Source organism: Corynebacterium faecale, assembly GCF_030408735.1.
Classification (GTDB): Bacteria; Actinomycetota; Actinomycetes; order Mycobacteriales; family Mycobacteriaceae; genus Corynebacterium; species Corynebacterium faecale.
The window spans coordinates 1-41,002 of sequence record NZ_CP047206.1 but is presented as its reverse complement, the minus strand read 5'-3'; the positions used below and the strand labels follow the sequence as shown (position 1 = coordinate 41,002).

Here is a 41,002-nt window from a genome sequence, read left to right as displayed (position 1 = left end):
CTGAAAATTAAGGGTAGTCCGCTAAAAATGTGCGGACTACCCTTTTTTTGATACAAAATGGAGTGCGTATATTTGACCACACAGATACCCTCCAGCCGGTGTTAGCTATGAGCATTTACCCAGGTCAAAAGACGATATAAGGCCGCTAAAAGCAGTGCGTATCTTTGTCCACACGGGAAAATGGAGTGCGTATATTTGACCACACAGATACCCTCCAATCGGTGTTAGCTATGAGCATTTCCCCAGGTCAAAAGACGATATAAGGCCGCTAAAAGCAGTGCGTATATTTGACCACACGGGAAAATCAGAAAACGAAGATGAAAACATTTCCCCAGGTGACAGTGCGTATATTTGACCACACGGGAAAGCGGAGTGCGTATATTTGACCACACAGATGCGTATATTCACACACAAAAGTGCGTATATTCACACACAAAAGTGCGTATATTTAACCACATTAAATTTACTAAAAATCTCTTTGACCTGCATATTTAGTGTTTAAAAGACTCCACTATGTAAGTATCCGCTAGTTCAATATGAGAGTGGGTCATTCTCCTTACCGCAACCACATCAAAGCTTAAAAATGACTGACGCGGCGGCTACGCCACCTTGTCCCTGAAATAACTAAGCCACTGCTATCTCCATAACGCCGGCCGGGAGCAGGAGATAAAAATAAGCCCTCCACATTCAGTAGAGAGCTAAGAACCCCGCCTATGAAAAGGATCTTGACGAAAGATTCTGACAATCTCACGGCCAACCTCACCGAAGTGAGAAGCAGTAACTCAGATGGCGGATCTCCCATAAGCGGGGGTCACTAAATAGTAGGCACGCTCGGTTTCAAAGACAACCCAGAAGTACAACAAGCCCCACAATCCGCGAACATCCGAAAATGGAAGCTGTAGAAACACAACAGCCCCAGTTCTTTTAGAACTGGGGCTGTTTTTATGACCGTTACACGGTGGGGGCACCGTCGATGATCTCAAACCCATCGGCTAACCACACGTCATCGACCAGGACGAGATGGACTTGGGCGGTAAACGGGGCCAGCGGGATCATCGAGGAGCGCCCCATGACTGTTTGCCGTCCGGTGACCTCCACAGTGCCCTCAGTGGGACTCATCATCTCAGTGGTGGTGGCTGTGGTGGCTGTGGTGACGTAATCACCGGATTCTGCCCACCCAGTCCAGGACGCGGACAGTCGCTGTTCTTCCACATCACGTTCCGAGGCATCGAGCAGGTCACCAGTCATATAGCGCTGTCCACGCACCATAGCGTCCCGAGGCGAGGAATCCTCGGCAGGGGAAAAGGAATACATTTCCGCAATCACCCGTTCTGCCGTGTGCTCAATGCGCTCATTGGGTGCGTAAGGATCTTCGGTGATGTGGTCAGTGGCGTCATGGGCAGGCTGCACAGGGGTGGGAGTAGTCAGTGACGTCGATTGTGCAGTGGAGTGTGAATCCACTGGGCCACTATCGCGCGTCATCGACCAGATCACCAGGACGGCCGACACAGCGACCAGGCCGCTTAACACGATCCACACTTGCTTCATAGACATTTTTATTTACCTCTTTGCGTAGGATTCCCGAGCTTCGAGAATCTTGGGGACATAAGCTTGTGTCTCGGCATAGGGAGGGATGCCGCCATGATCGAGTACCGCACCAGGCCCGGCGTTGTATGCAGCCAGTGTCAGGGAGGTCAGGTCACCCTGAATCTGGCCTGATGCTAGTGCAGGAGCCAGAAGCGTTTGCAGCTCACACATGTAATCTGCCTGTGCCATCACCGCATCACCGATGTTGTTGGGATCACCTGATCCCGCAGCGCCGACCTTATTACCGTTTTCATCTACCTTATAGCCGTATTTTGCCCACGTCCCCGGCATGAACTGGGAAAAGCCCATGGCACCAGCACCGGATACCTGATTGGCCGTGAAGTTGCTCTCCTGGCCCATCTGTGCGGCCAGCAGTGGCGCGTCCACGCCCTCACAGACCTGGCCACCGCGAGCAAACCACCGGGAGAATTCTTCTGGGATGACACCCTCCAGTAGTTCTGCGTCAGTGCCGACTCCGCCCACGCCGTTACAATCCGGGTTGACCGAGTAGCTGCCGCCACCTGAACTCAGGCCAGTAGGGGCAGTAATGGGTGTGCTGCCGTCTGGGTATCCCCCGCCCACGGTGGTGATGTGCACGTGATCGTAGTGGTTTTGGGTGGGGCTGCCACGATCTTCCATGACATTTGCCGTGCCCGAGCTGGGGATATAGGTCTGCTGCCAGATCATGTACTCAACATTGAACGCCTCCCGGTTGGCCCAGATCCAGTCTTTTACCCGTGTGCCTAATTCCTGGCCTGCGCTGGTTTCCCAATTGGGGATCATGACATCGACAGCACGGCCACTGGGGTGATCGGGGAAGGCATCGACTGGTCGCCACCCACCGATGGTTTTAATCTCTGGGAATTGCTGGTGAATCGCGCGAGATAGCCGGATGGAGTCAATCTGATAATTGTCCTCAGACCCCACGCTAGGCGGCAGTGGAGGCAGTTCGTCACCAGCGCCAAAGTCGGTGTTTCCGTCCGGGACAGTCACGGTGGTATCGCCTGCGGCCCCCACGTTGACGGCTTGATCGAGCCACGGGGTGGGATCGGCGGGATTACGGTAGCCACCAGGGTGGACTTCAAAGTGCAGGTGTGAGCCGCCAGGCCCAGGGGGTTGAACACTGCCTGCGTAGCCCTCACGGGCAATCTGCTGTCCTGCACGCACAGTCTGGCCCACAGAGACCATGAGATCTTCTGCGAACATGTGCCCGTAGACGGTGGAGAATTTCTCCCCCTCAGCACTCATATGGTCAATAACGATCCAATTTCCAAAACCAGCGGCAGGCCCGGCATTGACCACCACACCATTGGCAAAGGCGTAGATCGGGGTTCCTGCTCCACCTGCTATATCTGCGCCCTCGTGCATTGACCCCCACCGGGGGCCGAAACCAGAGGTCAAAGACGCGGGGGGCACCGATTCCGGCATGGCATACGATCCGGCAGGCACGCCTGTTCCGGTACCGTCGAGCGGTTCACACACCATGTCCTCGTCGGTGAACATTAGCGCCACAAACATCACTAGGCCGAGTACCAGGGCCACAATCGCCACTACTGCAATGGCACCTTTGTTTTTCACTCACCGTCTCCAGACATCAGTAAATACCGCTTTACTCCAATACCGTTTTACCGCTTTACTCCAATACCACTTTTCCACATCCATGCTGATTTCACCTCCCCCGCTGGGGTGAGGTGTTAAGACACTGATTTTCTACAACACGGTGAGGGTGGAGGACTTAAGAGCGATCTTCTTTGAGGTAGTCCCTGATGGCAGCTTCGAGGATGCTTTTTACGGTGTCGCGGTTAGCTATCGCCTTGGATCTAAACTCTCGCCAGAGATCCTCATCTACGGAAATCGAGGTTTTAAACGGCTTCTTGGGGGTGGTGTCCTCGGTCATGAAATATCCTCACGTCGGGTGCTGTCAGTGCTTTTAGCTTATCTAACAGCGTTTATTCCCCCATGCGGCCCCGCAAAACTTCTCATTCACGAGTCATACAGTCATATGACTGCATACCTGCATAGTATGGATAGACGAGTGGGCAGGCGAGCAAGTAGGTTGCTTGCCATAAAGATAGGTTGACATTCGGACAGGCGTGAATTAGGTTGAGGGGCAGTAACTCAGATCAGGATCTATCGAAAGGGATCAACCATGGCAGTTGTCAGTTTTGTCAATACGAAAGGTGGCGTAGGCAAGACATGCTCCACGATGTTTCTCGCCGCTGCCGCCCACTATGCAGGCCATAAGGTCACAATCATTGATTCTGATCCGCAGGGCACTGCAAGCTCGTGGTTTCACGATGCTCAGGAAAACCCAGAAACGCGCCTTGACAACTGCGAACTGGTCATAGCCAACCAGGGCACCATGCAGCGCGCAGCGCAACGGGACGGCCTTGTCTTTATTGACACGCCCCCAGGTAACTATTCAACCGTGGACAGCGCTATCGAAGTGGCTGATTTCGTGGTGATTCCGACGCTGCCCTCCACTATTGATATGGAGCGTGTGTGGAAAACACGCGCAGCGATTCCCGATGGCAAGCCGGCAGCGGTTCTTCTCACTGCCGTCAACGCCCAGACTGTGTTGTACCGAGAAGTGCGCGAAGCGCTCGAAAGCTATGAGGTGGCTGTATTCCCCCAGTACATTCCCCACCGTGATTTCTTCCGCCAGATGCGAGGGCAGTGGCCTGCCAATGACGCACGGCAGATGTTGGGGTATGAGCATGTACTCGATCAAATTTTGGAGGTTATGAAATGACTGATAAGGCCAAGGGTTTCACGCACAGCGACCTAACCCGCAACGCTATGCGGGTGCAGGATAATCCTCCGAGTAGCGCCAAAGAAACCCTGTCATCAGAGGCGTTGGGAAACGATCACCAGCCTACGAACATCCCCCAGCCTATCGAGCCTGTGGTCAAACAACCGCAGCACCGGATGACAATCAACATTCCTTTCGCTATGCACCAGGAGCTAAGGCGGCAGTCATTTGAGACCGGCAGGACAATGACTGAGCTACTCATCCGAGCATGGGATCACGCGCAAGGACGCTAGTAACTTAATAGGCCACCAAAAGCACTTATTTGCTTTTTTGGTGGCCTGTTTCGTTTCTATAAGTAATTACTCTCATAAGCACTTTAGGATAGGGCTATCTATACAATCCCCAGGCACAACGGAGCGAGCCAGTGGCGAAAAAGGTCCTTAATCCTCACCAACCTTCCCTATTTGATTTTCTAACCACCCCACCGGAGGAAAGCGATAATGATCGGTTACGACGAGATCAAGACGGCCCTAATGGCGGTCAATCCCCAGACAACCCCGGAGCAGATCCAGCAGTACGAGCAGCAGATCCAGGACGCATTCAGCGATCGAAAGCAGACCGTGATGCACGAGCTGCGGACGCAGTGGATCACACACCACAATCGCCAGCCGGACGGATTGACCTGGGGGCAGATCGTGGACGCAGCACATCAGAGCGCGGAGCAGCAGATCCGGCAGGAGTATCTGGCCGAGCTGACCGAGCAGGTGATCCAGAACCAGCTCAACGAGGTGGAGGACTCCCCGCATCTGCGAACGATTCAAACTCCCGGGATGTGGCAGGAGACCCCCGAGGACGTGGAGATCAGCTCAGCGACGTGGGAGATCCTGCACGACCTGTGGCCGGACAAGAACCCGACGTGGTATATGTACGCGGCGGCACTGATCGAGCGGATGAAGCACCTCAACCGGCCGTATCCAGCGGATTGGGACAGCAAGCTGAAAGCCCCATTCGAGAAGAAAATCGACCAAGCAATCCGCGACCAGGAAGCCAAAGCTGGGAAGCCTACCAAGTAGAGGCAAACCTCGATGCCCTCGCCGTATCCCTAATGCTGCGAGAAGATCAGCGACCTGCAACGCCTGATGAGCAGTATGTGCTTAGTCAATACCGTGGCTGGGGTGGATTATCAGCTGTTTTCAACGACAACGATGATCGTTTTGCCCGTCCCCGAGAAGAGTTGCGATCCTATCTCACCGAGGAGGAATACAATTCTGCCCGCAGAACTGTTCTGACCTCGTATTTCACCCCACCAGAAATTGTCGACGCGATGTGGTCGGCATTGGAAACAGCTGGTTTTGACGGCGGCAGAGTCCTGGAGCCAGGGTGCGGTATCGGCGGGTTTTTCGCCAGCGCCCCGGACAACACCCATGTGGTCGGTGTCGAGCAGGACGCAACCTCAGCACTTATTGCTAATGCGCTGCACCCACAGCACCAGATCCGCAATGAGCGGTTCCAGGACACCCAGGCACCTGATGGTGCCTTTAATCTGGCAATTGGCAATGTCCCCTTTGCCAATATCACCCCTGTTGATCCCGCCTATAACCGCGACGATCTCTCACTGCATAACTACTTCTTCGCCAAATCCATCGCCCTGACCGCCCCCGGTGGTTACGTGGCCATGATTACCTCCCAGCACACCGCTGATTCCGCCAGCCAGGGCGGAAAAGTCCAGCGGGTGCTCACCGACCAGGCCGATTTCATTACCGGTGTCCGGTTACCCGGTGGTCGACACGGTGCATTCGCCACCCACGCCAACACCGAGGTCGGCACCGACATTTTGCTGTTCCGTGTCCGCGAACCCGGTCGGGAGCCTAGCGCCACCACCGAGTTATTTCGTGGCCACCACGAATTAACCGTGGAGGGGCACACCAAGAAAATCAACGCCTTTTTTGCCGATAACCCTGACAACATTCTTGGTGACTACCGCAAGGTCTCCACAGCATATGGCCCTGATCTGGATGTTCGTCTTGATGCCGCCACCACGACTCTCGGAGAACAGATCCGCGACGTATTAGACCGTGATCTGGCTACTGCTGCTGCCACTGGGTATGGCTACGGCCCGCAGGAACGCCCCGTGGAGGCTATCGCTGAGCTGGATGTCTCAGGACTTATCACCGATGCCCAAAACTCGATGCACACCGTCTTGGGCACCATTCGCTACACCGATACCGCCAACACCATTACTTTCGAGCAGCTCAAACCCACCGAGAACGGCCCGGCATGGATGCCGGTCAAACCCAAACGTAAAGAACTTGCCCAGGAGTGGACGGATCTTATCGACATCCGTAACACCACCCAGGCACTTCTCACCGCGTGTAAAGACGAGGACACAGCCCAGATCGCGGCCCTGCAAGAAGCACTGACCAGCCAATATGATGCCTACACCGAGACATACGGCTTCATTAACCGCTTTGAGTACAAAAAGCCGCGCGCGAAAACCGCCGATCAGGTGGAAAAGCAGTACAAAAAGCTCGAGCAGGAGTGGCGCCAAGATAACGCGGTCGGAGATCGTGCCTATGAGGGCGAGCTGCCAGAGGGGGTGCCCGAGGAATTACGCGAGCAAGCTGCCCGCGTAGAGCAAGATCTCACCCCGTGGCGTGAACATCTCAGCGGTGCCCTGGCTAATGACCCCTATATGAACGCGGTCTATGCCCTGGAAAACTTTAACGAGGAAACCCAGACCGCCAGGAAATCGCCGCTGTTTACGACTAATCCGCTGCGCCAGGAAATCGAGGTAGTCAGCGTCGATAACCTCACCGACGCGGTGACCGTGGCGAAAAACAGCGGCCGACCTTTGACGGTCGAGACCTTTGCCGAGCTGATGGGCACTGATGATCTTGACCGAGTGGCTAAAGAGCTCGTGGCCGATAAAATCGCGTTTCGTGACCCCGATGAGCCAGATACCTGGATTCCCGGTCAGCGCTACCTGTCAGGCATGGTGCGTACCAAGCTCAAACACGCCGAGGAAGCCGCCGCCCAGGACGAGCGCCTGGTGCCCAACGTTCAAGCACTTACGGAGGCACTACCACCGCGTATCGAGCACGGCATCACCATGTCATTGGGTGCAACGTGGATTCCAGAACACCATTACCGTGATTTCATTGGTGACCTGCTAAATATCCCTGACTCTCACCGCGAGGACATCAGCGTGATATATGCCGCCGATAAGTGGTCAGTGGAGGTACCGAACTACTGGCCTGGGAAAATGGACGCGGACATGGCCTGGGGGCTGCTGGCTGCCAATGCCCAGGGCCCGTTCAACTTCACCCATGCGAAGATGGAGAAATTCTCCCACCATGGTGTCGCACACCGGGGATATTCCTCACTGGTCTACCCAGCAAGCCAGGCACTTAATGACACTATGAATATGAAGGCTCCGGTGCTCAATATGTCCGCCGAGGCCAAGGAAGCCCTCGGGTTTGATCCTGAACGCCAACGACTGCACCCCGCAGCTACACGCGCAGCCGGCCAAAAATCAGAAGCCATCCAGAGCCGGTTTGCCACCTGGGTTACCGAAGATCCCGAGCGCTATGACCAGCTGGTCACCGCCTACAACGAGCGCTTCAACAATGTGGTGGCACCTGAATATGACGGTGCCCAGCGCACCATGCCGGGGCTGGGGGAGAACTTTAACCCGTACCCGTATCAGCTTGACGCGGTAGAGCGCATGGTCAATGAACCGTCTGTGCTGCTTAATCACGTCGTGGGTGCAGGTAAAACCGGATCTATGATTATGGGTGCCATGGAGCTAAAGCGCCTGGGTATTGCTAACCAGCCGTGGCTGGTGGTGCCGTCTCACCTGGTCGATCAGATCGGTCGAGAAGCAAAGCAGTGGTATCCCGGGGCCAACATCCTGGTGGGCAGCGAATCAGAATCAGCACCGAAGAAAAAAGATGCACGGCAGATGGTACTGGCCCAATCAGCACAAAACGACTGGGATCTGGTGGTGGTGTCTGACAACGCTTTTAAAGCCGCCAGCATGTCCCCGGAAGCCTATACCGAGTACATGAATGACCAGCTCAACCGTCACCGTCAGGATCTAGAAAAGCTCAAATCCTCCGAGGCTGACCATAAAAATGCGGTACGAGAGATTGAGACAGCGATTGCCCGTCTGGAAACCAAGATGGAAAAGACGCTGACCAAGATCAACAAAAACGATGGCATCACCTTTGACCAGACCGGTTGCGACTACCTCATTGTCGATGAGGCCCACGCCTATAAAAACCTTGCCCGCCCCTCGAGCATGGCCGATCTTGCCTGTGCTGGATCAGACCGAGCTACCGATATGGATATGAAAATCGGGTGGCTGCGTGAACGCCATGGTCGTGAGGATTACCCCACAGTCACCTTTGCCACTGGTACACCGATTGCTAATAACCTCGCTGAGCTGTGGGTACTCCAGCACTACCTACGCCCTGACATCCTCAAAGAGGCCGGAGTCGAAGGGATCAACGCCTGGGGCGCGAACTTCACCAGCCAAGAATCTGACATTGATTTCACGGCCGGTGGTGTCATGCGAGAGCGCAAACGCATTTCCTCCTATGCCAATGTCGCTGAGCTGGCCCAGATGTCCACACCCTTTATGGACACCGTTGACCGCGATCAAATCCCGGCGAAGCTGCCGACAGTACGCACGGGAGAAAACATCATCGTGGAGTTTGATGTCAGCCAAGAGGTCAAAGACCTAATTGCTGATCTGCCCTGGCGAGAAGCCAATCTCCCCGAAGATCCCCGCATTGATAATCCACTGAAACTCGTGAACGACGGCAAAGCCGCCACTATTGATCCCCGGCTGGCTGGTCTGGATAACACCCCAGGTATCGGGCGTGTGCACGCCCTGGCCGAGACGGTGTTACGCGAGTGGGAGGAAAACAAGGACAACACCTATCTGACCCTTACTGGAGAAGAATCTCCTAATAAGGGTGCCCTACAGATCATCTTCTGCGATATGGGTGTGCCCAATAAGCAGGGACGATTCAGTCTCTACGACGCGATCCGAGATGATCTGGTGGCAGGTGGCATGGACACTGACCGCATCCGGTACATCCACGACTGGGAAGATCGCCGCCTACAGCTATTTGATGACTGCAACAACGGAAAGGTCGATGTGCTGATAGCCAACACCCCCCGCCTGGCCACCGGTGCCAACATCCAGGCCCGAGCAATTGCGCTACACCATGTTGATGTGCCCTGGCGACCTGCCGACCTCCAGCAACAGGAGGGCCGAATTATCCGCCAGGGCAACCAAAACCCCGAGGTGTCGATCTATAACTACGTTGCCAAGGGCACCTACGACGCTTACTCATGGGGTGTGGTTGCCCGCAAGGACAAGTTCATTAACCAATTCCTCAAAGCAGATCGTTCCATCCGCCAGATGGAGCCGCTGGAAAATGACGGATCGGACGCACTGGCACACAATAAGGCCATTGCCACAGGTAATCCGAACTTCATTCGCCAGGTCGAAGTGGAGCGCGAAGTCGCCAAGCTGGAAACAGCTGCCGCCGAGTATCACGCCGTGGCCACCTCAAATGTCGTAACACTGCGTAAAGCCCAGCGTGATCTACCCATTGATAAATCAACACTGAGCAGGATTCAGAAGCTTCAACCCGCTGCCCAGGCGTGGAATGACCAGGCCAAGGAGGATCGACGCTGGACGATTGACAACCGCACGTTTTCAGACCGTGGGGAAGCCGTTAACGCCCTATTCAACCGCCTGCGTGAGGTGGTGGAGGATCGGGATATGACGTCAACGCCCATTGGTGAAATCGGAGGTATCAAATTCAACGCCCGTTGGTCAGTGACGGATGGGGGAGTACTCATCACCAGTTCCGTTGGTGCGCTGGCAAATCCAGTTCCTGCGTACCTTGCAGATCCTCGCATGATTCACGGTGGCATTGATGTAGACGAGATCGTTCCAAAGCAACGCGGTGTGTTGACCTCCATGGAAAACGCGACCAAGGCGGTGCCGCTGAGAATTGCTGAGCTGGAGCAGCGCATTAGTGAGCACACCGAGGTGATTGATCGGCTGGAGGGCAAAGTCTCTACACCTGAGTTCCCGCAGCAGCAGGAATTGGATGAAAAGCGCAAGGAAGCCGCGCAGATCCGTGATGAACTTTCCAAGTTTGATAACTCTGCGGCCGAGAAGCAGCGTCGAGCTGAATATGCCCAGCGAATGCAGTCGAAAGGTCGGTCACCGGGATACACCCTGGAGCTGAACCCGACTAAATACATGCGCGAGACTGACCGGTTCCATCATCCGAAGTCACGGCCGATTGAGAAGAAAAATCTTCGCGCTGGCGAGGAGTGGGTAGCGCAGACACCGGTGATCTTTAAGTACGACCTGGAGACCCAGCTCAATGCCGGCCAGGGGCAGGGTGGGGCGCAAAAACCTCCACCGCCTACGCCAGGGCAATCCCCGGATAGGGGACATACCCTGGACTAAAACGTAGATAGGCAAGTGGGCGGGTATGCAGTCATATGACTGCATACCCGCCCACTTGCCTGTTGACCAGGGAGCTTTCCGCCCGAGGGTTTATCTCTATAACGTCATTCGAGAATAATTCGCAAAGAGCACTTCCTGGCGTTGACGCTCATTGGTGAGCTTGCGGGGTGCCCCCATAGCCTTGTCTACTTCCCTATCCAATGCGTCATGGGCACGCACTAATTCTGGAGACATAGCTAGGGGGCTGTAGTGCTCAGCGAGGGAACGCTCAGGATAAAGTTCACGCGCGGCTAAGACCTTTTTCCCTGCGTTGATAACACGCTGGCGGATCTTCTCGTCAAGTTCTGGAACAGGGAAAGTGTTCCACGTTAACGTGTTAGCAAACCTCAGATCGGATTTAATCCGTCCCCCTACGGTGCGCTGCCAGGTAATAAACATCGACGAAGAGATCAAAGCGAACTGTAATCCATCTGGGTCCTCAGCTAAACAGTTTGAATCGCCACAAATTACATCGGGGCTCAAGTGAGCAGCAGTCCAATAACGTCGGGTTTCACTTACATGACGAGGGATGGCCACATAATCGACCTTGGGTTGTCGAACTTCTGCAAATAGATACGGGGTATGCGCGAGCTTTTGAGTGGCTTCACGTTTACTTGATAAGCGCAGGGTGCGAACATTTTCGATACGAATTTTTAGTTCGGGAGAATCTGCAACATCCCCCGGAATGAAATTTCCATCAGCCATCCAAAAACACCACCTGTCGATCCCTCGGATAAGTTCTTGCGCTCCTACAAAGCGCCGAACGTACTTCATAGCTATAGGATCATGCTCTGGCCGGGGTACCCCAGCCTTCGGCGCTAAATGCCCTCCGTCATTGGGCATATTCCCAAACACCGCAGGTTCCAGCATGGACGATAGCGGCGTTCTACGACTTTCAACCAAGACGTTCGGGCCATCGACGAGGTAGGCATTGATTCCCCTTTCCACGGCCACCGACACAGGCTCATCCTTAATATTGGGATAGTCCCATAGTTGCGCCCGTGACTCATGACGACGGTCAAAACCGACGATCACGCAGTGAACAGCCGCTTTACCAGGGGCTTCGGAATCCCAGGAGAATGTGCGATGAGCGAAGCGGATACGCCAGCCAGCAGCAAAAATTGGCCCGAATAACCGTGGGGTTTGATCCCCCTGGACGATGGAGTTCGTGGTGACAAAAGCAAACATCCCCCGCCGCTGCCCCAATAAGGTCAGTGCTTTGGCATGCCAGCCAGTGACGTAATCAAGCTGATTAGTACCTTTCAAACCCTCCCATGCCTTATTCAACTCTTCCTTTTGCGCGATTCCCATAAGCCGAGCGCCAATAAACGGTGGGTTGCCAAAGACATACGTCATGGGCACCTGGGGCAGTACCGCATTCCAGTCCAGGTGCAGGGCGTTACCGTGGATGATGTGCGCGGTGATAGTAATCGGCAGGCGCTCAGGGGCTGCACCAATCGCATCCGCCAGCTCACGGTTGGCCTGATGATCCACCAGAAACATCGCGGTTTCCGCGATCTTGGCAGGCCACCAGTTCAATTCAAAGCCGTAGAACTGCCCAATCGAGAGTTTCTGCTCCCACGTCACATCCAACGCCATGCCGGTTTGACCCTCGCGCTTGCGAATCGCCACAATCACATCGGTTTCGATCTTGCGTAACTCCCGGTACGCCACGACCAGGAAGTTTCCCGCTCCACAGGCAGGATCAACGAACACCATATCCGCCAAAGAATCTCGAAACGCCCGAAGATTTTCCAATTGTTTCTTCACTGATTGCGTCTCCGTTGAGATTAACCTGGTGGCCTCGGCACGCAGTTCATCGAGAAACAGCGGCTCAATGGTTTTCAGGATGTTTTTCTCACTGGTGTAGTGCTCACCATCATTACGCCGAGCTTCCTTGGACTTCACCAGCTGGAACATCGACCCAAACACCGCAGGGGAGATATGTGACCAGTGGAAACGACACGCATCCAACAACGCATCACGCATGGCAGGGTCGAAGTATTCCGTGCGCATCGTATCGGCAAAGATCGAACCATTAACGTAGGGGAATTTCGCCAGGTGCTCCGGCACCCGCTGGCGTCGATTCTCCGGGGTGTTGAGCACCTCAAACAAGGAGTTCAGCTGTGGCCCCAGGTTTTCCGCGGTGGTGTGCTCCAGAACGAAGCGATAGAACAGATCCTGCTCCCACAACCCGGCATCGTCTCCGAACAGCAAAAACAACAACCGGGTCAGATACATCGAAGTCTGCTGGGTGCGCTGATCCTCTTCGGTTGGATCAGTCGGTGCCTCATCACCAACGGCTTCATCCACCTCATCACCAGCCATGGCGGTAAACAACTTCGCCATGAGCTTAGAAGCCTGAATGGAAGCTTCTTCCTCTTCCTTCTTAGTCACCGCCTCATAGCCGGCAAGGAAACGTAACTGGTCGAGGTAATCGGTGATCTCATCCAGGGAAAAGGTGAGGTCAAAGCGGGTGTCAGGGTCACCGAGCTTGCTCAGGCGTAAGGTCTCGAAATTCGAGCACAGGATATAACGCGGTAACTCGAAGTCGTTGACGCTGCCACCAGTGAGGTAATCACGGGCCTGGGCATGCGCCAGGTCAAGATCGACCCCGAGGGATTTCGCCTCACCAATGACCACACCTGGCCAAAATAAGTCGATATAGCCGCTTCCTCCAGTAGAGCTGCGGTGGGCATCTTGTTCAAACAGATCCATGCGCGAGGCATTGATCCCGAAACAGGAGAACAGTTCTGACCAGAACTGCTGGGCATATTTTTTCTCCGTCGCTGTTTCCCCACGCTCCCGCCAGTCAGTAATGCGGTTAAGCCAAAAGGCCTTGAACTCATCAAGATTGCGGTGAACGGTCGCCCGATCAATCGTGGCAGGCAGAGTGGAGGTCATTCATCGAGTTTATCCACCAAGAAGAAGTTTTTCGCATAAGGGATAAGACCAACACAGAACGATGGGTGCTGTTGCAAAGTTGGGCGGAGAGCAGCGAAGACTCAGTTTCTCATTCCCTGATGGCCGCTGCGTGTGGGCGTTCTCAGGCCGTCTCGAAGACCCGGTTGACGATCACCGCGTCCGGGTTCGGTTGCCCGTAGGCAAACATCGTGCCTTGCCCTTTCCGCAATGAGTGCATCGCCTCCATCCCTTTCAACGTCCGATATGCAGATGTCCGGTTCTTAAACGCGCCTTTCGGCCCGAGGATCCGCTTCAGCCGACCATGGTCGCCTTCCAGGATGTTGTTGAGGTATTTCACCTGCCGGTGTTCCACTGTTGGCGGGCAGATTCCCTCTGACTTCAACTCGGCGATTGCCCTGGCTAGGGAGGGTGCTTTATCGGTGTTGATCACTCTGGGATACCCGGCTGACGCATTGGATCTGAGGGCCTTGGCCAGGAAACGCTTCGCTGCGGCCACGTTCCGCTTCGGAGAGAGGTAAAAGTCCAGGGTCTGGCCACCGGCGGTGATCGCCCGATAGAGGTAGCACCACCTGCCGCCGACCCGGATATAGGTCTCATCCACCCGCCAGGAACTGGCCTGCCAGTCAGGTACCTGCCGGTACCACCGTGTTTGCTTGTCCAGCTCAGGGGCGTATTTCTGGACCCAGCGGTAGATCGTGGTGTGATCGACCGGCACGCCCCGCTCGGTCATCATTTCCTCCAGATCGCGGTAGCTCACCCCGTAGCGGCAGTACCACCGCACTGCCCACAGAATGATGTCACGGGGGAAATGACGACCGGAGAAGATACCCATGGCTGTGATTATTTCACGTCGCTCTTCCTACTGCCCCAACTTTGCAACAGCACCGAACGATGTGACTACCCAAAGGAATGTTTAGGCGGCAGTGGGCAGGTTTTAAGGTTTGAGGCGTGGTGGGCGTTTAAGCCCGGTAATTATTTCTCCTGCATCAATTCCCAGAACGCTCGTAATGGACAGCAGATTGAGGGTGCTGATATTGCGTTCTCCGCGCTCTACACAGCCAATATATGTTCGATGCAATCCAGACAAATGTCCGAGTTGCTCTTGGGAAATCTCTGCCTTTTTACGGGCTGCTCGAATGCGATCACCAACCTGTATAAGAATTTCTTTATCGCGAGTCACCCTGTGATTCTAGACGAGTTAACCCCCGCTAATTTCCCTAAACCCAATCCCTATCACGGCAGCGGTCTTGCCAGTCATATATCTGCCTATATGACTGCATAGTCGCATATGTTTATTCATTGATAGGTTGTTTTAACTCAAATCACCGTGCATATAGCGTTCGTCAACCGCAACCGCAAAAAACTCCACTTTCTTGCATTAAGCCCCCAGAACCCTAGATTGCGTAGAGGTGTTGCGGTAATATATTGCATATACCCCCCCTATTTGCACGAGTGGAGAAAAAATGCCTTTAGACACCCCCACGGGGAACATGTTGCGGGAAAGCGGACTGCCCAAGTGGATCTTTACAGCCGACGATGATGGAACACTGTCCGGTGGAGAGGCAGCACTAGCAAAGATTGTGCGCGTGCTCACGGCGGAATTTGACGCCCTTGACGGCACCGAGCAGGAGGCAGTGGCCACCGCGCTAGGAAAGGTTGCCCAGGAAACTCTTTCTGCCGAGCAGTGGGCAAAAAAGCATCTCGGCCTATGAAAATCGGGTATGCCAGGTGCTCGACCACCAAACAGGATCTTCGAGCGCAAAGAGAACAGCTAGTACAGCTGGGTGTCTCCCCTGACCGTATCTATGTCGATCACGGTTATACCGGCCGCAACCGCGCCCGCCCAGGACTCCAGGAAGCACTTGCAGCCGTCCGGGAGGGGGACACATTGGTGGTGACCAAACTCGACCGTCTCGCCCGTTCGGTCTCAGACGCATCCGAAATCGCAGAAGCTCTAGACCAGCGCGGTATCGCTCTCCAGCTAGGCCAGACCATCTACGACAACAGTAATCCCATGGGCAAGATGTTTTTCTCCATGACCGCGATCTTTGCGGAATTTGAAGCTGACCTGATTAGTCAACGCACCAAGGAGGGCATGGCGATAGCCCGAGACAAAGGCCGGCTCAAAGGCCGTCCATCCCAGTTCACGGAGCGCCAGCAAAAACTGATTACCGAGTGGCTGCACTCAGGGGAGTACACCCAGCGAGAAATCGCAGAGCTAATGAGCGTCCATCCATCCACCATCAGCCGATTCGCTGCAAAACTACGAGCAAAGGACAAAACCGATGTCTCAGAAAAACTACGACCAGCTGACTAAAGAACAGCGTGATCGTCTCCGCAATATCGAAGCATCCGCCGAGATCGAGGGAACCCCCATCTCCGCGAGAGCTAAAAAACTCATGATCGACACCATGGTGGGAAAAGTAACCACCGACCAGGCAATCCAGGACATCACGACCCATCACGAAAAGCCATGACCCAACCGCACGAAATGACCCACCTCCAGCGGTGGGAAGAGTACCTTGATCCGCACACGGGTGTGCTGCGTAACCTCCGAGGTGTCACCGACCCGCAGACATGGAAACAAGAAGAAACAGATCTGGTGGCCATACGCGCGGTTGATCTGCCCGAATTTGGTTTTGGTCATGACACGGTGGCCGACGAGCTTCGCGCGATCCATGAGCACCTGTTCCAGGACTGCTACGAGTGGGCAGGGCAGTACAGGGACGTGGACATGATGAAAAACCATCCCCAGATCCCCGACTCGGAGGTTGCATTCACGCCCTGGCAAAATATCCCGGATCAGCTCGACGCGATCCAGGAACGCATTGACTCCATCGAGTGGGATGACCTACTGCTGTCGGAGAAGAAAGACGCACTGGCTGAAATCCACGCCAAGCTCAACTACGTCCACCCGTTCCGTGAGGGCAACGGCCGAGCCACCCGGTCATTCATGGAAGAGCTTGCCCGTAGCCATGATGTAACCATTACATGGGAGGGAAGCAACGACGCACTGATTTTCGCCAGCTCCGCATCCATGATGCACGAGTCAGGATTAGCACTGGCTCCGTGGACTGCACTGTATTCAGAAATCGCTGAGCAGGCGACGTGGCAAGACGAAACCCTGGATGGGATTGACGCTTTGCTGAACATGATGGGTCCAATCAATCTGGACTACGCCGCCCAGAAAGGCGCAGACAACAGTAAGGCTCCACCGGGGCCGCAGACCTCCATGATTAATCACTGGCACAGCTACGAATTTTAATCTCCCCAACCACCCACAGGGCCACCAGCTTTGTGGGTGGCGGTGTCTGGGAAAAGAAAAAGAATGAAGAGATACCCTCCTCCTACGTCGGAGGGAAGATGGAGCCGTCGCTACGCTCCGGCAAGAATTAAAGCTTTACCCGCTTCGCGGGCCAAAGCGTTTATTGCCGAAGAGCCTTTCAGGCATTATACGGCCCGTTCGTTGCGCGCAAGCCCCGCTCCCTACGGTCGCCGCCTTCTGTCCAAAACTTTTTCCACGCGCTCGCAAGCTCGCTTATTTCGCGGAAAAACTTTTCTCCGCCAGTCGGTTCCGGGGCTTGCACTCCACTCATCGGGCCTATGGCAGCAAGCTGCCTCTTCGGCAAAAAACGCAGGGGGAGAGCAGGTTACAACCCGTAACCATCGAGGACGAGAAAGGCCACGCCATGACTACGCAAGAACCAACCACCTGGATCATCGAGGGAACATTCTTTGGAAAGCCCGTCACCCTGGAAGCCCACGCGCAGCGATACACCGACAACGGCCGGATCGCCCTGCCGATGTTCCGCGAGGACGAGGACGGCGAAGAAAGCCTGTTTTCAGTGCTGACCGTCAACGTGCCCCGGATCGCCCTGGAGGACACGCAGATCATCATTGATCCCAACGTCACCAAGGACACGCTGAGCATGGTGGTTGATTCTGGCCTGATCGACCCAGCACCCGTGGCTGAGGTTCAGGTAGGCATGGCCACCGCCAAGGTCTACAACCTCACCGCAGACGGCGCGAAGTGGGCCACCACCACCGCCACCGACCAGTTCTAACCCCGACATCCGCACCAGCGACACCAAGGAGAAAGCCATGACCGCACCAACCACCACCACCGAAGCCAACGACCAGATGATTTCCGACATGCTCGATGACACCGCCCGGTCAATCTACTACTGGGCAGAGACCGCCCGCCAGGGCGAGGGCATCGTGATCTATGACGAGCACCACGACACCCATCACCCCATCACCCGCGAGGCATACCAGGACGCTGCACGGAAGTGGGCAGCGACCATCACCGCCGACAACTCGAAGTTCTTCCGCAACAACGCCGCACAAATTCTTGCAGGCTTCTGGCAGGACGTGGATTACGACGCAATCATCCTTGACCAGATCGCCCAGGTAGCTTGCCACGGTAGGCAGCTCTACTCCTAAAGATCACGGAGGGGCGCGCACTCCGATAATCACGCGCACCACCTGCATACCCAAGAAAGGACAACCGCCATGAAAATCCACCACTTCCTCGACACCATCACCGTAGACGAATCGCCCTTTCACCTCTTCCGCATTAAGGGCGAACTCACCGTGTGCTACGCATCAGGGGCCATCTGCCAAAACGAGCAGACCTACGACAAGGTTGTTTCCGCCTACATGGACAAAAAGTTTTCTCGCGTCTAACACCCCGGAGGGGCGCGCACTCCGATAATCACGCGCCACCCACCACACCACGCACGAAGGACAACCCCCATGAGTGAGATTGACGATCAGCTCCAGGACAACGCAGCCACCGACCAGTGGGAAACCCCGCTTGATCTCTTCCTAGATCCCGAGGCCATGCTCCTTGGTGCGCTCATGTGGGCACCTGACGATTACGACGCAGCCACCCGCGTGTGCGAGGTGCTAACCCCAAATGACTTTTACAACGTCAGCTACGGCGAAATCTTTTCACTCATCGCCACGCGACGCGACGCCGGCCACCCCGTAGATGCCGCCAGTCTCCAAAGCGCATTTCATGCGCTCGGTGATACCTCCCCTGTTCCCCTGAGCACCGCCCGATCCATGCTGCTATCCATTGCCACACTCGGTGCAGCACCAGAGCGCCTCACCGCCTATGCAGATCAAGTACTGGGCACCAGCTACCGCCGACAGTTCCAGCAGATGGCCGGAAAACTGGCACATGCCGCCGAAACCGCCCCCGAGGATCAACTGTTTTCAATCATGGTCGAACATGGCAAGGCACAGCGCCGAGCATGGAACCGTCGACAAGCCCTGAAAACACACCCGTAGCCCGCACCACCTACAACCAAAGGAAAAGAACAATGAACGCCAACCACGACGCAATGCTTAACCGACTGTGCGACGAGCTAGACAAAACCGGAGTCGCTGACAGCGAGATAGACAAAGCAATTCTTCTCCCCGGTGTCATCCAGTGGGCAGAGGAAACAATCAAGTGGTGGGAAAGCCACTTCCCCCTGGAGCACTACGAATCAGCCCGAGCCGTATTAGACGGGGAGTGGGAGAAGGTGACGTTCACCGAGAACACCGCCCCGGTTGCGTTCGAGTTCGCCAAGGAGATCGCCAACCTGAAATAACCTGACAGATTCAGCCCCGAACACTTCCAGTGTTCGGGGCTGAATCATTGGTTCCTGGACGAGCTTTAGAACAGGGTGGGTTGATCCAGTGGGCCGGGGGAGATAGCCGAATAAAACCGTTCCTCATCCCACCCATGTTGTAAGGCTTGTCGAATCCTCATGGAGCGTTCAGCGGGCAACAACCCGTGGGCAATGGTGCGCCGGTTGCCCCGGTGCCGACCGAGAGTAACCGCGTAGCGAATGTTGTCAGACTGTGTGGAGGCAAAGACATGATGCTCATCGACACGCACGCATAAAGGTTCATTGCAGAAATGTTCCGCAATAACACCTACGGTGGAAAACCCTTCCAGTTCGAGCGCGAACCGGTGAGCTAACACAGTGCGCTGTTTCCCACCGCGTTGCCACGTAAAACGCCCGTATCCATCGGGTGTACTGATCGCGCCTATCCAAAACCAGCATGAGGGCGACTTCACGATATTTTTTCTAAATCGCGCGCGTTCTTTATCGGTTATCGAAAGCGACGTGGAACTTTCCACCCGCCGTTGTTCCGGGAGGGCTTCGCCCTCACCGGAACAGGGCACGTCGATATGAAAAAGCGGAACGTCTGTCCAGTCGCTCATCCATAGCCACCCTATTTTAGTTCGTCGGATGCCTTAGCAGCGACGGGGGCTTTTTCTTCTGTGTCTGTTTCAGCTACCTCAGAATCAAGCTCTTTTTGATTCTCTTCCATCTGATCGTCATCAGATTCTTCAGCTGGAGTTTCTTGCTGCGCCAGGCGCACGCATTCGGCTTGTTCCTTAGCAGTCAGGTGACAGACCTCTTGAATATCTTTTGCTTTCAGGCCGATCTTTCGCAGTTCGAGGATGGCGTTGCCGACAGCAACCTGCCCTTCCCGAATAACGCGCGTCCCTGACAGAAGCAAAACAATTTGATCCTCCCGGATCTTCAAGTAGCGCTGCACTTCTTCCATGTACTCAGCGCTACTCATCCTGGCCATCTTGCGATCTTCCCGAGTGGCTCTAACCATGACGTCTCCCTGTTGAGTGGTATTTACCGCTCATCATACTCAACGTCGAACCGTTGTGAAGTTTTTCCTGCTGAACCGCAGGAAAAACGTCACAACGTTGGCGGTGCCGGGGCACCGCCAAAAAGAACCACACACCTCATGCACTAAAGTGTAGAATGCCAGGTAGAGACATTTTAGCGTGCAAAAATGGTGCGGAAAGTTGGGAGGTGCGGCCGTTATGATGACACTTCATACGCTCTTTGCGGGCACCGGTTACACCTATCTGACTGATTCTGTAGCCACCGGAGACCGCCCACGACTGCCCGGACAGTCCCTTTCCAACTACTACGCATCGGAGAAAGGTACGCCTCCAGGAGAGTGGACTGGGGCAGGAATCAAGCGCTTAGAAATCAACGGAACTGTCACCGAAGCGCAGATGCTGGCGCTTTTTGGAGAGGGTAGGCACCCGAATGCAGACGAGATTATCGCCGCATCCATTAAGGATGGAGCGACCGCTCGAAAGGCGTTAAAGAAGTCCCAGATTGGCCGTTTGTTCGCCGACAACATCAAAGAAGCCGACCCAATGCTTGACCAGATTGACGAGGCAGTGCGCGTTTCACGAGCCAAAAACGGTGGCACAATTTCCGATAGAAAGTACAAGGAGATCACTCTAGAAATCGCATCCCAGCACTTTAAGCAGCGTTTCCCAGAGGAGAAAAACGTCGATGCTAAGAAGATTATGGGCTGGGTTAAGGCCACTAGAGATGCACAAGGCGACGCTGTAGCTGGTTTCGATCTGGTGTTTACTCCCCAGAAATCGGTGACAACGTTGTGGGGAATTGGCAGCGAAGATCTACAAAAAGACATCGAAAATGCCCACCGGGAGGCGGTCTCTGAGACCCTTGAATGGGTGGAAAGTAACGTGTCTTTCTCCCGTAAAGGCGCAGGCGGAGTGATCCGAGTGGAGGGCGAGGGCTTAACAATTGCGCGTTTTGACCACTTTGATAACCGAGCTGGTGATCCTAATCTTCACACTCACTGCGCTGTAGCCAATAAGATTTACTGCCCTGACGATGGTAAATGGCGGTCGCTAGATGGACGGGCAATGTTCCAGATGAACGTTGCTGCATCGAATCTTTACAACCAAACTTTGACTAATAAGCTACGGAATAAGGGCCTATCTTTCCGTGCTGTTTCACACGGTGAGAATAAATCCCCGGTCTACGAAGTGGCTGGAGTTCCCGACTCTTTGCTCAAAGAGTTCTCCCGTCGAGACGATATTGAGCGCCGTTTAGAAGAACTTGTCGATGATTTTCGTGCCAGGAATAAGCGCGAACCGAGCTGGCAAACGCAGATTAAGTTGGCTCAGCAGGCGACTCTAGAGACGCGCGGAGTGAAACAAGATCAGCAGTCGCTCACGGAAATGCGGGCACTTTGGGCGCAGCGAGCCGAGAAAGTTCTGGGTACTTCTGACGTATCCGCACTGGTTACTGGGCTGGTTAATGAGGAAAAAGAGCACACGGAAGTGCTCGATGTGAACACCGCAGCAGATCGTACTTTGGAGCTTTTAGAGCGCCGACGTTCGCAGTGGAACGCCACCAATATCTATTCCGCAGCTACGGAAACACTGGCTGTTATGCGCTTTAATACCACCGACGAGCAGCGCGCAATGATCGAATCAGTCATGCAGGAAGTCCGTGATGGACGATCCATTAGGCTCACAGGACAGCAGTTTGAGAACGTCTCTGGGCTGACTACCACCAAGGGAAAATCACTTTTCCACCAGTCCATGAGTGATAAGTTCACCTCGCCGGAAACCATTTTCCGCGAGCAGCAGTTGCTTGATGCCACCCGAATTGCGACCCCGTTTGTCGCTACTCGCCGTCATATTGACGCGGTAATTTCCGCTGTAGAAAAGGAAAATGGGTTCCCACTTAACGAGGGACAGCGCACCATGGCGCACTGGTTACTGGGATCTGGAGCGCAGCTTTCTGTCGCTGTTGGCCCCGCAGGAGCCGGAAAAACCACCTCCATGAAGGTGGTCTCCGATGCCTGGCAAGCCATGGGAAACAATGTCATTGGGCTTGGCCCATCTGCCGCAGCAGCGAATGTTTTGGGCAATGATCTAGGTATTGCTGGCCAGACAATCGCGTCGATCCTGACCCGAGATAAGCACGGATTGGACACCGGAATCACCCGGGGAACGCTGATTATTGTCGATGAAGCCGGCATGGCGTCAACCCGAGACCTCTACCAACTCAACGAAATCGCGCAACGTCAGGGTGCAGTTGTCCGCATGATTGGTGACCCATCTCAGCTGTCAGCTGTTGAATCTGGCGGCATGTTGGAGCTTCTCGCCCAGGAAACCAACGCGCCAAGCCTGGAAGAAGTCGTGCGTTTTAAGACCGAGGGTGAGGCCGAAGCGTCACTCAAAATCCGCGAGGGCGAGCACGATTCTTACGACTTCTACGACAAACACGACCGCATTAATACGGGAAGTTCCACCGCGTTGCGTGAGGGAATCCTCAATGAATGGGCCGTAGAAACCGCCGATGGAAAGACTTCCCTGATGATGGCCACGACCAGAAAGGACGTGGCACTACTTAATACTGCCGCACAACAGCGTCGCTTGAATGATGGTTTCTTGGCCCCGCTGACAGCTGAAATCGTCGCCCGAGACGGGGCCACGCTGCACGCAGGCGACCAGATTGTGACTCGTAAAAATGACTCCACCATCAATCTGGTGGGTGGTAAAGAAGACGGACGACGAATTTTCAATGGTGATCTGTGGACGGTTAACGCCACTGATGCCGCTGGAAACCTGCACGTTTCCCATAAGGAAAACGGTGGCCGAGCTGTCCTCCCAGCCGCCTATGTACGCGCCCATGTCGAGCTGGGATACGCCTCAACTGTCCACCGCGCCCAGGGCATGACCGTTGATACCGCCCACATGCTCATCTCTGGTCACGAGTCCAAGGAGCTTGCTTATGTTGGTCTCTCGCGCGGAAAAATGAGCAACAAGGCGTGGATTGTGACTGAGCAAACTGTCGATCCAGAAGCCGAACACGATAAGAAAACCCCCGCCAATGCGCGCGCTGTGTGGGAGCAGGTCATGAATCGCGGCAGTGATAATAAGGCAGCGTTGTCCATGCTGTCGGACTCTTCTGCCGAGGAAGATCGCGCTGTGGAGCTGGAATCCTACAACCATATCCGCGAGACAATGATCCGTTCATGGAGTACCCATCTTCTCAACATCCACGCGCCAGAAGTCATATCTGAGCTAGATGATGATGACATTAACTCCATTGCCCAGGCCGTTAGTAACGCACTGAATGCAGGCATTGATGTGGATGTTGAGATCAGTGCGTGCCGAGATTCTGAGACCTTTGTCGATGATCTCACCGCTGCATTGACCCGCGTGGAAGCCACAATGCCCGTGGGTATCCTGCCACCGCAGGGGCCAGGAGTAGACACCGAACTGCTGGAGTGGGCGCGCACCAATCGTGTCGCATTGGTCGATCAGCGTCGCCTGAACGCCGACAGATTGGTGGCCATGGGTGAGGGACTGACCCCGCATCGAGTGGCCGATGTGTCAGCCCCAGTGCTCAATGAGCAGCGTGATATTTTGCGCGCGCGACTTACTGCCCGCAGCACGATCATTGAAAAATTGGAGGCGATTCATGACAGTCTCCGCGAGGGCGAGCCGCATATGAGACTGCAAAATTCTCATGCTCACACCCTCCACCAGGACAGGCTGATTAGCACAGTGCTGAACCTGGATGAGACGGCATCGACTGCGTATGGCTCACGTCAATTCCAGATTCAGCGAGAAATTGCAGCACTGGAAAAGCAGTTGCCCAGCCGCGAACAGTGGGGGGATATTCAGCTCCAGGCGCACCAGGCCCGGACAGATATTGCCCAGGCCATCCACGCCGAACGCACGTTAGCGCTGTCCATTGATGAACAACTCCAGGCTGCACGCTTTGACCACACCACCTTGACAACAGCGTTGTCTGTCATCGGTGACGAGCTTGATCGACGCTCCACACTTACTGCTGAGGAAGCCGAAGCAGAGCGCAGTAAGTGGGGTACCGCTGATGCCGGACTGACCGTGGCCACCGCTGTAGGCAGCTACGAGCAGCGAGCAGAGCAGGCAGAAAAGGCGCACAAATCTGTCCCAGAAACCACCGACATCACCCAGATGTTGCTTAATGCGCCGGATCTTTCGACTGCCCCTGACTCGATTGCTGCCCGTCTCCAGCTTGCCCTGACTGATCTAGAGCGCAGCGCTGTAAACCTTGCTCGACCTGACCGTAGTAATAAAGAAAGGGAGATTGACATGCTTATCGCAGAGCGCCGCGAATTGGAATCGCAGCTCACCACAGTCATTAGTGCCACTGCCGATCCGGTGGAATCCGACGCGGACACCCGCGCGCGTATCCGCCAGGTGCAGGCGGCAGAACCGACAATCCTGCACGATATTGAAGTGCTGTCCCGCCAGGTGCAGGCAGCGAAGAAGTATGCGGCCGAGCTACCGCCCGAGCCGAAGGGATTGTTCGTATCTGCCAAGAAGAAACAAGACATCACCAACCGCCACGCCCAGGCCCAGAAGCAGATCCGTGAGTCGCAAAGCGCCCTGGATAGGGCCAAGGGTCGCCACGACAATCTGTTGTCCCAGGTGCCTGATCGGAGCCTGTGGCCGACGTTGCTATCTGCCGATTCCACGCAGCATCAGTCCCGCGAGCAGGCGGCACTAATCCGCAATAAGATCACCGATCTTGATAGCCGCATTGCCCAGGCACGAGCAGGCGGCAGCGGGCAAGATGGAAAGCAGTTCAGCCGGCCGGATGCAGCACCCCGCCAGCACACTACCGAGGCCGATTACGGCCGCGAGCGTTAAGGAGAAAACCCCATGACTAGCCCCTCCATCGAAGATAAGGTCAACGCCGAAGTTCGCCAGACCGCCGAGCGGATCGCACGGAATATGCGTGATTTACTTTCCACTACTAACCGCACCAATCAGCGCCGGTGGGAAAGCCAGCGCGCTATGGACAAGATGGTGAGTCCTCACACCGGTGCTGCGGATCGTCTCGGAGAACTTGCAGCCGGGTGGACACTCGCGCACCGCGACCGCGACAACAACCCGGAACGCGCCCAGAAGTGGGATCAATTGATTAAAGACAACGGCATTGATCCCCAACAGCTTTACGTCACCATGACAGATAGGGAAGAATCACTACGGGTGCGCGCACAGGCGGAACAAGCCGCGGCCCAGGCCCAGGCAGATCGCCAGCAAGCCCAGGCTGACCGAGCTGCTGCGGAACAAGAACGCCAGCAAGCCCAAAACACCTCACCTGATCCCAGCATGGCCAGCACCATTGTGCCCATCATGGCGACTTCTTTTGCCCTCTCGGAATTATCCCAGGTATCAGACACACACCTGGATAAGGCAGTTGGTGAACAACTCACCCTGTTCCAGGCCCCCGCTGCCGACAACGCCGCGACCGTCAGTGACCAGGCAGATATGGATCATCTGCTGAGCCAGTGGCACAGCACTGATCTTGAAACCGCCCTGGGGCAATATCAGGAGACCACCTTTGACGCACCGACCCCAGCGCCCGAGGCCGCACAGACCCGGGAAATGCCCGGTCTGGATGCTGGATTATAACCACTAACCCACACCATGCAGACATGCAGCTGCCCGTCCGCATGTATGGTGCGGGTTAACAATCAGGGAGAATCATGACGACGATCTGCCGGGTGCCCGGATGCGGACAGTGAAGAAAAGTAAGTAAGAAGAAAACCCAGCCGGGAGGCTGGGTTTTCACCCCCGCGTGTGCGGGATTGGCTTTTACTTTGTCTTACTTTTTCTTAGGTGGGGCGTATTTGGCGATATTTTCTTGTGTGCGCGGCATCATCTCCAGGCCCGGTGGCACAGGCGCAGTCGGATTGTTGGCGTCATAGGCATGGAACGGGCCGCTTTCACCATTGAGAATACGATCCATCATCGGATCGCAGTGATGGAGCCACCAGGTGGATAGCGCCGAGGGATCTTCTGAAGCAAAGGCGGCTTCCCAGGCACGATGAAGCACCGACAACCTCACGACTACTTCTGGATACCGCCACCAGGCTGGGTCCCACACCAACCCCCGGCCCACCTGCACACTGAGCTTGCGCTGGATCACAAACGATAACTGTTGCTCTACGAAATCGTAGACGGTGGCATACTGCGGCTTTTTCTCCTCATCGCCGGCCGAGGTATCAGATCCAGTCCGCTGAGGGGCAGGGGTGTCTGCCACCCCTTCTTCTACATCATCATCGAGCAATTCATCCGAGTCATCGAAGTCACTGCCGAACAGATCCTCATCATCCATGCTTAGCTCTCCTTAGCTACTACGTCAGTGCCCATCTCACGAGCTTTAGCTTGTCTCATTGACTCTTCCACAGCCTCCTTAAACGGCGACATTGACCAAAACACCTTGGTGGCCAGCGTGGGCCGGTTGCCGGAACTCATAATCACGGCATGGGAGGACGGCAGAGCTTGAAGATCGTCAATACCCATGATGTCTTGACGCTCAAAGCTAGTCGAGTAGTTAGTCTGTGATCCCCGCGAGGTGGAGGTACGTTCCACCCTCATCTGGCCAATCATGGCCGAAATTTCTGCGAGGAAATCCTTATCCTTAATGCCCCCGCCGTAAATGACGAGGTTCGATGATTCCATCATGGCGCGGAAGCCCTCCTGGCCCCACACCCGAAATGCCTGTGAACGGGACTGGAGGAAGGTCATGAGCAAAATTCCCTGTGATCCGCAGTAGGAGTACAAGCTGGGCAGTTCCTCCAGGCGCACGACGTTGGCAGCTTCATCCAGCACACACACCATCGGGGTTTTTAGCCGACCACCAGGGATCTTCCGGGCTGTTTTCTGAGCAGCGTCGATCACCTGGCCCACCAGCGCGGTAGTCAAAGCAGAGGGGGAATCAGGCCCCTCTACAGACATGGCATACAAAGTGTCTTTAGAACTGGCGAAATCCATCACCCGGAATTCCGGTTTTTGCTGGCCCACCATCAGCCCGCGATCAGTATGGATACCCTCGCTGGTCACACTCAACTGTGCGCGGTGCTCCGGTGTCACCGCAGCCGCATACCCACGGTCATTAAGCACAGATAAAAAGTTCGCGGCCATGGCGAACACGCCATCTTTCTGCTTGGGGTTCATGTGAATATTGGCGTTGGCACTTTGGGCCACGGCATTTTCTCCCACCGCCTGCAAAATCTTCACCGGTGTTTCCGAGGTGTCGTTTTTCAGCCACTCCAGGACGTGCAGCAGATCCCCATCGGCTTTTGCGGCCGCAAAGATATAGGCGGAGAGCTGTTCTTCGGCAGCGGTATCAAAATAGGGATCTTTTCGAGCTTCGCCACCACCAGAGCGCACCGCCGAGGCAAAGTAGTTCGCCAGCTTGCGTGCATCACGGTAGTCGTGGACTTCGCGCAGCGGGTTCCACCACCAGTCCATCGAGGTGTCGGTGGCGATATTTTGCAGATCAAACAGCCACACCTGCCCCTTTTCGCTGCGCCCTGCCTGGGTCATATCCACCACGTCACGTTTATTGGCTGTGGCCACGCAAGGGCCAGGGGCACTAAGAATCGAGGTCGTGACATAGGCTTGCGTTTTACCCATGCGCTGACCAGCTAGAACTACAGCCGTATCCTCCCAGGACATGTAAATATCACTGTGTGGTTTCGCCACTGTGCGCCCCACCAGCAACCCGGTGGTGCTGGCGTTATTTTTCGGATCGGCTGCTTCATAGAGCCGGGTGGCTTTTTCCTGAGCAACTTTGCCGGTCAGCCCGTTCAGTTCTGAGGGACGCGCCATCATTTTTGAGGCTCGGGCGTGGACTTTTTCACTGGGGCTTTTCGGTGATGGGGCCAGTAAGAAAATGAAGATCGCAATAATGACGATTACGACGATGAGGGCTGTCCATGATGCCCAGTTCCAAGGGACGTTTCCTGTCGCCAGCGCGATTACCGCCGAAACGGGATTAAGGATAAAGACTTCTCCCGCAGCCCACAGGCCAGCGTTAATCGAACACCACGCCAGGGCCAGAGCTGCCACAGCAGCACCCGCGAGGACAAGAAAGGCGGTTCCATCGGCACCTGCCGGAGTGCCTTGATCTGATTCACGTACTACTCGTGCCATGTCCCGTACTCCTACTTCTCGAATCGCTGGTTGGTGTCGTGAACACCAAGGTTGAGTTCGGTCTGTGTCAGGGTGACATGAACCGGGATACCGGCAGTGCCTGATTCACCGACCTTGATAAGGAAATTGCCGGTTCCTGGAGGCACAGCGCGTTTTTGTCCTGGCCGGGGTGCTTCTGTCATTGCGCGGGTGTTACTTGACCAGGCCGAGACCATATTGATTTCTGCGGACGTAAACGGCTTGATGTTAGCCAGTCGCATCATCTCGTCTCGGGGGAGTGCCCCGACAATCAGCGCACCAGCGCGTTCGATGAAGCCAATGGCCTTTTTTCGATCTTCCTCAGAGGGCAAAGCCTCCAGATCCTTAAAAGTGTGAACAATTTCCACCAGCTCAATGCCGATGGTGCGGTTCAAACGGGTCAGCGCGTTCACGCGATCCACCAGGCCCACACCAGCGCCGAGCACGCGCCACATCTCATCGAGTACCACCATGAAGTTGCGCTTGCGATCTGATAGACCGGCATCTTCCAGGATGTGCGCGGCATCGACGGTGCCGAACCCATCTGACCAACAGGTCAACAACACCGCTGCCATCAGCGGGGAGAAGTCCTGGCCGAGGCTGCTGACATCCATGCACACCGCAGGTGCATCCACGTCAATCCGCACATCGGTGTGACCGTTGAAGACCTCACCGAACGGGCCACGCACAATCGAGCGCAGCGCACGACGCAAAGGCTTGACGGTTTCGCTGTATTCGCGCATGTCATCGGCGGCGGCATCGAGCATCATGTCATCGTCACCAGCAATAACCACCTCAATGAGATCTTCCAGAATCGGGGGGTTTTCTGGCCCAAAGGTGACCGCCGAGTGCTTTTCTCCGCCGACAAAATCTTCTGAGTAGAGTTTCCGCAGCGCCGAGGACAGCACGGTTTCTTCAAAGTCCGCGACACGGCCACCACGGACAATCTGGATCAAACTGGAAATCACCAGCACCTGACGTGAGATCACCTGTGCCCAGACATCTTCCACCAGATCATCCCTCCCGGCTTTTTCCAGCCGGGGGATAATCCTGCCCAGTGCCCCCACATCGAGGGGGTTGATCTTGCCTGCGCCAGGGCCGACACTGATGACCTGGCCGTCGAGCGCGCGAATAAGGTCAACGTAATCCGGTTTCAGATCACCCAGAATCAGCGGGGTAACACCTTGGGCGATCTTGCCGGTGACCATACGCCGAGCCAGGGTGGATTTACCTTTACCTGGCAGGCTCATGATGAAGGTGGAGGGGTTGGAGATGAATCCGCCGTGCTCAAACCAGTTATAAGCGTCATAACACACCGGTGCGCCGGTGCGGATATGAGAACCAATCGGGGTTCCCACAATCGGAGCATTAGCGCCCACACCCCAGGGCCACAGGCCACAGACCTGCTTGGATGATCCCCGGTGCTCTTTCGCCGGGGCCACCAGGGATTGACGGCCACCATGCTTGCCGATAAGACCAGCATTATCTGCACGCGCAACCGGGAACCCGAAATCGGGATCTTGGCCTGTTTTCACCCGCTTCTTTTTCTGCTTTGGTCGGGTGGTCAGAGCAAGTCCTAGATGAGCGCCAAAGGCAGACTGGCCGGTGCCTATGGTTTCTTCCCATCGAGCTACCTTGACAGGGCCGACGCCGAAAATGCGGCCCAGTGCGGTAACTTTCCGGGTTACTTCTGGTGCTAACAGCTTTTCTACTTCTTCTACCGAGGTGGTGGGTTCCTCGGAGGCAGCTTGTTCAAAACGGGCATTGAGCTGGTCAATGTCAGTGGTGGTGGTAGTCATGATCGTGTCCTATCCTGAGACGAATTTCGTGAAGCTGGTTTCTTCGGGAAGCACAATGCCTGCGCCCAGGGCTGAGGCAAAGGCGGCGGCTTGCCAGCTACGGCAGCGTCGCACTTTGAGACCACACTGACGAGCGCGCTGCTCCATCACAGACTCCTGGCGAGCCAACTCAGCGGGATCATCAGCCGAATGGGTTACGGTCATCATCAGACCAAAGCGCACCAGCCGAGAACCGGAGTTGACCTCGATACGGGTCTGCTGTGCTGCACCAGCCGCCATATCATCTGCGATAGATCCGATGCCGCCCGCAGAACGAGACTTAAACAGGTTGTCGCGGAATTCTTTATCGGCAAGCGTTGCGGAATCACCGGAATCATGGGGCCTAAAAGCCATGGTCACCCGCTTACGCGGCAGATCGGGGTCAATGGCAAACAATGGTGTCAGGGTTTGTTCTGTCACCAGTCCTCGCGGTGCCTGAGTCATCTCAAAGGTCACTGACTTGTAGCCGTCATGGAGGTAGTCAGCGGAGCTTTCCTGAGCTGCTGTCGGCCCGCAGTTATCCCAGGTAAATCCATGATCTTCACCGGTGACCAGGGCACGCTCCACTTCGTTTTCATCATCGGGAACATACGCAGAGTGAACGAATCCGCACACTTCTGCAGGATTCATCAGCGAGACGGTCACGCCGGCCTCCTGGAGGCGAGTCATCAGCCCCGGCAGAAAACGAGCAATTTCTGTTGCTTCTGCGCGCACATTCTTGCGCGTTTCTGCGGTGGTGGCCTTAAACGTCACCGCCACACGTGAGGACATCCGCGCTGAGACCTGCGGCAAAATCTCAGCAGCTTCGTGAATAATCTCTTTGGCCATATCCACAGTGCCATGCTGGGCAATCCGTTCTGCTTCGGTGGCCAGACGGATACCTGATTCCGGGGAGGTTTCGTGGGTCACGGTGACATAGACCAGATCGGTGACGTTACTGGCATCTTCCAGAAACGCAGCCCAATGATCGACCATGGTGTCAATAGAGTCCGCTTCAATAGCTTCTGCTCCAGAGGGAAAGCAATTGAACCACACGGTATAAAATCCGCGAGGCTTGTCGTGGCCCATGGCGAAATCACCCAGGCCAGCGGTGGGAACGTTGTAAAGATCGGTGCGGTGAAGCAGACCAGGAAGCTTGTAGGTGCCACCAGGGACACGGGAAAAACGCCCCGACCGGTAGGTGGTTTCGCCGTTGAACTTTGCACGCAGGAACTTAAACAAGATGATCGCCTTTTCATATCCGGTTTCGTCGCCGATTTTGATAACCAACGGAGCGACAACAAAAAATTCAATAATCAGTAGTGGAATCGCCGCCGACAGCCCGCCCATCATGATGGTGAACAGCGCCAAGATGATGGCACCGAGCACAATCGCTGATGTCTCAAAGGTCATTCCGTAAAGACCCGCTGACCGAGGTTTACCCCAGTTGCCATAAGTGCGCGTAGACATTATTTACCTCCGGTCGGACGGTCGAAATCTGCGTTCTGGTTGATGAAATCTTCTGCTTTGCTCACGCCCTGCTGAATACCTTGGACGGCATTTCCAGCAACGTGGCCACCACCTGTCGATCCACCTGATCCAGATGGTGTGGGGGCACTAATGGCCCCTCCGCCAAAGGACGCACTGGCCCCGCGAGACGGTGATCCCACCGACCCGCCAGCGCCACTAGCTCCACCGGGGCTGGAGATAACTCCCCCGCCACCTGCTCTACTAGCTCCGCCTGCTCCACCGGGTGTGGGGATAGATCCTGCCCCACCGGGAGGTGGAGGTGTTGCGCTCGCGCCACGACCTGCCCCGCCTGCGCCACCGGGGGTGGGAACAACACCTGTGCCACCGGCTCCGCCAGGAGATGATGGTGCTGCGCTTGCTCCACCGGGAGATCCAGATGGTGTGACGCCACCAATTCCGCCCTCACCACCGGTTGGCACCGGTGGGACAGAGGTGGTTGATCCTGCATCCGGGGTACTACCTGATGGCCCGACACCAGCGGTAACCAGATCAGAACCTGCACCCAGGGGCGAGGCTCCCCCAGCCCCACCACCTCCAGGAAGTAGGCCACCACCGCCACCAGCGCCAGATGGGGAACCACCACCGCCACCTGCTCCCGATGGTGCGCCGAACCCACCACCACCGACACCGGCTCCCACACCGGCACCGGATTTACTCAGTGCGCCGACCTTGCTGGCACCGCCACCCATGACTCCTGCGGCTACACCTCCGGTGGCCACGGCTGCGGCACCGGTGGCGATACCACCGGCGACACCTGCGGCAACTCCCAGGCCAGAGGCACCGCCACCGACTGCCTGGGTAGCAGGGGCGACCATGGCCATGAGTGCAGGCAAGGTCATTACTGCCATGGCCAGCAATGCCATACCGGTAATGGTTTCCCACGGATCGGTGCTTGATCCGATCAGTGAGATCGCAATGGAGTAGATCAATGCGGCCACTGGCTTAAACAGCACCAGCGCGACCGACCAGCCCATGAGCTTTTCCACCGAGGAATTTCCCGCCCGTGTCAGGGACGCAGCCGCGGCCAAAGGCATCACGGCAACGACTACCACGAGCAGCGCGTTGCGGATGATGATGATCGCCACCTGGACGATGGCGGCTAGTAGTCCCAATAGACCGACGATAAAGACCAGGGCACCAGCCAGGGGCGACAAGGAGAGCTTAACGATCTGCTCCGCGAAATTCGCCAACTCTTCTGGCTCGACCATCTCTGACATCCACCACACCGAGAGGTTGTCGCTGAATCGGGTGGCCAGGGTGATAAAGACGGAGAAGCCGGAGGCGATAAAGACCGCGCGGGTAATGCCCTTGACCATGGCCATGGATTCTTGACCCTGTGCTTGCTGGTGTGCCCAGGCAATGCGGATGAGTCCGAGCATGATCCCCAGCATGAGCAGCCAGACCTGGAGAGAGCCGGTGTAGTCATTGATCTTCGACAGCAGCGAGCTACCATCTTCTGCCACCGGGTTTGCCAGTCCGCTGAGGTCACCACCATTACCGACCCGAGGAACACTGGATTCTGAGCCTGCTTCACCTATCCCTTCAGCAAGTCCTGCGATGGGGTTTTCCCCTCCGGTGGCATCGGCATAGGCTTGGCCTGCCTCATCAGCCAGACCAAGGAGCTGTTCTGGGCTGGCACCATCGAGCGCGCCGAAATCACCCATGTCGATACTGGGGACAGCGATCCACCAGGAGAAAATGGTTTTCAGCAGCTGACCATTAGCCACCAGCATAGATTCGATGAACTTACCCAGGGTGGAGTCATAAATCTTGTCCTTAACAGCATCTTTAATGGTGCCGCCAAGTCCGAGGATTCCCTCACCCAAGGCACAATCTCCACCGCCTGCGGCTTGTCCGGCACCGCCGATCACACTCAGGATGGGGGCGAAAGTCTGAGCACCTGGAACCACGGCTGCGATAGTGCCGCCGATGGTGCCGATGTCTGCGGCAAGGCAGGCAAGGCCGTTATCTGACTGGCCCTCAGCTTCTTGAGCTGTGACGGTGCTGGATGCTCCCAGAAACAGCACCAGGGCAAGGGCGAGTGCGGAGAAAAATCTCTTTAGAGCTGTTCCCATGTCTGCACCTCACTTTCAGCCACAGCAGAGGTTTTCGTGAAAGGCACACCAGGGGTGAGTTTCCAGTCACCGTCTTGCCACACCAAACTTGCGTCGAGCTGCTGGTATCCATCACCGGATGGAATGGCATAGCGGATCAGCGCGTTGTCATCGTCGTAGCTCAACACGGTGTAGGCCACGAATGTGGTTGTCCATGGTGCTTCTGGGGACTGCACACCATCGGGGTTATCGAGCATGAACTGGGGTGCTTCCTTAGCTGCGGGATCAGAAAGGAACTGGAGGCTGGCCCGAGATGCTTGCTGGCCACCTTGACCGATACCAAGGAATGCGTGAATACCTGCTAGTGCCGCCCCCTCAGCAGAGCGGGCAAAGCCGTGAGCGATACCATCGGTGACTTCCCATGGCCCAGCGGTAGCGGAAAAGGGGTAGTCACGCGCAATAGTGATCTGTGTACGCCCGCTTAGTCGCTGCCACTGAACATCTAACTCATCGGTGGTGGATTCCGTCTTGGAGAGGACATCTCCGGCAGGGTTGTCCGGCATGAACACCACCCGGCCGAGGCGGTCAGTGACAGTCTGGCGACTATCACCGGAAATAGGCTGGGATGATCCCGAGGTGGTAGCAGTAGCGTCTGGCTCATCGTCGTTATTGACCCACATCACGACTGCGCCAATGAGCACAAAGATCAGGAAAACACCAGCAATGATGATTCCCCACCGAGGACGGGGTTCTTTCACATCGGCAGTGGCGGTGGTGGTGGTTGTCTCAGTCATTTTTTCGCGCTCCGGTTCTATAAGGTCACCCAGCGGGTGACCATTTCTTTTCCTTGTGGTCTCAGTTCGGGTGCAACAGAATTCGCCCGCATTTTCCAGTCCTCACCGACCCAGTGAACGGTGAGATCCCAGGAGGCATATCCATCTCCATCAGCTAGTCCGTAGCGGATGGTCGCTTCATCGTCGCTGTAGTCCAGGATCGTGTACGAGGCATAAGCACTTGACCAGGACTGTTCGGGCAGCTGCGGCCCTTCTGGTTCCGCCAGCATTTGTTCTGCGATCTCGACGCTGAGGTCATCATCGACAAACCGGATGGTGGCTTTCGCAGCTCGTTCGCCACCTTGTGCCAGGCCGTTGAGCATGTGAATGCCTGCCAGGGCCGCACCTTGGGGTGATCTAGCAAAGCTGTGGGCGATTCCATCGGTGACTTCCCATGGCCCAGCAACCGCCGAGTACGGGTAGTCGCGCGCCACTGACTTCTTCGTCCACCCGGATAGTCGTTGCCACTCCACATCAGGGCGGAAAGTGAAGTAGGAACTCGAGTTTTCGTCCATGCCCTTGGTTGGCTCAAACACGTCCCCACCCTCATTAAGCGGTGAGTAGACAGTGCGGCCGATCTGATCGCGCACTGTGGTGCGCTGATCGCGTGTCAGGCCGGAATCCTCCGCGACTTCCTGGCCACTGGCACTATCTGGTGAAGAAAGTGCCGATATTACGGTGGCAGAGGAAAAAATTACAATTAGGACGAGAGCTGCTACAGCTCCGATGAGTCCCCATCTGGTAGTCGCAGAGGATTCTGCCGACATAGCTGGTGCTCCTTATATTTAGCCGATAAGCACGGCAGAGGTAGATGCCACGGTGCCGAGTAGGGCCGCAACGATAATTGCTACAAGGGTGCGTTGTGCCCCTGCGTTGGGTTCATAACCTTGGGATCGTGCCCACCCGAGTTGGGCACCGCCGAGGATCAGCGCTCCGACCAAAACGGCGAGGCTGATCCACATGGCGTAACTCATGGCCTGGGTCAGCGGCTCCAGAGCATCAGGTGGTAATTGCTGTCCACCCGCGGTAACTCCGTAACCGCCGCCTTCCTGGAGGAAGCCCAGGCCAAAGTCGTTGAGCGTTTGCGGAGTTCCCGAATTCCCGTTTCCGCCGTTTCCGAAAGCCGGATTCAGGGCGTTTCCGATGGTGTCGAGGATTCCGAAAATTGCCATGGCTTATGCCGACGCCCAGTTCACGATGGACACAGCGGAAGCAACGATAATGGCGCCGAAAATAACTGCTGCCATCTTCTTCGGTGATTCCACCTGTCCGCCCTGCCAGCGCTCCCAACCCATCTTCGCGCCAGCGAACACCAGAGCCGCAGCACAGGCAAGGTAAGCCACCCAGGTACCCGCTGAGCCAAGATCGAGGAATTTGTCTGCAAATGGTGGTGCTTCTGGGGCAATGTCAGGGATACCCGCACCGCCACCAGTGCCAGCGGGCAGCTGAGCCAAGGTGATGGTGTCGTTGGCAGCTTGCGCGATCAGTGAGAGATCAAGCATTGGTTTCTTCCTTTTCAGTGAGGTCTGCGATTGCAGCTGTATAGAGGTGATGTCCGACTGTGGCGATTGTCGCTGGTACCTCGGACTCGTACTTTTTCTTCTTTTCTGGCACTGCATCCCCAGGCCACCAGGTTGGTAACTCGCCAGGGCGCAGGTTTGTCCAGTCTGGAATCCAGCCCACCCGGTACGTTTCCGGGGCGAGCGCGGAGACGGATTCCCGCCAGGCTTGTAGCTCTTTCCCCAGCTTCTTCGAGCTGGTTTCAGCTACAAGCACCAGGCCCAGGAGGATGACCTCGCGCAGTGCAGGGTCGGTGTGCCACTGACGCAGCGCGGTTTCTGCCGCATCCAGGCCCGAGGTGCTTTCCCGAGCCACGATCACGGCATAGGGCGATACATCCTCGGCAGACACATCAGGCCAGGCGTTGCCTTTTTCCCCGACAAAGGCGAGAGATGCAGCGAGATAGGTCGTGCCGGCTCCACCGTGAGCACCGACAAGCCACACCAACGGTGGCCGTTTCTGTGGATCTGGCTGCGTCACCGCCAAGGGACGATCAGGGGGTGATACTGCTGATAGGCGTTCCATTATGCAGTCAGCTCCTTGCGGGCTTCGATGGATGCAATTCGGTATTCGCCGTTGTCGAGGGGGACAACGGTGACTTTTTGCAGGTACGTCCGGTAGGACTCATCTGGGTCTTTGACCTGCAAATCGACGTTCACCAGACCGGCTTCCTCGTCCACAATGTCAATGATGAGACAATGCTCAGTGCCTTCTGGGGTGGATTCGATAGCTTCACGCAGCGCGGTTTCCGATACTCCGGCATCAGCGGTGTAGGTATCGAGGGCGACATTGACATCTTTGGTCACGTAGTAGGCGTACTGGAGATGCTGAATAACCCCTTCCGGGGACAGCATGGGGGCATCGTCGGAGGTGGCCGTAGGACTTGAGCAAAACGGCTCGGGTTCTGGTTTTTCAGGGGTCTCAGTGACGGTGATCGCCTGCTGCGAAGCGGTAGTGATTTCAGTGGGGTTCTGGTTGTTGTTCATTAGAAACGCCACTCCCCCACCACCAATACCCAGCAAGGCAACGGCCGCGACCGACACAGCAGCCACACGGGCCTTGCTGCGCTTTGGTTTTGCATCGAGCACCTGATCCTCGACCTGTTCTTCCACGGCCGGATCGACGTCGATTTCTTCCACCTCTGCGACTGGAATCCAATCGCGCCAGTGGTCGATCTCAGGCCGTTCTGGCGGTGGTAGTGGTTCCGGCTTTTTGCGGGCCATAAGGGCACCTCCTCAGATGTCTGTTGACTTACTGGTTCACGGTGGCGGAGTAAGTCACTCCACCAATTGCGCCCTGGGTGGGGATCGCAGTCAGCGCAGACGGAATATCAGTGGTGATATTGTCTGCCCACGGCTGGCTATCAATCCACTCGCTGGCCTGTGCTGCAAGGCCAACGTTCCAGGTGATGGACTGTCCGGTCAGGTGGTCGGTGGCGGTGACGTTGTAGTCAGCGTCAGGGTGGGAAACGTGGAGATCCACAGCTCCCTCGCCCAGGGGAGTTGTCCACTGCCCTGCCGTGCTCATGCCGGTTTCATCCTCGGTCACGGTCACGTTTCCGGTGCCAGCGCCATCGAGATCAACACTCAGTAGTGGCTCCGGCGCAGGTGCCGGTGCTGGAACTGCCACAGGTGCCGGTGCAGGGACCGGGGCCACAGGCGCAGGTGCAGGAGCCGGTGCTGGGGCCACCACTGGCTTTGGTGCTGGCGCAGGCCGCTGGACAGGCTTAGGTGCTGGCGCTGGATCAGACGGCTGAGTCACCGGGACATACACCGGGCGCTCAGGCTGTGGCTGTGGCACTGGCTTTGGTGCTGGCGCAGGGGTGGGGGTCGGTGCTGGGGCAGGGGTCACAGGCTTATCGGTGCCGGTGCCTGGCTGAGCACCGTTACCGGTGCCCGGCTGAGAATCCCCGCCATTGACCGGAACATTCGTCCCCCCTCCTGGCGCAGGTTCCGGCGCAGGTTCTGGCTTGGGTTCTGGCTTGGGTTCCGGCTTGGGTTCCGGCTTGGGTTCCGGCGCAGGTTCTGGCTTGGGTTCCGGCTTGGGAGCGGGCTTGTCCCCTCCGGTGCCGGTGCCCGGCTGAACACCGGTGCCGGTGCCCGGCTGTTCTTGCGCCATGGCCACGGTGGGAGACAGTACCAACGCCCCGGTGGCCAGCAGGGCCGAAAGTGCTCGGGTGGTGCGGTTCAACGTCATGTGAGATGACAGCCTTTCCGTAAGGTGATGTGAGGGAAAATGAAGCCAAGGATCGTAGGCCCCTAAATAACTTAATGCTGAACCCGGATTTATCCCCGGTGGACACACGATGTTCTTTCGTTTCGATTTTCCGTTTGCATTTTCAGAATACCCTATAATGATTTTCATGCAAGGCATTCACAGGAGGATTTTTCATGGCCCCACATCGAGGCGCGCGCGGTTGGAACCCGGATCGTCTACGGACCCTCCGGTTAGGATCTGGCGTCAGCCTTGAGTATCTTGCGGCCCAAATAAATGTTTCAGTGGGAACGCTTTCCCGCTGGGAGTCGGGGGTAAATGCGCCACTTCCCCGGCATTTAAAACGCCTTGCATCTTACTTTGAAGTCTCTACCTGGGACTTTGTTGACGTCTCACCTAACATGGCCTATCTCGCAGACCTGAGAATCCATGCCGGACTCAACCATGAGGATGTCTGGAAGGCTTTCGAGGGGGCCGGGATACCGAAGCAGACCTACGGGAAGCTAGAGCGCGGAGTAGTCGGGGCCACCCCCGAACAGGTGGAGGTACTAGCGGAACTTTTTAGGAAACCACGCGAAGAAATAACTGCTGCTATAGGACGCAGCCAGGGAGCAATGCAGCGGAAGCATAAGCACTAACATTTAATTAACGTGTCAAATATTTTTGTCTAAAAGGAGACGATGATGAGCACTCAAACCAGCGCACAGGAATGGGACGCAATTGCCGCCCTCGTGGAGGAAAATGCCGAGGAATTGGGGGCGATGACCACCCACTCAGAGCTGTACGCCTGGGCCAAGGAGCAGGAGCTTGCCACCAAATCCAAATTCCCGAAGTTCAAAACCGAGATCCGCAAGCAGCTCGACCTGGATTATGACGAGCTACGCGCCGAAGCCAAGAAGCGGTATGAGGAAGAGCTAGAAGCCAAGGCGGAAGCCCTAAATGCCGAGTCGAAAGACGGCCCGCGCGTAGTGCTCAACGCAGCCGGAGATGCTGAGGTTGACTCCTTTGCGGTCTGCAAGGGTGAAAAGGTTCTGTGGTACGGGACGTTCCACCCGGATGATAAGCATTACGACGGCGAGCAGACCACGGCGGATGTTGAGGCTATGAAAAAGGCTGTGTGGCTGGCAACGAAAATCAAAGAGGCTGCAAAGGTGGAGACTCTCATGTTGGAGTTGCATGTGTGCAACCATGAAGTGCCCAAGCCCACGGGTGCATGCGTGAAAGCAGGACTCGGCCTGGAGTTCCACATCGAGGATCAGGGAGTGCCCGCCTTGGATTGGTGCCGCGAAAATGGGTTCCAAGGATGGCGTGAGGTTGCGCTCCCACCATTGGTGGATATGTAGCTTGAATTACAGCCGTGTAATACTGTGAGAGAAATTAAAAATCCGGGTACTGCGGTAACAGTCCCGGATAAACCCCCACATACGTTTGAGGAAGCGCGAGGATCATGACCGATAATACCCTAAGCACCATGAATAACCAGAGCCTGTCTGGTCAGATGTGTGATGACTCAGTTGATATTGGGTACGTATCTAAACTTTTTGTTCAGGCACTTTTCCCTTATCGAGCTACAGAAGAAACAATGCGCCAAGTGCATCAAGGGGCATTTCGCATCACAGTTTCGGCTACTGACGGCATTCCTTATGGAAAATACCCACGTCTCATCATGGCCTACCTCATAACGCAGGCAGTCGCCAGGCACGGGCAAGCCGAACTGGGATATATAACTCACGAGGAAGCCCGAAAGATCCCGCTGGGAACATCTCTTAATACTTTCTTGCGAGCCATCGGGTTAAAAACTCGAGGTGGTGGGAGCGTTATTTCAAATCTTCGCACCCAGATTGAAAAGATCACTGCTTGTTCGATCAAAATAGAAAGTATCGCTCGGACTCAGTATTCATCGCGGAGAAAAGCTACACCCGCAATGGAAATCAGTAATGACCACGAGCTGTGGTTCTCGAATGGTGAAACCACCACGCCGCTTAAAGAGTGCTTTATCGCGCTGACTCCAACATTTTATAAAGAAATTACGGAGTCCCCCATTCCCATCGACCTTAATGTCCTTACTGCCCTCGGAAAGCCCAGAGCAATGGATATGTATATCTGGATCACGCTTAAAAAGTATTGGGTGCTCAAGCGGGGATACCCTAGTTACACATTTAGCTGGGACATACTGGCTAAACAATTTTCTCCCCAGGAAATAAAAACTCCTGCTCAAATGCGGGACTTTAGGGAGCATGTGAAGAAATGTATTACCTCAATTCAGAATGAGTGGCACCAGGTGGAAGTGAGCGTGGTACAAGAAGGACTCACTATCTATAGAGGCCCTCTTCCCGTGCAAATTAAGCTGAAACGCCAGCTGAGTGAATAA

The 41,002-nt window shown here is 55.8% G+C and carries 37 protein-coding genes; 17 read left to right on the top strand and 20 right to left on the bottom strand.

Features of this window, described 5'->3' with window-relative positions; genetic code table 11:
• Window positions 1-951: 951 nt before the first annotated feature.
• The 3 genes from CFAEC_RS14185 to CFAEC_RS14175 all read right to left on the bottom strand — a co-directional run bounded on the left by CFAEC_RS14185 (window position 952) and on the right by CFAEC_RS14175 (window position 3,484).
• Window positions 952-1,554, bottom strand: coding sequence for a hypothetical protein (locus CFAEC_RS14185; protein ID WP_290280252.1), 603 nt, complete (start codon window positions 1,552-1,554; stop codon window positions 952-954).
• 6 nt (window positions 1,555-1,560) lie between these two features.
• Window positions 1,561-3,165 (bottom strand): VldE C-terminal domain-containing protein, encoded by a 1,605-nt coding sequence (locus tag CFAEC_RS14180; protein ID WP_290280251.1) that lies wholly within the window; start codon window positions 3,163-3,165, stop codon window positions 1,561-1,563.
• A 157-nt stretch (window positions 3,166-3,322) separates the two neighbouring features.
• Window positions 3,323-3,484: a ribbon-helix-helix protein, CopG family gene (locus CFAEC_RS14175; protein WP_290280250.1), complete on the bottom strand. Its 162-nt coding sequence runs from the start codon at window positions 3,482-3,484 to the stop codon at window positions 3,323-3,325.
• A gap of 252 nt (window positions 3,485-3,736) precedes the next feature.
• Between CFAEC_RS14175 and CFAEC_RS14170 the strand changes: the two genes are divergently transcribed.
• The 3 genes from CFAEC_RS14170 (at window position 3,737) to CFAEC_RS14160 (ending at window position 10,838) form a co-directional block, all read left to right on the top strand.
• A complete protein-coding gene (locus CFAEC_RS14170; RefSeq protein ID WP_290280248.1) occupies window positions 3,737-4,339 on the top strand; it encodes a ParA family protein in 603 nt (200 codons plus the stop codon).
• 500 nt (window positions 4,340-4,839) lie between these two features.
• Window positions 4,840-5,412, top strand: a complete 573-nt coding sequence (locus tag CFAEC_RS14165; protein WP_290280246.1) for a hypothetical protein — start codon at window positions 4,840-4,842, stop codon at window positions 5,410-5,412.
• 32 nt (window positions 5,413-5,444) lie between these two features.
• Window positions 5,445-10,838 (top strand): helicase-like domain-containing protein, encoded by a 5,394-nt coding sequence (locus CFAEC_RS14160; protein WP_290280244.1) that lies wholly within the window; start codon window positions 5,445-5,447, stop codon window positions 10,836-10,838.
• Between the two features lie 96 nt (window positions 10,839-10,934).
• Here the strand turns inward: CFAEC_RS14160 and CFAEC_RS14155 are convergent, their stop codons facing one another.
• The 3 genes from CFAEC_RS14155 to CFAEC_RS14145 all read right to left on the bottom strand — a co-directional run bounded on the left by CFAEC_RS14155 (window position 10,935) and on the right by CFAEC_RS14145 (window position 14,982).
• Window positions 10,935-13,781: a DNA methyltransferase gene (locus CFAEC_RS14155; protein WP_290280243.1), complete on the bottom strand. Its 2,847-nt coding sequence runs from the start codon at window positions 13,779-13,781 to the stop codon at window positions 10,935-10,937.
• A gap of 142 nt (window positions 13,782-13,923) precedes the next feature.
• Complete coding sequence (locus CFAEC_RS14150; RefSeq protein WP_154829649.1) at window positions 13,924-14,634, bottom strand: IS6 family transposase; 711 nt, start codon at window positions 14,632-14,634, stop codon at window positions 13,924-13,926.
• A 102-nt stretch (window positions 14,635-14,736) separates the two neighbouring features.
• Window positions 14,737-14,982 (bottom strand): helix-turn-helix domain-containing protein, encoded by a 246-nt coding sequence (locus tag CFAEC_RS14145; protein ID WP_290280237.1) that lies wholly within the window; start codon window positions 14,980-14,982, stop codon window positions 14,737-14,739.
• 283 nt (window positions 14,983-15,265) lie between these two features.
• Here CFAEC_RS14145 and CFAEC_RS14140 point away from each other — a divergent pair, with 283 nt between their 5' ends.
• From CFAEC_RS14140 to CFAEC_RS14100, 9 genes are all read left to right on the top strand, one after another.
• Complete coding sequence (locus CFAEC_RS14140; RefSeq protein WP_290280235.1) at window positions 15,266-15,514, top strand: antitoxin; 249 nt, start codon at window positions 15,266-15,268, stop codon at window positions 15,512-15,514.
• Window positions 15,511-16,119 carry a recombinase family protein gene (locus tag CFAEC_RS14135; RefSeq protein WP_290280233.1) on the top strand — a complete coding sequence of 203 codons (609 nt, stop codon included), beginning with the start codon at window positions 15,511-15,513 and terminating at the stop codon, window positions 16,117-16,119. Before CFAEC_RS14140 ends, CFAEC_RS14135 begins: the two co-directional genes overlap by 4 nt.
• On the top strand, window positions 16,088-16,279 hold the full coding sequence (locus CFAEC_RS14130) for an antitoxin VbhA family protein (RefSeq protein ID WP_290280231.1): 192 nt from the start codon (window positions 16,088-16,090) through the stop codon (window positions 16,277-16,279). Before CFAEC_RS14135 ends, CFAEC_RS14130 begins: the two co-directional genes overlap by 32 nt.
• Window positions 16,276-17,067, top strand: coding sequence for a Fic/DOC family protein (locus CFAEC_RS14125; RefSeq protein WP_290280229.1), 792 nt, complete (start codon window positions 16,276-16,278; stop codon window positions 17,065-17,067). The genes CFAEC_RS14130 and CFAEC_RS14125 overlap by 4 nt, the downstream gene beginning before the upstream one ends.
• A gap of 424 nt (window positions 17,068-17,491) precedes the next feature.
• A complete protein-coding gene (locus CFAEC_RS14120) occupies window positions 17,492-17,866 on the top strand; it encodes a DUF4313 domain-containing protein (RefSeq protein ID WP_290280227.1) in 375 nt (124 codons plus the stop codon).
• A 37-nt stretch (window positions 17,867-17,903) separates the two neighbouring features.
• Entirely contained in the window at window positions 17,904-18,245 is a 342-nt protein-coding gene (locus CFAEC_RS14115) for a hypothetical protein (protein WP_290280225.1), read from the top strand.
• A gap of 69 nt (window positions 18,246-18,314) precedes the next feature.
• A complete protein-coding gene (locus CFAEC_RS14110; RefSeq protein WP_290280223.1) occupies window positions 18,315-18,488 on the top strand; it encodes a hypothetical protein in 174 nt (57 codons plus the stop codon).
• Between the two features lie 69 nt (window positions 18,489-18,557).
• Window positions 18,558-19,097 (top strand): DnaB-like helicase N-terminal domain-containing protein, encoded by a 540-nt coding sequence (locus tag CFAEC_RS14105; RefSeq protein WP_290280222.1) that lies wholly within the window; start codon window positions 18,558-18,560, stop codon window positions 19,095-19,097.
• A 32-nt stretch (window positions 19,098-19,129) separates the two neighbouring features.
• Window positions 19,130-19,402 carry a hypothetical protein gene (locus tag CFAEC_RS14100; RefSeq protein ID WP_290280219.1) on the top strand — a complete coding sequence of 91 codons (273 nt, stop codon included), beginning with the start codon at window positions 19,130-19,132 and terminating at the stop codon, window positions 19,400-19,402.
• Between the two features lie 65 nt (window positions 19,403-19,467).
• On the opposite strand, the gene CFAEC_RS14095 is transcribed toward CFAEC_RS14100, so the two are convergent.
• On the bottom strand, window positions 19,468-20,022 hold the full coding sequence (locus CFAEC_RS14095; protein WP_290280218.1) for a hypothetical protein: 555 nt from the start codon (window positions 20,020-20,022) through the stop codon (window positions 19,468-19,470).
• 11 nt (window positions 20,023-20,033) lie between these two features.
• On the bottom strand, window positions 20,034-20,390 hold the full coding sequence (locus CFAEC_RS14090; RefSeq protein ID WP_290280216.1) for a hypothetical protein: 357 nt from the start codon (window positions 20,388-20,390) through the stop codon (window positions 20,034-20,036).
• Between the two features lie 256 nt (window positions 20,391-20,646).
• Here CFAEC_RS14090 and mobF point away from each other — a divergent pair, with 256 nt between their 5' ends.
• On the top strand, window positions 20,647-25,308 hold the full coding sequence (mobF, locus tag CFAEC_RS14085) for a MobF family relaxase (protein WP_290280281.1): 4,662 nt from the start codon (window positions 20,647-20,649) through the stop codon (window positions 25,306-25,308).
• A gap of 12 nt (window positions 25,309-25,320) precedes the next feature.
• Entirely contained in the window at window positions 25,321-26,076 is a 756-nt protein-coding gene (locus tag CFAEC_RS14080; protein WP_290280279.1) for a hypothetical protein, read from the top strand.
• Window positions 26,077-26,269: 193 nt separating this feature from the next.
• Here CFAEC_RS14080 and CFAEC_RS14075 read toward each other — a convergent pair whose 3' ends face one another.
• Genes CFAEC_RS14075 through CFAEC_RS14020 form a run of 12 tightly spaced genes read right to left on the bottom strand, consistent with a single transcriptional unit; the run spans window position 26,270 to window position 38,613 of the window.
• Window positions 26,270-26,782 (bottom strand): DUF4913 domain-containing protein, encoded by a 513-nt coding sequence (locus CFAEC_RS14075; protein WP_290280278.1) that lies wholly within the window; start codon window positions 26,780-26,782, stop codon window positions 26,270-26,272.
• A gap of 2 nt (window positions 26,783-26,784) precedes the next feature.
• Window positions 26,785-28,605, bottom strand: coding sequence for a type IV secretory system conjugative DNA transfer family protein (locus CFAEC_RS14070; protein WP_290280276.1), 1,821 nt, complete (start codon window positions 28,603-28,605; stop codon window positions 26,785-26,787).
• 11 nt (window positions 28,606-28,616) lie between these two features.
• On the bottom strand, window positions 28,617-30,422 hold the full coding sequence (locus tag CFAEC_RS14065) for a putative type IV secretion/conjugal transfer ATPase (RefSeq protein WP_290280274.1): 1,806 nt from the start codon (window positions 30,420-30,422) through the stop codon (window positions 28,617-28,619).
• A 9-nt stretch (window positions 30,423-30,431) separates the two neighbouring features.
• Window positions 30,432-31,910, bottom strand: a complete 1,479-nt coding sequence (locus CFAEC_RS14060) for an SCO6880 family protein (RefSeq protein ID WP_353960136.1) — start codon at window positions 31,908-31,910, stop codon at window positions 30,432-30,434.
• The gene (locus CFAEC_RS14055) at window positions 31,910-34,045 is read right to left on the bottom strand and encodes a TrbL/VirB6 family protein (RefSeq protein ID WP_290280271.1); all 2,136 of its coding nucleotides are present in this window, start codon (window positions 34,043-34,045) and stop codon (window positions 31,910-31,912) included. The genes CFAEC_RS14060 and CFAEC_RS14055 overlap by 1 nt, the downstream gene beginning before the upstream one ends.
• The gene (locus tag CFAEC_RS14050) at window positions 34,030-34,818 is read right to left on the bottom strand and encodes a DUF8175 domain-containg protein (RefSeq protein ID WP_290280269.1); all 789 of its coding nucleotides are present in this window, start codon (window positions 34,816-34,818) and stop codon (window positions 34,030-34,032) included. Before CFAEC_RS14050 ends, CFAEC_RS14055 begins: the two co-directional genes overlap by 16 nt.
• Before the next feature lie 17 nt (window positions 34,819-34,835).
• Window positions 34,836-35,624, bottom strand: coding sequence for a DUF8175 domain-containg protein (locus tag CFAEC_RS14045; RefSeq protein ID WP_290280267.1), 789 nt, complete (start codon window positions 35,622-35,624; stop codon window positions 34,836-34,838).
• Window positions 35,625-35,642: 18 nt separating this feature from the next.
• Entirely contained in the window at window positions 35,643-36,029 is a 387-nt protein-coding gene (locus CFAEC_RS14040) for a hypothetical protein (protein WP_290280265.1), read from the bottom strand.
• 3 nt (window positions 36,030-36,032) lie between these two features.
• A complete protein-coding gene (locus tag CFAEC_RS14035; RefSeq protein ID WP_290280263.1) occupies window positions 36,033-36,359 on the bottom strand; it encodes a hypothetical protein in 327 nt (108 codons plus the stop codon).
• A complete protein-coding gene (locus tag CFAEC_RS14030; RefSeq protein WP_290280261.1) occupies window positions 36,352-36,942 on the bottom strand; it encodes a DUF6668 family protein in 591 nt (196 codons plus the stop codon). Before CFAEC_RS14030 ends, CFAEC_RS14035 begins: the two co-directional genes overlap by 8 nt.
• A complete protein-coding gene (locus CFAEC_RS14025; RefSeq protein WP_290280259.1) occupies window positions 36,942-37,640 on the bottom strand; it encodes a DUF8176 domain-containing protein in 699 nt (232 codons plus the stop codon). The genes CFAEC_RS14030 and CFAEC_RS14025 overlap by 1 nt, the downstream gene beginning before the upstream one ends.
• A gap of 28 nt (window positions 37,641-37,668) precedes the next feature.
• Window positions 37,669-38,613: a hypothetical protein gene (locus tag CFAEC_RS14020; protein ID WP_290280258.1), complete on the bottom strand. Its 945-nt coding sequence runs from the start codon at window positions 38,611-38,613 to the stop codon at window positions 37,669-37,671.
• A gap of 194 nt (window positions 38,614-38,807) precedes the next feature.
• Here CFAEC_RS14020 and CFAEC_RS14310 point away from each other — a divergent pair, with 194 nt between their 5' ends.
• The 3 genes from CFAEC_RS14310 to CFAEC_RS14010 all read left to right on the top strand — a co-directional run bounded on the left by CFAEC_RS14310 (window position 38,808) and on the right by CFAEC_RS14010 (window position 41,002).
• Window positions 38,808-39,269: a helix-turn-helix transcriptional regulator gene (locus CFAEC_RS14310; protein WP_353960135.1), complete on the top strand. Its 462-nt coding sequence runs from the start codon at window positions 38,808-38,810 to the stop codon at window positions 39,267-39,269.
• 42 nt (window positions 39,270-39,311) lie between these two features.
• Window positions 39,312-39,974 (top strand): hypothetical protein, encoded by a 663-nt coding sequence (locus CFAEC_RS14015; RefSeq protein WP_290280256.1) that lies wholly within the window; start codon window positions 39,312-39,314, stop codon window positions 39,972-39,974.
• Between the two features lie 104 nt (window positions 39,975-40,078).
• Window positions 40,079-41,002 carry a replication protein RepA gene (locus CFAEC_RS14010; protein WP_290280254.1) on the top strand — a complete coding sequence of 308 codons (924 nt, stop codon included), beginning with the start codon at window positions 40,079-40,081 and terminating at the stop codon, window positions 41,000-41,002.

What these genes read in the sequence shown, in the direction of transcription:
- CFAEC_RS14185 (WP_290280252.1), bottom strand. Translation starts at nt 1,554, where the DNA reads ATGTCTATGAAGCAAGTGTGGATCGTGTTAAGCGGCCTGGTCGCTGTG.
- CFAEC_RS14175 (WP_290280250.1), bottom strand. Translation starts at nt 3,484, where the DNA reads ATGACCGAGGACACCACCCCCAAGAAGCCGTTTAAAACCTCGATTTCC.
- CFAEC_RS14170 (WP_290280248.1), top strand. Translation starts at nt 3,737, where the DNA reads ATGGCAGTTGTCAGTTTTGTCAATACGAAAGGTGGCGTAGGCAAGACA.
- CFAEC_RS14165 (WP_290280246.1), top strand. Translation starts at nt 4,840, where the DNA reads ATGATCGGTTACGACGAGATCAAGACGGCCCTAATGGCGGTCAATCCC.
- CFAEC_RS14160 (WP_290280244.1), top strand. Translation starts at nt 5,445, where the DNA reads ATGCTGCGAGAAGATCAGCGACCTGCAACGCCTGATGAGCAGTATGTG.
- CFAEC_RS14155 (WP_290280243.1), bottom strand. Translation starts at nt 13,781, where the DNA reads ATGACCTCCACTCTGCCTGCCACGATTGATCGGGCGACCGTTCACCGC.
- CFAEC_RS14150 (WP_154829649.1), bottom strand. Translation starts at nt 14,634, where the DNA reads ATGGGTATCTTCTCCGGTCGTCATTTCCCCCGTGACATCATTCTGTGG.
- CFAEC_RS14140 (WP_290280235.1), top strand. Translation starts at nt 15,266, where the DNA reads ATGCCTTTAGACACCCCCACGGGGAACATGTTGCGGGAAAGCGGACTG.
- CFAEC_RS14135 (WP_290280233.1), top strand. Translation starts at nt 15,511, where the DNA reads ATGAAAATCGGGTATGCCAGGTGCTCGACCACCAAACAGGATCTTCGA.
- CFAEC_RS14130 (WP_290280231.1), top strand. Translation starts at nt 16,088, where the DNA reads ATGTCTCAGAAAAACTACGACCAGCTGACTAAAGAACAGCGTGATCGT.
- CFAEC_RS14125 (WP_290280229.1), top strand. Translation starts at nt 16,276, where the DNA reads ATGACCCAACCGCACGAAATGACCCACCTCCAGCGGTGGGAAGAGTAC.
- CFAEC_RS14120 (WP_290280227.1), top strand. Translation starts at nt 17,492, where the DNA reads ATGACTACGCAAGAACCAACCACCTGGATCATCGAGGGAACATTCTTT.
- CFAEC_RS14115 (WP_290280225.1), top strand. Translation starts at nt 17,904, where the DNA reads ATGACCGCACCAACCACCACCACCGAAGCCAACGACCAGATGATTTCC.
- CFAEC_RS14110 (WP_290280223.1), top strand. Translation starts at nt 18,315, where the DNA reads ATGAAAATCCACCACTTCCTCGACACCATCACCGTAGACGAATCGCCC.
- CFAEC_RS14105 (WP_290280222.1), top strand. Translation starts at nt 18,558, where the DNA reads ATGAGTGAGATTGACGATCAGCTCCAGGACAACGCAGCCACCGACCAG.
- CFAEC_RS14100 (WP_290280219.1), top strand. Translation starts at nt 19,130, where the DNA reads ATGAACGCCAACCACGACGCAATGCTTAACCGACTGTGCGACGAGCTA.
- CFAEC_RS14095 (WP_290280218.1), bottom strand. Translation starts at nt 20,022, where the DNA reads ATGAGCGACTGGACAGACGTTCCGCTTTTTCATATCGACGTGCCCTGT.
- CFAEC_RS14090 (WP_290280216.1), bottom strand. Translation starts at nt 20,390, where the DNA reads ATGAGTAGCGCTGAGTACATGGAAGAAGTGCAGCGCTACTTGAAGATC.
- mobF (WP_290280281.1), top strand. Translation starts at nt 20,647, where the DNA reads ATGATGACACTTCATACGCTCTTTGCGGGCACCGGTTACACCTATCTG.
- CFAEC_RS14080 (WP_290280279.1), top strand. Translation starts at nt 25,321, where the DNA reads ATGACTAGCCCCTCCATCGAAGATAAGGTCAACGCCGAAGTTCGCCAG.
- CFAEC_RS14075 (WP_290280278.1), bottom strand. Translation starts at nt 26,782, where the DNA reads ATGGATGATGAGGATCTGTTCGGCAGTGACTTCGATGACTCGGATGAA.
- CFAEC_RS14070 (WP_290280276.1), bottom strand. Translation starts at nt 28,605, where the DNA reads ATGGCACGAGTAGTACGTGAATCAGATCAAGGCACTCCGGCAGGTGCC.
- CFAEC_RS14065 (WP_290280274.1), bottom strand. Translation starts at nt 30,422, where the DNA reads ATGACTACCACCACCACTGACATTGACCAGCTCAATGCCCGTTTTGAA.
- CFAEC_RS14060 (WP_353960136.1), bottom strand. Translation starts at nt 31,910, where the DNA reads ATGTCTACGCGCACTTATGGCAACTGGGGTAAACCTCGGTCAGCGGGT.
- CFAEC_RS14055 (WP_290280271.1), bottom strand. Translation starts at nt 34,045, where the DNA reads ATGGGAACAGCTCTAAAGAGATTTTTCTCCGCACTCGCCCTTGCCCTG.
- CFAEC_RS14050 (WP_290280269.1), bottom strand. Translation starts at nt 34,818, where the DNA reads ATGACTGAGACAACCACCACCACCGCCACTGCCGATGTGAAAGAACCC.
- CFAEC_RS14045 (WP_290280267.1), bottom strand. Translation starts at nt 35,624, where the DNA reads ATGTCGGCAGAATCCTCTGCGACTACCAGATGGGGACTCATCGGAGCT.
- CFAEC_RS14040 (WP_290280265.1), bottom strand. Translation starts at nt 36,029, where the DNA reads ATGGCAATTTTCGGAATCCTCGACACCATCGGAAACGCCCTGAATCCG.
- CFAEC_RS14035 (WP_290280263.1), bottom strand. Translation starts at nt 36,359, where the DNA reads ATGCTTGATCTCTCACTGATCGCGCAAGCTGCCAACGACACCATCACC.
- CFAEC_RS14030 (WP_290280261.1), bottom strand. Translation starts at nt 36,942, where the DNA reads ATGGAACGCCTATCAGCAGTATCACCCCCTGATCGTCCCTTGGCGGTG.
- CFAEC_RS14025 (WP_290280259.1), bottom strand. Translation starts at nt 37,640, where the DNA reads ATGGCCCGCAAAAAGCCGGAACCACTACCACCGCCAGAACGGCCTGAG.
- CFAEC_RS14020 (WP_290280258.1), bottom strand. Translation starts at nt 38,613, where the DNA reads ATGACGTTGAACCGCACCACCCGAGCACTTTCGGCCCTGCTGGCCACC.
- CFAEC_RS14310 (WP_353960135.1), top strand. Translation starts at nt 38,808, where the DNA reads ATGGCCCCACATCGAGGCGCGCGCGGTTGGAACCCGGATCGTCTACGG.
- CFAEC_RS14015 (WP_290280256.1), top strand. Translation starts at nt 39,312, where the DNA reads ATGATGAGCACTCAAACCAGCGCACAGGAATGGGACGCAATTGCCGCC.
- CFAEC_RS14010 (WP_290280254.1), top strand. Translation starts at nt 40,079, where the DNA reads ATGACCGATAATACCCTAAGCACCATGAATAACCAGAGCCTGTCTGGT.